Source organism: Thermosynechococcus sp. M3746_W2019_013, from assembly GCF_015296045.1.
In the GTDB taxonomy this organism is placed as follows: Bacteria; Cyanobacteriota; Cyanobacteriia; order Thermosynechococcales; family Thermosynechococcaceae; genus Thermosynechococcus.
Map to the genome: position 1 here is coordinate 1 of NZ_DVDW01000003.1, position 50383 is coordinate 50383.

At 54.1% G+C, this 50383-nt stretch carries 45 protein-coding genes, 3 tRNA genes and 1 riboswitch; of the genes, 21 read left to right on the top strand and 27 right to left on the bottom strand.

Going from position 1 to position 50383, the window contains the following annotated elements; genetic code table 11:
- Positions 1-91: 91 nt before the first annotated feature.
- The 5 genes from IGQ16_RS00225 to IGQ16_RS00245 all read left to right on the top strand — a co-directional run bounded on the left by IGQ16_RS00225 (position 92) and on the right by IGQ16_RS00245 (position 4014).
- The gene (locus IGQ16_RS00225) at positions 92-376 is read left to right on the top strand and encodes a helix-turn-helix domain-containing protein (protein ID WP_297059799.1); all 285 of its coding nucleotides are present in this window, start codon (positions 92-94) and stop codon (positions 374-376) included.
- A gap of 146 nt (positions 377-522) precedes the next feature.
- A complete protein-coding gene (locus tag IGQ16_RS00230) occupies positions 523-1563 on the top strand; it encodes a GGDEF domain-containing protein (protein ID WP_297039698.1) in 1041 nt (346 codons plus the stop codon).
- Positions 1564-1594: 31 nt separating this feature from the next.
- Positions 1595-1792, top strand: a complete 198-nt coding sequence (locus IGQ16_RS00235) for a hypothetical protein (protein ID WP_024123861.1) — start codon at positions 1595-1597, stop codon at positions 1790-1792.
- Positions 1793-1807: 15 nt separating this feature from the next.
- Positions 1808-3199 carry an argininosuccinate lyase gene (gene argH / locus IGQ16_RS00240; protein ID WP_024123862.1) on the top strand — a complete coding sequence of 464 codons (1392 nt, stop codon included), beginning with the start codon at positions 1808-1810 and terminating at the stop codon, positions 3197-3199.
- Between the two features lie 98 nt (positions 3200-3297).
- Positions 3298-4014, top strand: a complete 717-nt coding sequence (locus IGQ16_RS00245) for a heme oxygenase (biliverdin-producing) (RefSeq protein ID WP_024123863.1) — start codon at positions 3298-3300, stop codon at positions 4012-4014.
- Between the two features lie 12 nt (positions 4015-4026).
- On the opposite strand, the gene IGQ16_RS00250 is transcribed toward IGQ16_RS00245, so the two are convergent.
- Complete coding sequence (locus IGQ16_RS00250; protein ID WP_297059801.1) at positions 4027-5349, bottom strand: TldD/PmbA family protein; 1323 nt, start codon at positions 5347-5349, stop codon at positions 4027-4029.
- A 515-nt stretch (positions 5350-5864) separates the two neighbouring features.
- On the opposite strand from IGQ16_RS00250, the gene IGQ16_RS00255 reads away from it, so the two are divergent.
- Entirely contained in the window at positions 5865-6737 is an 873-nt protein-coding gene (locus IGQ16_RS00255; RefSeq protein WP_024123865.1) for an SDR family oxidoreductase, read from the top strand.
- Here the strand turns inward: IGQ16_RS00255 and IGQ16_RS00260 are convergent.
- A complete protein-coding gene (locus IGQ16_RS00260; RefSeq protein WP_024123866.1) occupies positions 6734-7606 on the bottom strand; it encodes a peptidoglycan recognition family protein in 873 nt (290 codons plus the stop codon). The genes IGQ16_RS00255 and IGQ16_RS00260 overlap by 4 nt on opposite strands.
- A 69-nt stretch (positions 7607-7675) precedes the next feature.
- On the opposite strand from IGQ16_RS00260, the gene aroF reads away from it, so the two are divergent.
- Both aroF and IGQ16_RS00270 read left to right on the top strand, forming a co-directional pair.
- Positions 7676-8707, top strand: coding sequence for a 3-deoxy-7-phosphoheptulonate synthase (aroF, locus tag IGQ16_RS00265; protein WP_024123867.1), 1032 nt, complete (start codon positions 7676-7678; stop codon positions 8705-8707).
- 19 nt (positions 8708-8726) lie between these two features.
- Positions 8727-9215, top strand: coding sequence for a GNAT family N-acetyltransferase (locus tag IGQ16_RS00270; RefSeq protein ID WP_297059803.1), 489 nt, complete (start codon positions 8727-8729; stop codon positions 9213-9215).
- Here the strand turns inward: IGQ16_RS00270 and IGQ16_RS00275 are convergent.
- Complete coding sequence (locus tag IGQ16_RS00275) at positions 9196-9522, bottom strand: hypothetical protein (protein ID WP_024123869.1); 327 nt, start codon at positions 9520-9522, stop codon at positions 9196-9198. The genes IGQ16_RS00270 and IGQ16_RS00275 overlap by 20 nt on opposite strands.
- Before the next feature lie 3 nt (positions 9523-9525).
- On the bottom strand, positions 9526-10074 hold the full coding sequence (locus IGQ16_RS00280; RefSeq protein WP_024123870.1) for a thioredoxin family protein: 549 nt from the start codon (positions 10072-10074) through the stop codon (positions 9526-9528).
- Between the two features lie 198 nt (positions 10075-10272).
- Between IGQ16_RS00280 and IGQ16_RS00285 the strand changes: the two genes are divergently transcribed.
- Positions 10273-10345 (top strand) — tRNA-Val (locus tag IGQ16_RS00285).
- A 147-nt stretch (positions 10346-10492) separates the two neighbouring features.
- On the opposite strand, the gene IGQ16_RS00290 is transcribed toward IGQ16_RS00285, so the two are convergent.
- From IGQ16_RS00290 to IGQ16_RS00300, 3 genes are all read right to left on the bottom strand, one after another.
- Positions 10493-11236, bottom strand: coding sequence for a TIGR03943 family protein (locus IGQ16_RS00290; protein WP_297059806.1), 744 nt, complete (start codon positions 11234-11236; stop codon positions 10493-10495).
- 78 nt (positions 11237-11314) lie between these two features.
- Positions 11315-11767 carry a diheme cytochrome c gene (locus IGQ16_RS00295; RefSeq protein WP_225871763.1) on the bottom strand — a complete coding sequence of 151 codons (453 nt, stop codon included), beginning with the start codon at positions 11765-11767 and terminating at the stop codon, positions 11315-11317.
- A 49-nt stretch (positions 11768-11816) separates the two neighbouring features.
- A complete protein-coding gene (locus tag IGQ16_RS00300; protein WP_024123873.1) occupies positions 11817-12191 on the bottom strand; it encodes a DUF4346 domain-containing protein in 375 nt (124 codons plus the stop codon).
- A gap of 132 nt (positions 12192-12323) precedes the next feature.
- Here IGQ16_RS00300 and IGQ16_RS00305 point away from each other — a divergent pair.
- Positions 12324-12396 (top strand) — tRNA-Met (locus tag IGQ16_RS00305).
- A gap of 21 nt (positions 12397-12417) precedes the next feature.
- On the opposite strand, the gene IGQ16_RS00310 is transcribed toward IGQ16_RS00305, so the two are convergent.
- The 10 genes from IGQ16_RS00310 to IGQ16_RS00355 form a co-directional block, all read right to left on the bottom strand.
- Positions 12418-15087: a DEAD/DEAH box helicase gene (locus tag IGQ16_RS00310; protein WP_297059808.1), complete on the bottom strand. Its 2670-nt coding sequence runs from the start codon at positions 15085-15087 to the stop codon at positions 12418-12420.
- A complete protein-coding gene (locus IGQ16_RS00315) occupies positions 15084-19301 on the bottom strand; it encodes a response regulator (RefSeq protein WP_297059810.1) in 4218 nt (1405 codons plus the stop codon). The genes IGQ16_RS00310 and IGQ16_RS00315 overlap by 4 nt, the downstream gene beginning before the upstream one ends.
- Before the next feature lie 18 nt (positions 19302-19319).
- A complete protein-coding gene (locus IGQ16_RS00320; RefSeq protein ID WP_297059812.1) occupies positions 19320-22493 on the bottom strand; it encodes a methyl-accepting chemotaxis protein in 3174 nt (1057 codons plus the stop codon).
- Positions 22494-22705: 212 nt separating this feature from the next.
- Entirely contained in the window at positions 22706-23236 is a 531-nt protein-coding gene (locus IGQ16_RS00325) for a CheW domain-containing protein (RefSeq protein ID WP_297059814.1), read from the bottom strand.
- A gap of 5 nt (positions 23237-23241) precedes the next feature.
- Positions 23242-23607, bottom strand: coding sequence for a response regulator (locus tag IGQ16_RS00330; RefSeq protein ID WP_024123877.1), 366 nt, complete (start codon positions 23605-23607; stop codon positions 23242-23244).
- Between the two features lie 87 nt (positions 23608-23694).
- Positions 23695-24936 (bottom strand): response regulator, encoded by a 1242-nt coding sequence (locus IGQ16_RS00335; RefSeq protein ID WP_297059816.1) that lies wholly within the window; start codon positions 24934-24936, stop codon positions 23695-23697.
- Between the two features lie 19 nt (positions 24937-24955).
- Positions 24956-25591, bottom strand: coding sequence for a MerR family transcriptional regulator (locus IGQ16_RS00340; protein ID WP_297040999.1), 636 nt, complete (start codon positions 25589-25591; stop codon positions 24956-24958).
- A gap of 316 nt (positions 25592-25907) precedes the next feature.
- Positions 25908-27230, bottom strand: a complete 1323-nt coding sequence (gene aroA / locus IGQ16_RS00345) for a 3-phosphoshikimate 1-carboxyvinyltransferase (protein ID WP_024123880.1) — start codon at positions 27228-27230, stop codon at positions 25908-25910.
- A 48-nt stretch (positions 27231-27278) separates the two neighbouring features.
- A complete protein-coding gene (locus IGQ16_RS00350) occupies positions 27279-27815 on the bottom strand; it encodes a TIGR04376 family protein (protein WP_024123881.1) in 537 nt (178 codons plus the stop codon).
- 13 nt (positions 27816-27828) lie between these two features.
- Entirely contained in the window at positions 27829-28653 is an 825-nt protein-coding gene (locus IGQ16_RS00355) for a hypothetical protein (RefSeq protein ID WP_297039872.1), read from the bottom strand.
- A gap of 73 nt (positions 28654-28726) precedes the next feature.
- On the opposite strand from IGQ16_RS00355, the gene IGQ16_RS00360 reads away from it, so the two are divergent.
- Positions 28727-29743: an alpha/beta fold hydrolase gene (locus tag IGQ16_RS00360; RefSeq protein ID WP_024123883.1), complete on the top strand. Its 1017-nt coding sequence runs from the start codon at positions 28727-28729 to the stop codon at positions 29741-29743.
- Between the two features lie 15 nt (positions 29744-29758).
- On the opposite strand, the gene IGQ16_RS00365 is transcribed toward IGQ16_RS00360, so the two are convergent.
- From IGQ16_RS00365 to IGQ16_RS00375, 3 genes are all read right to left on the bottom strand, one after another.
- Positions 29759-29830 (bottom strand) — tRNA-Cys (locus tag IGQ16_RS00365).
- A 37-nt stretch (positions 29831-29867) separates the two neighbouring features.
- Complete coding sequence (gene sir, locus IGQ16_RS00370) at positions 29868-31784, bottom strand: sulfite reductase, ferredoxin dependent (RefSeq protein ID WP_024123884.1); 1917 nt, start codon at positions 31782-31784, stop codon at positions 29868-29870.
- Between the two features lie 109 nt (positions 31785-31893).
- Positions 31894-32064: a hypothetical protein gene (locus IGQ16_RS00375; RefSeq protein WP_024123885.1), complete on the bottom strand. Its 171-nt coding sequence runs from the start codon at positions 32062-32064 to the stop codon at positions 31894-31896.
- Between the two features lie 157 nt (positions 32065-32221).
- Here IGQ16_RS00375 and zds point away from each other — a divergent pair, with 157 nt between their 5' ends.
- Both zds and IGQ16_RS00385 read left to right on the top strand, forming a co-directional pair.
- Entirely contained in the window at positions 32222-33661 is a 1440-nt protein-coding gene (gene zds, locus IGQ16_RS00380; protein WP_024123886.1) for a 9,9'-di-cis-zeta-carotene desaturase, read from the top strand.
- Entirely contained in the window at positions 33658-34107 is a 450-nt protein-coding gene (locus tag IGQ16_RS00385) for an SRPBCC family protein (RefSeq protein WP_024123887.1), read from the top strand. Before zds ends, IGQ16_RS00385 begins: the two co-directional genes overlap by 4 nt.
- Before the next feature lie 7 nt (positions 34108-34114).
- Here IGQ16_RS00385 and IGQ16_RS00390 read toward each other — a convergent pair whose 3' ends face one another.
- The 3 genes from IGQ16_RS00390 to IGQ16_RS00400 all read right to left on the bottom strand — a co-directional run bounded on the left by IGQ16_RS00390 (position 34115) and on the right by IGQ16_RS00400 (position 37562).
- Entirely contained in the window at positions 34115-35104 is a 990-nt protein-coding gene (locus IGQ16_RS00390) for an inorganic phosphate transporter (RefSeq protein WP_024123888.1), read from the bottom strand.
- A 3-nt stretch (positions 35105-35107) separates the two neighbouring features.
- Positions 35108-36490: a phosphomethylpyrimidine synthase gene (gene thiC / locus IGQ16_RS00395; protein ID WP_041429347.1), complete on the bottom strand. Its 1383-nt coding sequence runs from the start codon at positions 36488-36490 to the stop codon at positions 35108-35110.
- A 10-nt stretch (positions 36491-36500) separates the two neighbouring features.
- Positions 36501-36599: riboswitch (TPP riboswitch) on the bottom strand.
- Between the two features lie 33 nt (positions 36600-36632).
- A complete protein-coding gene (locus IGQ16_RS00400) occupies positions 36633-37562 on the bottom strand; it encodes a septal ring lytic transglycosylase RlpA family protein (protein WP_024123890.1) in 930 nt (309 codons plus the stop codon).
- Between the two features lie 515 nt (positions 37563-38077).
- Between IGQ16_RS00400 and IGQ16_RS00405 the strand changes: the two genes are divergently transcribed.
- From IGQ16_RS00405 to IGQ16_RS00430, 6 genes are read left to right on the top strand one after another with little or no spacing between them, the layout of a single operon-like run.
- Positions 38078-39868, top strand: coding sequence for a DUF2339 domain-containing protein (locus IGQ16_RS00405; RefSeq protein ID WP_297059818.1), 1791 nt, complete (start codon positions 38078-38080; stop codon positions 39866-39868).
- Positions 39865-40500, top strand: coding sequence for a pyridoxamine 5'-phosphate oxidase (pdxH, locus tag IGQ16_RS00410; protein ID WP_024123892.1), 636 nt, complete (start codon positions 39865-39867; stop codon positions 40498-40500). The genes IGQ16_RS00405 and pdxH overlap by 4 nt, the downstream gene beginning before the upstream one ends.
- Before the next feature lie 35 nt (positions 40501-40535).
- The gene (locus tag IGQ16_RS00415) at positions 40536-40841 is read left to right on the top strand and encodes an urease subunit beta (RefSeq protein ID WP_024123893.1); all 306 of its coding nucleotides are present in this window, start codon (positions 40536-40538) and stop codon (positions 40839-40841) included.
- Positions 40842-40874: 33 nt separating this feature from the next.
- On the top strand, positions 40875-41630 hold the full coding sequence (locus IGQ16_RS00420) for a HEAT repeat domain-containing protein (RefSeq protein WP_024123894.1): 756 nt from the start codon (positions 40875-40877) through the stop codon (positions 41628-41630).
- Between the two features lie 12 nt (positions 41631-41642).
- On the top strand, positions 41643-42440 hold the full coding sequence (locus IGQ16_RS00425; RefSeq protein ID WP_024123895.1) for an ABC transporter ATP-binding protein: 798 nt from the start codon (positions 41643-41645) through the stop codon (positions 42438-42440).
- 41 nt (positions 42441-42481) lie between these two features.
- Complete coding sequence (locus tag IGQ16_RS00430) at positions 42482-43645, top strand: glycosyltransferase family 4 protein (protein ID WP_297041299.1); 1164 nt, start codon at positions 42482-42484, stop codon at positions 43643-43645.
- 6 nt (positions 43646-43651) lie between these two features.
- On the opposite strand, the gene prmA is transcribed toward IGQ16_RS00430, so the two are convergent.
- The 3 genes from prmA to IGQ16_RS00445 form a co-directional block, all read right to left on the bottom strand.
- On the bottom strand, positions 43652-44551 hold the full coding sequence (prmA, locus tag IGQ16_RS00435; RefSeq protein ID WP_024123897.1) for a 50S ribosomal protein L11 methyltransferase: 900 nt from the start codon (positions 44549-44551) through the stop codon (positions 43652-43654).
- 8 nt (positions 44552-44559) lie between these two features.
- Positions 44560-46143, bottom strand: a complete 1584-nt coding sequence (gene serA / locus IGQ16_RS00440; RefSeq protein ID WP_024123898.1) for a phosphoglycerate dehydrogenase — start codon at positions 46141-46143, stop codon at positions 44560-44562.
- A 683-nt stretch (positions 46144-46826) separates the two neighbouring features.
- Complete coding sequence (locus IGQ16_RS00445) at positions 46827-47264, bottom strand: hypothetical protein (RefSeq protein ID WP_024123899.1); 438 nt, start codon at positions 47262-47264, stop codon at positions 46827-46829.
- A 199-nt stretch (positions 47265-47463) separates the two neighbouring features.
- On the opposite strand from IGQ16_RS00445, the gene gshA reads away from it, so the two are divergent.
- Both gshA and lpxB read left to right on the top strand, forming a co-directional pair.
- Positions 47464-48603, top strand: a complete 1140-nt coding sequence (gene gshA, locus IGQ16_RS00450; RefSeq protein ID WP_024123900.1) for a glutamate--cysteine ligase — start codon at positions 47464-47466, stop codon at positions 48601-48603.
- A 2-nt stretch (positions 48604-48605) separates the two neighbouring features.
- Positions 48606-49769, top strand: a complete 1164-nt coding sequence (lpxB, locus tag IGQ16_RS00455; protein WP_297059822.1) for a lipid-A-disaccharide synthase — start codon at positions 48606-48608, stop codon at positions 49767-49769.
- 169 nt (positions 49770-49938) lie between these two features.
- Here lpxB and IGQ16_RS00460 read toward each other — a convergent pair.
- On the bottom strand, positions 49939-50383 hold a 445-nt coding region (locus tag IGQ16_RS00460; protein WP_297059823.1), incomplete at its 5' end, for a Spy/CpxP family protein refolding chaperone.

The window sequence follows — 50383 nt, forward strand, 5'->3', positions numbered from 1 at the left end:
TACATCCCTAGACAGGGCATTGTGTTTCTCAATAACTTTACATGTTAATCTCATCAACGCCCACTTTCGCTACACTGTCAAAAGTTGTCACTTGACAACCTTACTGCCTGCAATTAAACTACAGTTAAAACTTTGTCGGGCAGAAGTTTATAACAGCATTATGCATCCCGAGGACATCAAGGCAGAACTGCGGAAGCGGGGTTGGAATGGTGCCAAAATTGGCAAAAAGCTAGGGGTTTCGCGCCACTGTGTATCGGCAGTGATTCATGGCCGCTCGCGCTCGGCAATGGTTGAAAAGGAAATAGCAACGATTCTTAACAAGCCCCTTTACGTTGTTTTTCCCGATTACTACAGTTACCAACCGCCTTCGGATTAGATTTTTTCTGTCTAATCGCCTATCCTTAGGATAGCCGAACAATTAGAAAAACTGTAATCTAGCAAACAATCTGTAATACTTAGTGTGTTCCTGAAATATTTTTTATCATCACAAACCTTACTTTGATATGGGCTTAAACAAAACAAATGACGGACACACTTGCTGAGTATATTCGCCTTTTTCCGGAGCCGATCGCGATCGTCAACGGTAGCGGTGAAATTCTAGCGATCAACGATGGTGCTTCACTTTTTTGGCAGCGGCATACCCAAGAATTAATTGGTGAATCCCTCGCACTGCTGCTCCAGCAATCGCAGGAGCAGGTACAGGGATGGTTAAAGCTGTGCCAAGGGAATGCCCAGATGTTGGCTGCCCATTTTCCGGTTCCCCAGCCTGAAGGAAATCACTGGGTCCTTGAAGGTGTTGGTGTCAATCTGCATGATGAACCCGTTATTTTGACACGGATTGTGCCTAGCTTTTCCCACAATCAGCAGTTACTCGCTCGCCAGTTGCAGCAACTACAGAGGGAATTGGCTCGGCAAATCGCCCTTGTGAAGGAATTGCAGCAATGCCAACAAGCCCTAGAGCAGGAAAAACAGCACCTCCAGAGCCTTGCGGAACAGGATGCCTTGACAGGGTTAGGCAATCGTCGCTTTTTTGACGCGGCACTGAATCGTCTCTGGCAACAGACTCAAGCCGAAGGTCAGGCTTTGACGGTGGCACTGATTGATATTGATGACTTCAAAGCCTATAACGACTGCTGTGGTCATTTGGCGGGCGATCGCGTCCTACAACAGGTGGCTCAAACCCTTAAGGCCCATTTGCGCTCCAACGATGTCATTGCCCGTTATGGGGGTGAGGAGTTTGCCCTTGTACTCCCCTATGTTTCCGCTGGCGCGGCTCTACAAATCCTTGAACGGATGCTCCATCACGTGCGGGAACTGAAAATCCCCCAAGCAGACACGGCGCACCATCGCTACATAACAGTCAGTGCTGGGCTATGCTTTGTCCCTGCCGGGGAAAGTCAGAGCACCTTAACTGAGATGCTTGCCATTGCTGATACTGCGCTTTATCAGGCCAAAAAACAGGGGCGCGATCGCGCTATTCTTCTTGAATGGTCGCAAGAGGCTGTCCCTAGGCCTCAGTGTTGGGATACCAGTTGGCGATCGCCCCCACCTCCGCTAGGATAAACCTCAGTGAAGTTGTCGCTAGTGCTCAGCTATGAATCCTGCACCCAACTACTTTATTGCCAGCCAAATGCGGATCGAGCCACAAATTATCGTGGCACAAAAATTCAAAGACACGTTGGGGGAAGACTTTTCTAAGGCGTGGGCAAACTTTGTCGATTCGGGCCAACTGTGGGCACTGATTATTGGTCTGGCCATTGGTTGGATCTTTGGTAAGCTCCTAAACTTTTAGCTCTGCGAACTGCCTGTGACTGCCCAACCCCAGCCCTGGAGCCAACGCTTTGAACAAGCCCTCCATCCAGCGATCGCTCGCTTTAATGCCAGTATTGGTTTTGACATTCGCCTCATTGAATACGATCTGACCGGCTCCCAAGCCCATGCGCGCATGCTGGCAAAAACGGGGATTATTTCCCCTGAGGAAGCAGAAACGCTGCTCCAAGGCCTAGAGCAAATTCGCCAAGAATACCGAGCCGGCCAGTTTACCCCCGGCATTGAAGCCGAGGATGTTCACTTTGCCGTCGAACGCCGCCTCACAGAATTGGTTGGGGAGGTGGGTAAGAAACTGCACACGGCGCGCTCGCGCAACGATCAGGTGGGCACCGATATTCGCCTCTATTTGCGCTCAGAAATTGACCACATTCTTCAACAACTGCGGCAGTGGCAGCGCACCCTGCTAGATTTAGCAGAATCCCATGTGGAAACCCTCATCCCTGGTTACACCCACCTGCAACGGGCACAACCGCTGAGCTTGGCTCACCATCTGCTGGCCTATGTGGAAATGGCGCAGCGGGACATTGAGCGACTGCGGCAAATTCGGGAGCGGGTAAATGTCTCTCCCTTGGGGGCTGGGGCACTGGCGGGCACAACGTTCCCCATCGATCGCCACTACACAGCGGAATTATTGGGCTTTCGGGAACCCTATCGCAATAGCCTCGATGCCGTCAGCGATCGCGATTTTGCCATTGAATTTCTCTGTGCCGCTAGCCTGATCATGGTGCACCTATCGCGGCTCGCGGAGGAGATTATTCTCTGGGCCTCTGAGGAGTTTGCCTTTGTGCGGCTCACCGATAGCTGTGCCACCGGTTCTAGCATCATGCCCCAAAAGAAAAATCCCGATGTGCCAGAATTGGTGCGGGGGAAAAGCGGCCGCGTCTTTGGCCATTTGCAAGCCCTCTTGGTGATGATGAAGGGACTACCCTTGGCCTACAACAAGGATCTGCAAGAAGATAAAGAAGCCCTTTTCGATGCCGTTGATACGGTGCGTGCCTGCCTAGGGGCGATGACAATCCTGATGGCCGAGGGGCTGGTGTTCCAAACCCAACGCTTGGCGGCGGCGGTGGAGAGTGATTTTGCCAATGCCACGGATGTGGCCGACTACTTGGCCAGCAAAGGGGTGCCCTTCCGCGAGGCCTATAACTTGGTGGGGCAAGTGGTGAAAACCTGTGTTGCTCAGAAGAAGCTCCTCAAAGACCTCACCCTTGAGGAATGGCAAGCCCTGCACCCCGCCTTTGGGGCGGATATTTACCAACGGATCGCCCCCCGCCAAGTGGTGGCTGCCCGCAATAGCTATGGCGGGACGGGGTTTGATCAGGTGCGCCAAGCCCTCGCGGCGGCCCGCGATCGCCTTAATGATTTTTAATGAAAAAGGGTGTCATTTGCCCTTAGTCTGAAAAATAGACTGTGGTGACGGTCGTTTTTAGAAACAAAACATTGCAAATCTTTAAGAAGGATCTCGTGATGACGACGTCTCTAGCGACGAAATTGCGCGAAGGCACCAAAAAAGCCCATACCATGGCCGAGAACGTTGGCTTTGTGCGCTGCTTCCTCAAAGGCACCGTAGAAAAAAGCTCCTACCGCAAGCTCGTTGCCAGCCTCTATCACGTTTACAGCGCCATGGAACAGGAGATGGAGCGGCTCAAAGATCATCCCATTGTTGGCAAAATTTACTTTCCGGAGCTGAACCGCAAAAGTAGCCTTGAGCGAGATCTCACCTATTACTTTGGCTCCAATTGGCGCGAGGAAATTACCCCCTCGCCAGCCACGCAGGCCTATGTTGCCCGCATCCATGAAGTGGCCAATACTGCTCCGGAACTTTTGGTGGCCCACTCCTACACCCGCTACCTAGGGGATCTTTCGGGCGGCCAAATCCTCAAAGGGATTGCTGAGCGGGCGATGAATTTGCAAGATGGCGAAGGTACAGCGTTTTATCGGTTCGAGTCCATTAGTGACGAAAAGGCCTTTAAGCAACTCTATCGCCAACGCCTCGATGAACTGCCGGTGGATGAGGCCACTGCAGACCAGATTGTGGATGAGGCCAATGCCGCCTTTGGCATGAACATGAAGCTCTTCCAGGAACTGGAGGGCAACCTGATCAAGGCCATTGGGCAGTTGCTCTTTAATACGCTGACTCGTCGCAAACAGCGCGGCAGCACTGAACTGGCCACCGCCGAGTAACTTAGGAGTAACCTAGAGCGTAAACTGAAAGGCTTTGACGAGCATCCCCGGCACCGTAATGCCCCCAAGGGAGCGGCGTTCGTAGGTATCGGTGTTGGCGATCCAAAGGGGGGTGTCCGTCAAGGCTTCTAGGTTATTGCCCCAAAAGTCATACAGACTGTCATCAAACCGCAGATCGCTAATCGGGGCAACGATTTTGCCCTGCTCTACCCAAAAACAGGCGTAGCGGGTCATGCCCGTTATTCGTCCATTGGGGCGATCGCTCCAGTTCAGGTAGTGCAAATTGCCGACGTACAGCCCTGTATCGAGGGCAGCAAGCGCATCCACCGCTGGCAGGGTACCGGCCAGCACTAGGGGCGATCGCAGGCTTTCTTGGCGGTTGGCACCATTGGCCACCAGGTTGTATTCCTGAGCCGTGCGCCGACTAATAAGCAGCGTTTGCAATTGGCCGCGCTCAATTAAAGACAGGTAGGGCGGAGCGATATCGCCATCGCTATTGAAGCGGGGCACTGTGCCGCTGGTAAAGTCCTCCTGCAAATTGAAAAGGGGGGATAGAGTAACCCCTTCCCGTAACTTGGCGAGGGCACTGCCCCCTTGACGATAGGCGGCCTCACTGACGGCTCCCCAGGAGAGCATCCCCACGAGTTCAGCGACAGCAGCGGGGGCAAAGTAGGTGCGATAGCGTCCTGGCGGCAGCTGGCGCGGCGGCTGTGCCAACTGGGCTAACTGCTGGCGATCGCTGGCAATTTGGGCTTCGTAGGTGGCAGTGTCCCAATGGGTACTGGCATAGCTATTTTTGACTGCCTTGCCCGTGTCTGTAAAGAGGGAATAATCCAAGCAAAAGGTTTCCGTGGCAAACCAGTGCTCCTGGCCTGCGGAGTTAAAGCTACCGCGAGCGATGGTGCCGCCACTATAAATGCCGACAAAATCAAGGTCTTGCACGGGTTTGAGGAGGGTTTCTACAACCGAGTCAGGATCAGGCAAGCGGCCAAGGTAGGTGTCTTGAATAGAGCCCGTATCCGTTGGTGGCACTAGGTAGGGATCCACAGGGAGCTGAACCGTTTCTGAGCGCAATTGCGCCAAATACTCTAGGGCAGCCGCCAGATCTGCCGTCCCCGTATAGGGAAAGGAAGTGCTCGCCGTCCGTTGCTGGACTTGCAACCGCAGTGTCACCACCGTATCTTCTACGGTGCCAATTTGACGAACCCGCGCCCGATTGAAGCGAATAAACTGGCTGGATTCACTTGCAATTTCAACGAAAAGCACCTCTGTTGGTTTCAGGGCAGCAAACAACTGATGGCTAAGGTGCTGAGCAGCAGAAAAGTCAAGTGTCATGCGGCACAGAGTTCTGATGAAGATTCTCAAGGGTATTCCTTAAGTTAACCCATTCTCGACCTGTTCTCTATGGCCACTGATCAGATTTCCTCAAAAAATGTTATTTGGTATTATTTGGCGTATGTTTGGAGTACTGCTGCGGGGTAGTTGTACGACTGCCGGACAGAACCCCACTAAAAGTTAAGGTAGCGGTTTTGTGATTTTTAGGGGAGATTATCAAAAAGATTATCAAAACAGGCGTACTTTATCCCTATGTGGTAAAGGCTCTTACTATTTATTACTATTTAATTATTACTATTTAAGTGTGTATCAACATCGTGTTTGATCAGTACTTCGCCAACCGCAAAGTAACTAGCTGCCACTTTCATGCATATAAAAAGCAAGCAGTCGGCTCACAATAACTTAGCTACAAAAGATAATGACCATAAAATTTATTACTTCATAAATTCAAGAGTCTTGCATTGTGGCTCCCCCTAGGGCACGCTGAGACAAGAATCCTTTAATGGTTGCGCTTCATGTACTTGGTTACGGGTGCCACAGGACAACTAGGTTTGCGGGTGGTGCGCCGCTGTATCGCGTTGGGGCTACCTGTACGGGCGTTTGTGCGCCTAACGAGCCAATACGATCTTCTCAAGGAATGGGGTGCTGAGATTTTCATTGGTGATCTGCAACAGCCTCGCGATATTCAGGCTGCCATGGGGGGAGTGGAGGCGGTCATTTGCTGCCATGGTAGTCAGTTACTCAGCCGTGCCATTCAAGCGATTGATTACCGTGCCACCTTGGATGTGATTCAGGTGGCTCAGGAACAGGGGGTGCGCTATCTAGCGCTGATTTCTCCTCTGGCGGTGACGGGCGATCGCCAGCAGTCCCCCTTTCTCAAGGCCAAGTACGAAGTCGAGCAGGTGCTCATCAGCAGTGGTCTCAACTACGGCATTTTTCGCTGTCCCACCCTGATGTCGAGTTTGCTTCCCCTTGCGGCGCGCTTTCAGCAGACGGGGGTTTACATTGTCCTTGGGGAGCCGCAGCATCGGCTGCAACTGCTCAGTCCCGACGATTTAGCCCGCTGTATTCTCATTGCCAGCCAAGCCCGTCAGCCAGCGATTTTTAGCATGGCGCATCCAGAGGTTTTAACCCGCCAAGAGATTGCTGATCGCCTTGGTCGCTTTTTCAATAAACGCCCCTTTGTCATGACACTGCCCCTGAGTGTCATTGATGGTGCTCGCCAGTTGCTTGGCGTCATGAGTCGTGATTTGGAAGCCAGTCTTGGGACGCTGCGGACGCTGTTGGCCTATGAAAGTCTTTGCCCTGCCAGTGAAATTGAGCGTGCCCAAACCTATTTTCAACTCTCCTTTGAGTCCCTAGAGACATTCTTGGATCGCTACTTTTAGCGAGGGGGATCTCCACAGGGGCGATCGCGATAGAGCTGCCAATAGCGCTTAAATTTAACCCAATCAAAGCTACGCGGATCGATACGTTCCCCGGAGCGATCGACCGCCGCATGGGTTGTTACCCGTTGGCGATCAATTCCTGTTTGCGCCACTAGCCACGCCAAGGTGCGGTATTGGGCATCGGTGTAACCAGTATGGCTAGAGCCATTGTGGCGCCCCTGGGGCGGTGTTTCTAGGGAAAAGTGGAGGGCAAAATTATTCACCGAAGGGGCAAGGCGGGGGTTTGTCTGCGCCGCTTCCTTGCCAAAGGCGGAATTGCCGGCACCATAGGCTCGCTTCGACCAAGGCACTAAGTGCAGCAGCCAACCGTTGAGGGTAATCAATTCATGGTAGCTGGCCTGTTCTTCATCGCGGGGATGCGGTGTTTGGAAAAAGTTGAGGGCTGATCCGGCAGAGGCCACCGTTTCATGTAAAACAATCAGGGGTTGATGATCCAACACTTGAGGCCGAAAATCGGTACGGTAGCGATCGCCAAAATTAGTGGGGTCGGCGGGCACACTGTACCAAGGGGGGGCAGCTGCACACTGTTGATGAACTTGGCGCACTTGAGCAAAGAGGCGATCGTAGGCAGCGCCGTCACTGCGCTGGAGAGGCAGCAGCGGATTCTCAGGGGAGGACTCTGGCAAGGGGGGCAACGATTCCGCTGGCGTATCAAATTCTGGATCATTAATAGATACGGCTTGGCTGAGATCAAGGGGCAGATCCCCCTTGGGAATAGAGCCAATCATGGCGCTCCAAAGGGAGAGCACAACCACGGTGGCGATCGCTAGGGAAATCAGAAACCGCAGGCCTTGGGAACGACGCAACATAGGCAGAATCGAACCAATTTGGCAAAATACAATCAAACCCTAAGCCAAAAATTTAGGATCAGCAAGCTGATGATTATTGTTCTAAGAAGTGGCACCCCCAGTGAAGAAATTGAGCGGGTCAGCAGTGAAATGCAAAGTTGGGGATTGACCCCTGAAAAAATTGTTGGCAAGCATAAAGTGGTGATTGGCCTGGTCGGAGAAACGGCAGAACTCGATCCGCTGCGCATTCAAGAAATTAGCCCTTGGATTGAACACGTTTTGCGGGTCGAGCAACCCTTCAAGCGAGCCAGCCGCGAGTATCGCCACGGCGAACCCAGTGAAGTGGTGGTATCAACGCCCAATGGAGAGGTTATCTTCGGCGAAGGCCATGATGTGGTGGTTGTGGCGGGGCCTTGCTCGGTTGAGAATGAGGCCATGATCATTGAAACGGCGCAGCGGGTGAAAGCAGCGGGGGCCAAATTCCTGCGCGGCGGCGCCTACAAACCCCGTACCTCCCCCTATGCCTTCCAGGGGCATGGCGAAAGTGCCCTTGAGCTGCTGGCGGCAGCAAAAGCAGCAACCGGTTTGGGCATCATTACCGAAGTGATGGACGCAGCGGATTTAGACAAAATTGCCGAAGTGGCCGATGTGCTGCAAATTGGTGCCCGCAATATGCAAAATTTTTCTCTCTTGAAGCGGGTGGGTGCCCAACCTAAACCCATCCTCCTGAAACGGGGCATGTCCGCCACTATTGAGGAATGGTTAATGGCTGCGGAGTACATTCTGGCGGCAGGAAATCCCAATGTCATTCTCTGTGAACGGGGCATTCGTACCTTTGACCGCGAATATACCCGCAATACCTTGGATTTAGGGGCGATTCCCGTACTGCGCAAGCTTACCCATCTACCGATTATGATTGACCCCAGTCATGGCACTGGCTGGGCAGAATTTGTGCCCGCAATGGCCAAAGCCGCTGTGGCCGCAGGCGCTGATGCCCTGATGATTGAGGTACACCCAAATCCAGCCAAGGCGCTTTCCGATGGTGCCCAATCCCTTACTCCGGATCAGTTTGACGAGTTGATGCAGGCGCTCCAACGTCCCCTTGTCAGTTTGAGCCGCTAGAAAAGGCAGGAAACAGCCAATGACCGATATGCTGGTCAGGCTCTACGATCTGGTGGTGGATTGGCCCGCCGTGATGGCGCATCAACAGCAGGGGATTCACTATCGGCAGCCCTTGGGATCAGAAGTGGATTGGATTGTCCAGTGGGTGGGCGATCGCTTGAGTGCCGGTTGGCGGAGTGAAGTGGCGATCGCCTTCAGCCAACGCCCCCCACGGGGACTGATTGCTGTTCAAGAGGGTGAACTACTCGGCTTTGCCTGCTATGATGCTGCCGCCCTAGGACTGTTTGGCCCCATGGCGGTGGCAGAACCGCACCGAGGACGGGGAATTGGTCGCCTTCTCTTGCAGTTAACCTTGGCTCAAATGCGCAGTGCAGGCTATGGCTATGCCGTCATTGGTTGGGTCTCCGCAGAGGCGTTTTATGCAAAGACCGTTGGCGCAATGCCCATTCCCGATTCTCGCCCCGGGCTCTGGCAAACTGCCCTAAGGATCAGCCCATCAGGCTCTTAACAAGGAGGCCAAGAATAAACCCCAAACCGGCAAAGCGCACAAATTGCCAAAAGTTTTCTTGAGCCAGAATCTCTTGCCAACGTTCCTGGGCCGCCTCTCCTAGATGAAAAAGCAGGGTGAGGCCAAACTCCGCCTCTAGTTGCCGCAGTTCCTGTTGCAGGCGATCGCGCTGTTGATCTAAGGCCGCCTGGTTAGGTTCTTTCAAGCGGGCTTGGGTGGCTTTGATCTGCTCATACTCGCGGTAAAGCTGGTTGATCCGCGCCTGGGTCTCTTCATAGACTTGGCGCACCTCATCTTGGGGTTCCACCGTCTAGCCCCCATGACTACGGGGATCATCACTGCGTTGACGGGCGAGGGGACCTGGGAGTTGCGACATTTCACCCGTCAGTTGACCATAGGGCAAGGGGAGGTTATTGCTGAGGGCTTCAAGATTTTTGGCCATCACTTCCTTGGGTTGGAGGCCGATCGCCACCGCTTGGGGTTCCAGTTGCCGATTCAGAAAGACAAAGTGGGGAATCCCATCCACATTAAATTGCTCAATTTCCGGTAGCCACTTGGGGTTGTCCACATTCAGCATGACAAAGTTCACGCGATCGCGATATTGCCCCTTTAATTCCCCTAAATCCTTGGCCATCGAACGACAGGTGCTGCACCAGTTGGCATAAAACTCCAAAAGTGTGGGCTTGCCATTGACTTGAGCCTCCTCCCAAGGGGTAGCGTGTTTGGCTTGCTCGGCAAGGGTGAGGGGTTGATTGCTACTGCGTAAACCAGCCAATAGGGCAAAACTAATGAGAATGGCGACAACAGCAATCACAAAATTCCGTAGCCGTTGATCACTGGCTGCCGTTGCTGCTCCCATAGGGCATTCCTTGTATATCTCAACAGGTTGATCCTAGCGGATTTTCTTTACAGGAGATGACTCGTATTGACCTACAGTGCTTTTCCCGGAGATGGTCCAGGCTTGCTTCAAACTCCTGTAGAACAGGCTAGGCCCCCTTTGGGGACCGAGATTTTAGAAATGGGCTATACCTTTGCTATGATAAATACTCTGGAACTTGGGCGGTTAACTCAGTTGGTAGAGTATCTCGTTTACACCGAGGCTGTCGGGGGTTCGAGTCCCTCACCGCCCATGAAGGCTTCCCTAGGATTCTTCGCTCTCCTTGAGCTGAGTGATCTGAGAGTCATCGGAAATTGTCCTTGCTGGCGTAGCCATCTGGCTTTATCCAAGCTGTCTTTGGTTACAACAGGGAATGTGAATCAGGTGAAAAAGCATTGCCTCAGTACATAAAGGGATTTTCAGGTTCAGGAATCGGCGTGATCGTCTCAGCAACTAGTACCAATTGGCGGCGGTTGTTGAGGGTTTCTGTGGTCATCCGACCTTCAACCCGAAACCACTGATCTTGGGGATAGGCTTGGCGCGATCGCCCCAATTTCACTGGCAGGCCCACCGGATAAGCATCCGCTGCACAACAGGTAATCACAAAGCGGCTGAGGGTGAGATAGGTCTGTGGCAGTTGGGGACTATGGACAGCAAATCCCTCAATGCGAGCCGGTAGCCCGCTATAGGCGTCGGGTTCGGGATAGACGTCAAGGGTGCGAATCCAGTCAATGAGTGTGCGCTCCTGCGGCCGTTGATTCAGGCGAAAAGCCACTGGACGATTGCGTGTCACCGTCAAGCCATCCTCGAGACCGCGATGAATGGCCGTCGCACTATTGAAAGGACGGGGCGTAATCACCAAGCCCGCCACTGCCGCGAAAATGAGGATAGTGAGCGTCCAACGGGGCGGTAAGAGGGCAGCATGTTGCCCAGGTGTCACTCGCCCCCGCCACAACCGCCACCCTTGCCAACCACTCACAGCAACTAAAAGAAAACCACTGGCGATCGCCAGTCCAAAGTAGTTGGGGTGAATTAGTAACCCCAGTCGCTCCTGCAACCCATATTGGAGAAACAAAATTCCCCAGAGGAGGAGGGCCACAACCGTCCACCACTCCTGCTGTAGCCAGCGACTGCGCATCATCATCCGTTGAAGAGGCAAAGAAGAGTGATTGGAGGAGCTAGAACCCATGGGGCGCTGGAGAATTCGCCATCCCTAAACATTCTAGGGGGAATCCAGCCACTGCGGACTGAGCTCACGAAAGTTAAAGAGGGTGGCCTTGGGATGACACTGGGCACAACCATCGAGGGTGACTGGCTGCGGCACTGCAACACGGGGATGGAGGATGCGAAAGAAGGGCGATCGCCCAACGCGAAAGGGGATTTGGGCATCCTCAGGAAGCGGTCGAGAATAGGTGCGCAAATAGTTCCACAGCGGCACTAACTCTGGGCGAGGCATGGGTTCGAGGGTCGCGCCGTAGTGATTGGTATCTTGAATCAGCACCTGCCATGCCTGAGTGGGCAGTGTTTCAGGGGGCACCGCCAGATGGCAACTGCCACAGCGCTGCAGATAAATTTGCGCTCCCAACTGGGCATTCAAGGGCAAAACATCGACGGTGCCGCTCCCGTCTGGGGTGGCGATCGCTGATAGGGCAGTACCTACTAGGGCACAGAGCATCAAAAGGACTGCCCCTACCCTCCAGCGCCAGTGTTGTCTAATCTGTTGCCTAATCTTGGATATACTCAAGTCCTTCATCCAAACAAAACTGTGCCCGCATCAATTCACGACCGAGATAGGCCGCATGGTCAAACATCGTCACCAGTTGGCGATCTTTTTCAAAGAGTTCAATACATAACTCCTTAGCTGTGCGACCGCTCAGTACCAGATCGGGTTCCCGCGTGACTTTCCCTTTGGTGGGAATGGGTTTCCCGGTGTCGGGATCCACTGCTAAGCCTTTCTCATTGATGTCGTTGGGATAGTGTTTCATCCAGATCAGGTCTTGCTCAGGGTCAATGTAGATAATGAAATACCCTGCTGGATCGAGATGAATAAATCGCTGTGATAGCTTGTTGTCAAGAGCTGTGCGTTCTGCTTTGCTCAACGCCTATCCTTCCCCTAAATGGCTCTATTCTTTATCTATTCTTTATTGTAGAGTGAACTCCCCTGGAATTTGCTCGCCTGAGCCTTGAGTTTTGAGATATTCGCGTTATAATGAAAATTACGCAAAAATTTCGGCTCAGTAGCTCAGTGGTTAGAGCAGGGGACTCATAAGCCCAAGGTCGCAGGTTCGAATCCCGCCTGAGCCACTCCTTAAATAATGACTCAAACTATACGGTTGCCGCCTCTAGCTCCACCCCTTCTAGCAGGTCATTGACAGGGAAGCGATCGAGGAGATAGCGTGCCTGCTGGGCACTTTGGCGCAGTTGGGGACTGGTGTGAGGTGCATGGGGAATTTGGGAAAGAAAATCGAGGGTGCGCCGCAGCAATCGCACAATATCGCCGGCATCAAGATTCGTTTGAGCGCACAATTCATTCCACGGTGTACCCAAGGCCCACTGCTCCACCAAGCCAATGAGATCCCACTCGTACCAGAGGGGAAAAATAATGTGATAGCGGCGCTGCACCTGAAAGAGCCGCCGGCGAACCGGACTCAGGGCGGCCAGGCGTTCTTCCACTTCACTGGGAATGGGGTAGTTGCACCAACTGTCGGAGCGGGGTGTTTCAGTCACTAGAGCCGCGATCGCTGCCGCCAAGAGGTGGGGGGGCAAGTCATCCAGTTCGCCAGAGGCCAAGGCCAAGGCCAACCAAAGTTCGTTCTCTCCCCGCAGGGCAGCGGCCATTTCCCCAAGGGGAGTGGGGGTCAGATCATTGAGGCCACCAAAGTCTTGCAGTGCAGCAATGAGGGCAAGAAATTGCTCCCAGTGGCGTTGGGACTGTTGATGGAGCTTCTGCTGGCGATCGCGCAGCTCCGCTTGTAGCCGTTCTTCGCGACGAACTAAGCGCAGCAGCGAATGGACATTTTGCGGCAGACTTCCTTGCAGTTGGCTGAGTTTGGCCTCTAGGTCGGCAATTTGAGCAGCTTGGGCAGCCACCTCCGGCGCAGCTAAGACGGGTGGGAGATCAGGGAGGGAACCCAGGTAGTGATCTGCCCCATGGCAGGGATAACTTTCCCCTAGGCGCAGTTTCATCGCCTCTGGGAGGGGGGGGAGACGATCACAGGGGGGGCGATCGGGATAGACCCCCAAAATGTCATCAATGCCAACTACCCGCAAACGACCATCGGCAGCAAGGCACAACCAGTGGGGCAACTGGCCTGAACCGGCAACGGGTTGACAGAGGACGGCGGCTAAGGGGCGCTGCTCCCGTAGGGGGGATTTGATATGGAGCCACGTTCCCGGTGGCACTGCCATCATCAAAGGGAGAAGTGCTTGGGCGCGTTCCTGCTCCGCCTGCTGTTCGAGGATTTTCAGGAGGCGTTGATCCTGCCGTAGCCGTTCCCGCAGCTTTTGATACTGCGCTAGTTGCTGGCGATCAATGCCTGCAAGGCGTTGTTGCACGGTTTGCAGTTCCGTTTCCAGTTGGGCGATCGCCTGCCGCTGCGGTGTCAGTTGCAATGTGGCCAAATATTGCCCAAAACTGCGCTCCACCAGTTCCCGCGCTTCTTCAAGGGTGTGGCGTTGGAGCAGGTTCAAGACCATGCCATAGCTGGGGGTAAATTGGCTCATCAGGGGATCGGGAGCGGCGGTGGCCAAAAATGCTGCTTCATGGGCACCCTCAAAGGGGGTTTGCAAGGTAACCACATGACCCACCGTATCCATGCCCCGGCGGCCGGCTCGTCCTGCCATTTGGAGGAACTCCGAGGCTGTCAAGAGCCGATGACCACTGTCAGTGCGCTTTGAGAGGGTAGAAATAACAGTGGTGCGCGCCGGCATATTGATCCCTGCCGCCAGCGTTTCTGTGGCAAAGACGAGTTTGATCAAGCCTTCCTGAAAGAGTGTTTCCACAAGGGTTTTCACCACGGGGAGCACCCCGGCATGGTGAGCGGCAATCCCTTGGTAGAGGGGGACAATCATTTCCGGGGCAACAATGTCCTGATGCTGGACCCAAAAGGCCTCGACCCGTTCCGCCAGTGCCTGCTGTTCTGCCTTGGTGAGCAGATTCATGCCCAGGACCTCTTGAACCGCTTGGTCACAGCCACGGCGACTAAAGATAAAGTAAATCGCCGGTAGCATGTCCCGCTGCTGCAGTTGACTAACCACGTAGCGAATGCTCAAGAAGTCCCCCTTGCCGCCGCGGCGCCGCGGTTCGCTCTGGCCGTGGAGCTTCGGGTTGAGGCGTTTACGTTGTCCATCCAAAAGGGGAAAGAGTCCCTTGCCATTGCAAAAGTAAAAGTGCAGTGGAATTGGTCGCCAGTCGGAGTAGATGAGTTCGGCATCCCCATGGACAGATTGAATCCAGTCGGTGAGTTGTTCGCCGTTGGCAATCGTGGCGGAGAGAGCCACCAGTTGAATTTCTTTGGGACAGTAGATGATGGATTCTTCCCAGACGGTGCCCCGCTGGCGATCGTTCATGTAATGGCATTCATCCAGGACCACCACTTCGACGCCCGCAAGGGAGGTGCCCACTTCGCCAATGGGGGTGCCATAGAGCATATTGCGGAAAATTTCCGTCGTCATCACCAGAATCGGGGCATCACGGTTGATTGAGATATCCCCGGTTAAGAGGCCCACCTGCTCTGCCCCAAACTGCTGCTGAAAGTCACGCCACTTCTGGTTTGAGAGTGCCTTAAGGGGGGTGGTGTAAAACACCCGTTGCTGCCGCGTCAGGGCACGGTGAATCGCATACTCACCAATGAGGGTTTTGCCTGACCCAGTAGGGGCGCAAACCACCACAGAGCGACCTGCATCGAGGGCAGCGATTGCCGCCGCCTGAAAGGCATCCAGGTCAAAGGGGAGTTGGGCAAGGAAGTCTGCTAGGGTGGGCGATCGCTCACTCATGAGGTAGGTGTTGGCTCCTGCTGCACAAGAACTTCACCCCTGAGGAGCCGCGCCGCTGCATCCAGTAATTGCTCCTCCAGGTAGGGCTTCGTAAAGTAGCCCCGTGCCCCTAGTTGCGCGGCCATCTTGCGGTGGCGATCGGCACCCCGGGAGGTGAGCATGGCGATCGGCAGATGGTTGAGTTTAGGATCCTTTTGAATTCGGGAGAGCAACTCCAAACCATCCATGCGGGGCATCTCAATATCACAAAACACTAAGTCACAGGGTAAGCCAGAGCGCAGTTTTTCCCACGCATCTTGACCATCCCGTGCCTGCTCGACGCGGTAGCCTGCCCGCGTAAAGGTCATTGAGAGCAACTCCCGCACCGTAATTGAGTCGTCGATGATCAGCACTAGGGGCTCGGAGGCTTCCTCTGGCTCGGCGACCTCCATGGTGTGGCCAAACCCACGCCACTCGCGATCCATGCGTCCTAGGGACAGATCAATGATTTCCAGTACGTCAGCGATCGCCATCGCGCGGCCATCCCCTTGGACAGTGACCCCAGCAACCCCCACCGGCTTCGGCACCGGCCCCGACAACTGCTTGATCACGATTTCCTGTTCACCAATGACCTGATCCACCTCCATGGCCACGAGATCGTCGCCACTGCGCAGCACGACAATCGAGACCATGCCATCATCTTGGGCGCTACCGCCATAGACACTGCTACGGCTGATGGGGCGGCTGTACTTCAGCAAATCCCCGAGTTTACGCACCAGCAGCTGGCGATCGCGCCACGGGAGGACGCGCTGACCATCCTCTAGGGTTTGGATGCGCTCTTGGGGGATATCCAGCATATCTTCCACGCCGTCAATGGGGAAGGCAATGCGGCAGTGGTTATCAATGCAACAGAGGGCTTTGGTAATGCTCAGGGTCAGGGGTAGGCGGATGGTAAATGTAGTGCCTTTGCCTACCGTGGAGTCAATGTTAATCGTGCCGCGAATGTCCTCCAGATTTTTGCGCACCACATCCATGCCCACCCCCCGACCGGCAAGGGCATCCGCTTGATCTTTGGTGCTAAATCCCGATTGGAAGAGGAAGGCATAGACCTCTTGGCGGGAAAGGTTGGGGGCATCGGCCTCCTTCAGGAGACCCTTCTCGATCGCTTTGCGTTTTACCCGTTCTGGGTCAATCCCTGCCCCATCGTCACTGATGGAGATAATCGCTTGACTCCCTTGATAAAATGCCCGTACGCGAATTAGGCCTTTTTCGGGTTTGCCTAATCGTCGCCGCTCTTCGGGCATTTCAATACCATGATAGACAGCGTTATTGATCAGGTGGGTCATCGGGTCAAAGAGTTTTTCAAGGATGCCCTTGTCAATCAGGGTATCTTCTCCCTCAATCTTGAGTTCTACTTGTTTGCCGATGGTACTGGCAACGCGGCGCACCGCTCCCGGTAAGCGGGAAGACATTTCACGGAAGGGGACCATTCGGGAGCGGCTCAAGCCCTCTTGGACTTGGGTCGTGACTTGACGAAACTGCCGGGCCACCTGCTCCACTTCATCAATTACGTACTGGATGTCATCCGCTGCCTCCCGGACCCGCACAATCCGCTCAATCACCTCCTGCGAGAGGGTGTGGAAGCCGGTAAAGCGATCCATTTCCAAGGCATCAAACTCGACACCCGTGGCGTGGCTGCTCTGTTCTTCTTGGCCATTGGCTGCCCGTGCTGTTGTCACACCCAACAGTGAACTCTCTAGGAGCGATCGCTCGTAGAGGTCCTGCATTTGTTGGCTCACTTCCCCCAGTTGTTGCACCTGATAGAGCAGGTTATCGAGAAACTGCCGCAGGCGTTCTTGGGTGTCCTCGAGGCTATTGCGGTTGACCACCAACTCCCCAACGAGGTTACTCAGGGTATCGAGGTGGCGCACCGGCACCCGCATGGTTTGTTCCACCAAGGAGCCACCTTTTGCCCCTGCTGCGGTTCGCCGAGGGGTGGCCGCCTTTTCACTCCTCCCTGCGGGTTGGGGAATTAATTTCTCTAAATCGGCAAAACTATCATCAGCGGTGGGAGGTGCTGCTGTTGCCGGCGGTGGCGTGGGTGCTCCAGGGGTAGCTTGCCCCAAGAGCTGCTCTAGATCTTCAAAGGCGGATGTCGGTGGTGCTGCCGTCTCTAAAAGCTGATCCAGTTCGTGGAACGGGGCAGCCTCGGGTGGGGTTGTATGGGTTGTACTTTGCTCAATCAACCCCTCCAATTCCTCTAGGATGCTTTCGGGGGTGGCAGGTACGGTGGCGTCATTCACCACTGCTTCGGGCTCAGCAATGCTCGCAGCCTCAGCAGAGGGTACAGACTCCTGCAACAGGGATTCTAGCTCGGCGATGCCCTCAGTCTCGGCAGAGGGTACAACCTCCTCCACCAGTGCTGCGGGTTCAGTCATATTTGCCGCTGGGACGTCAGGCATCCTTGGCTCGGCGATCGCTGGCCCCTCCAAGGCGGAGGGCGTTTCCGCCCAAGGATCGTCAACGCTTGGCGGGGTAATCAATTCTGAAAGGGCTTCCTCCGCCCCATTATCCACGACCAAGTTTTCTAGGACATCATTGAGACCCGGTACCTCTTCGAGGAACTCAGCCACATCCTCAGCAACATCACTCAGGGCAGGGATTTCAGAATCCTCTTCTAGGGGAAGCAGATCGGGAACCTCGGGGGTTTCCACCTCACCCAAAAAATCTTCTAGGGAAGCAACTGCCTCATCAAAAGCTGCCATCCCTGAGGGGGCTTCCTCGGTAAATTCCGCAAGGAATGCACTCAGATCGAGTTCGGAGGGCTCTGCGGCTGCCCTCTCCTCAGCAGGACTCTCAAGTGTTAGGGACCCCTCAATACCTTCAGCTATGCTTTCGGCGATCGCCGGCGGCGTGAGATCATCAAGGGATGCCTCCACCACTTCTGCAGAGAGCCGCTCATCAGAAAGTTCCTGAATGTCATCGAGGATGGCCTCAAGGCTGGATTCTGCCTCAGGCAACTCCTCAGTCGTAGTCATGTTCAAAAAGTCGGAAATCTCCTCATCAAAGGCCGCTTCATCGCCCGGTCCTAAACTGGCCAAATTCTCCTCAAGGGTGTCCTCCAGCCAGTCCGTCGGCAGCGCTGTTGGATCACTAAAAATGTCACTCAATTCTTGGAAATCAGTGCTACTTTCCTCTCCAAAAACAGTGACACCATGGCCGCCACTCATTGGCTCGGAAATCTCAACTTCTTCAGGGGCAGCCACCTCTAGAGGAGCATCTAGAGGAGCAACCTCAGAGGCCATTTCAAGGGGTGCCGATGGTTCCTCAAGGGTCACAGGGGCTGATGCCAAGACCGCAGGCTCTGGCTCTTCAGGAACAACAGCCGAAGTCTCCTCAATCACAGGGGGTTGAAGCGCCACTAAACTGTCACTGGGACGAATCGCACTGCCTTGACCATTGAGCACCAAGTCGCGAGCTGCCATAATCTCTTTGATCACCACTGGCGCCAAAGCCGTGAGGGGCTGAGCCGTGTTACTTACCGCCTGTTGGGCGATCGCCAGCAATTCAACCCACTGGGGCAGGGCAAAGGTTTCCCCCAATTGACCCAAATTAGAACAGGCCGCCGCCAATTCTTGCCGCACTTGGGGCGAATCGGTCTGCTTAAAGAGTTGCAACATTGCCCGCAGGCGATCGGGTACCTCCGTTTGAAAGACTAAGCGGTAGCTGGAATCAGCAACGGGTTGTACCGCTGGCTGAATGGGTTCGGCCGCGGGGGCAGAAGAAGCAGTCACAGGCGGCGGCGCCTCTACTCCTTGGGTCAGGTGGCTCAAGTGAGCTTGCAGTTGATTAAAGACTGGCTCCACCCGGTTCAGGGTTGCCGTTGCTGTCTCCTCCGTCAAACCAAAGGGGCCTTGCAATTCATCGAGGAGTTCCCGCAGGGCATCAAAGGCTTGCAAAAACAGGTTCTCTAGGGTTTCATCCACGGTGACGGGATGCTCCCGCAGGATTTTGAAGTAGTCCTCCAACTTGTGGGCGGTGTGCTGAATACTGTGGAGTCCGAGCATGGCCGCTCCCCCTTTGACGGAGTGGGCCGCCCGAAACATTTCACTCATCGCCTCAGGGTCATTGACCACCTGCTGGAGATTCATCAAACTATCCTCAATGGTGGTCAGGTGTTCCTGCGCTTCCTCAATGAAGTAGCCAAGAATGCGCTTTTGTTGATCGCTTTGCATAGCCCCCTCCCGGATTGCTTAGGCTTGATCTTCAGTATTTTCAACGCGGAACCGTTCCACCGATGCCTGCAAGTTGCGTGCCACACTCACTAGACCTTGCAATGAGTCGGACACCCGCTGTGCCTCCTGAGAAGTGGCCTGCGCTGTCAGCTCAATGGATTGCATCACCTGAGCCATCGCTCGTGCCGATTCGGTTTGTTCCACCGTAGCGTTGGTAATCGAGCGCACTAGGGTATCAATTTGCGACGAAACTTGGATGATGTCCTCAAGGGCGTGCTTGGCTTGCTCTGCCCGCTTCGTCCCCTCAATCACCTGCTGCGTCCCTTCTTCCATAGCGGTCATCACCGCACCAGTTTCGCTTTGAATTTGCAAGACAATCTGCTCAATTTCCTTCGAAGCTTTGGCTGCTCGGTCGGCCAGTTGCCGCACCTCATCGGCCACCACCGCAAACCCCCGACCTGCTTCCCCGGCCCGTGCGGCCTCAATACTGGCGTTTAGGGCCAACAGGTTTGTGCGGTTGGCGATCGAGGAGATCACACCCACAATCTTGGCGATCTCTTGGGAAGATTCCGCTAGGCGCTTCACCTTGCGGGTGGTCTCCGCTACCGTTTCCCGAATCTGCAAAATACCCGCCACCGTGCGTTCCACCGCCTCACCACCACGAAGGGCTGTTTCTGAGGCATTGCGGGCCACCTCATTGGCTTCTTGGGCACTTTCGGCCACCCGCTGAATCGCATTGGTCATCATCTGTACCGAGTTTAGGGTGACGGCTAGCTCCTCCGCTTGCCGCAGGGCATCTGCTGAGAGACTACGGGCAAAGGTTTCGTTTTCTGCGGCACCACGACTCACCTGCTGGGCAGCAATTTTGACCTGTTGCACAATCGTCCGCAGGTTGTGAATTGTCAGGTTAAAGGAGTCGGCCACTGCTCCGAGTACGTCCGCCGTCACTTCCGCTTGTACGGTCAGGTCCCCGCGGGCAGCACCCTCCACATCATCGAGGAGTCGGATCACTTGGCGCTGCAAATCATCCCGCTGCCGCTCGATTTCCTCAGCTTTTCTCTGAGCATCAGCGGTAATTTGCTGGATTGTGTCGGTCATCTGGTTAAAGCTTTGGGCGAGAAGTCCTAGCTCGTCATCACTGCCCACTGGCATTCGGGCTGTCATGTCACCGGCAATCACGGCGTTACACTGAGCCTGCAAATCTGTACAGAAGTGTTTGATGCGACTGACACTGCGCCGTCCTAAGCCATAGGCTGCTCCACCGGCAATCAGACCGGTAGCAGCAGTACTGATCAAAGGAACAGGCAGCGGTGTGCGAAAACCCACACTGACAGCCCCAGCGGCTAAGCCCGAAAGAACACCGGTTAACAGCGCTGAGGTAATGGTTTGTTGCTCTAAGGAGCCTGTGGGTGCGGCCGGGGTGGACGTTGCTGGGCTCTCAACCGCAGGTGAAGCCGTAGGCGGTGAAGCAGCGACACTGGCAACCGACGCTTGCTCAGTAAAGGCTGAGGGATGTTGTTTTTCTTTGGCGGCAGGCGCTTCCGTACGGCTGGCTGTGCTTTGGCTGAGATCGAGGCTAAAATCAGCCAACTCCTCAAGACTTTGCTGGCTGAGATCAAATTCATCCGGTAGAACCGCAAAGGTCTCCGTACCAGCATCGGTCATCACTGTGGCCTCTGAGCCAACGGCACCCATGCCATGGACTTGGGGATTGGCAATGGTCATTTCATCATCAAAACTGCCAAAGGAAAGATCTTCTAGATCAAAGTTGGCAATGGATTCAACGGGTTCAGCACCACCAGAGCTAACTTCCCCTTCAGCGATCGCCGGTGCCGCCGACCCCCTCCTGTCTTCGGCAATGGCTTCACGTGCCGGAAACTCAGAGATGGCGATCGTCTGTGCATCCTCAAAGGTGGCGGGGTCAAGGGCCTCAGGAGACAGGGGTTCTGCCACGCTATCTGGAGCTTCAAAAGCTTCAAGGGAAGCTGGGAAGTCACTAAAGAGATCGTCTTCTTCCTCGGCAGCCTCAGAAGAACTTAATTCCGGCTGCGGCAACAACTCAATGGCCTCTGCTTTTTCATCTTTTTCATTAGTTAACAAATCACTGATACCAGCAGCAGAGGTAGAGACCTCAGGAACATTCGTCTGAATAGATTCCGTCAGATTTGGCAAGAGGTTCTCTTCAGAAATGCTGGCTGCTGGGGCTTCCTCAATATCACCAAAGAGACTTTCTGTCGAGATATTTACTACCGGAGATTCCTCCACATCCGGAAAAAGGTTCTCTTGAGAAACATTGGCTGCTCCCGATTCTGTCAGCCCCCTAAAGAGGCCCTCGTCAGATGCGGCCACTTCAGCGGCAAAGGGATTATCAAATGTTTCTGGGGAGGGCGGGGTCATTTCTTGAAAAGGATCCGCAGTACTTGCTGCCGCCTCACTATCAAAAATAGGACTAGGGCTGGGCGGTTCAGAGGGGGTCAAGGGAGAACTTCCCATGAGCATCGTGATATCATCATCCCCAATGGCTTCAACGCCTAGAGGTGGCATGGATTCACCAATGGGAATTTCTGGAATGTCTGCGACTTGCTCTTCTAAAGGATGAGCGGAAAAGCTAAAGGGATTCTGAACCGCTGCATCTTCGTCGAAGGGATTAAAGGTACCCTGTTCTAAATGGGCGCCAAACTCTTCCTCAATGCCAGCAATCTCTAGATCGTCAAAGGGGTTGCTCGTCCCTAAATCGCTGCCAAAGTCATCAAAGTGTTCAAGACTCAATTCTTCTGCTGGGGGGTTCGCGGCTTGGGGTTCCCCAATGGCTGGGGTAGTTTGCAAAATGGTATTCTCCCCCTGAAGTTGGGTATAATCTCCTTGCGCAGTGGTGTGGTATTCTTCGCCCCTGTTCTTGGCAGATTCAGCAGCAGGAACGAGATCCTTAATCTTGGCGAGGCTCTCGTTGGCCAGATTGATTAATTCTGGATCAGTTGTGGTATTGAGAACCACCTGGTAATGCTCTTGAGCCTCCCTGTAGCGTTGTTGGCAGCAGTAAATGTGCCCCCGCAGCAGCCGTAGGTTTGGATCGCCCGGTCGGTTGCCCACCAATTGGTCAGTGATTTTGGCTGCTTCTTCGTAGTTGCCTTGCACATAAGCGGCAACCGCTTTTTGATATTCTTGGGTGTGTTGGGTGCTGCTGGATGCCATGGGCTTACTCCCAGAATGGACGATCAGAAGAGGACGATCAAAAGAGGTAGATAATTCTCAGAACGAAATCAAGGAAGCTTTAATTACAAAGTATGCGCCAATCCCTGGGAAAGATATCATGGGTGTGTTAATTTTCCTAAAGTGACTGGTCTCGATGAGTTCCATGGTGATGCTTGAGCGCGAGTCTCCATTGAGATTCTACTTTTTCTAGTTTAGAGTCCCCAGCGAGCACTGCGTAAAATGGCAAGGGGATCTAAAAGCTTCACAATGTCCTGTTGCTCCGCATCAAAGACCCACTCGCCCCGTACAAAGGGAGCCATCTGATCGCTGACATGGGTAGCGGGCCTGATGGTGTCATTGTTGAGCCACTCCATACCCCGCACCTGATGAACTGCTAGCCCCACCATTAACTCATCATCCTCAATGGCAATAATCGATAGCTCAGAGCGATCGGTATTCAAGGGGGTGTCGTTCCCCAGAAACTTACCCGTATCCGCTACCCAAATCACCTGGCCCCGCAAGTTCAAAATCCCCAGTAGGAGATTGGAGGTATTGGGCACTGGGGTAATGCGATCGGGGCTCACGGCTACGACTTCGCGCACCCCAATAGCCGGTAGCGCCAAGGTATCACCGCTAGGGATCGTAAAGAGAATATGTAAATCTCCCTCGGGGGTTCTGAGGTCATCGATACGGTCACTTTCGATGGGGGCATTGGTGGCGAGTAGATCTGAGCTGCTAAACATCTTTTCTAGCCTCGCAAGAGTTGCTTGATGGTGCCAACGAGTTCTTTGGGATCAAAGGGCTTCGTAATGTACGCATCTGCCCCCTGTTTCATGCCCCAATAGCGATCGAACTCCTCACCTTTGGAGCTACACATAACCACGGGAATCGATTGGGTGCGGGGGTCGGACTTAATTTGGCGGCAGACTTCATACCCATTCATACGGGGCATGACAATATCGAGGACAACCACATCTGGGGTGCTCTGCTGCAATTGCTCCATTGCCTCCACCCCATCGCTGGCAACCGTTACGTCAAAGCCTGTTTTTGCCAGCAATTCGCTAATCATTTCCCGCTGGGGTGGACTATCTTCGACAACTAAGACTTTGGTCATAGGGGGTTACACGTAAGAATTAAGGTTTTGCTTTATATTCTAAAAGCCCAAGAGTATGACAGCTTCATCACAGTCAACCTGGGGAGGTTAATGGGACGTCTCGAGACCTGACTTTGGTTCTAGCACGTCGCTAAAAAACTCGTCTGTTAAGGAGGTTACAGGCGGGGCTGCGCCAATGTAATGATGTGTAATTGTTAATAATTCTTGGGTTGAAAAGGGCTTACTGAGGTAATCAGTGGCACCAGCCACCTTGGCTCGCAGGCGATCGCTCCAACCAACGAGGCTAGTCAGCATAATAATCGGCGTATAGCGGAAGCGAGGCGTGTGCCGCAGGAGGGTGCAAAATTCGTAGCCATCCAATTCGGGCATGGCAATATCCAGGAAAATCAGATCGGGGTTGAGTTGGAAAATGAGACTCAAGGCGGTCAGTGGGTGGGCGATCGCTGTGGCTTCATAACCTGCGGCCTGCAGAGTGGACTCAACCACTTGACGCACAGTGGCGGCATCGTCCACACACACGACCCGGGGCGATCGCCGCCAAGAAAGGGGTGGAAATGTACGGGTGTGGCCATTGGTTCCCCAAGAACTGACTTGTAAGTACCCTTTATGAAGATAGGGCAGCAGGAGTTTGCCCACAGTCACGCCATCTCGTCCCAGTTGTCGACTCAGGCGGCGCAAGGTGATGGGCGCGCGCACAAAGGGCTCCAGTTGACGAAACCACTGATCTGCTGGATCGTTGCCCGTGGGTTTAATATCCGTCAGTTCAAGGGATTGATCCAAGGAACGCAATTCTGGATGCAGTTTTTTCCATTCCTGCAGATGACTCAGGCTGTCATTGAGTAGCGCCCTTAGGGAGAGATGGTGCCATTGGGGAGTGAGGGGACTCGCACTATAAAACTTAAACCAAGCGCGATTGAGGCTAACAACGTCAAAGAGACTCTCCCGCAGCAGCGCCCGCCACACGCTATGGATTTGATTGAGCTTGCAATAATCAAGGAGCCACCACAGGCATTCGTATTCCACCCAACTGGCACCGGCTTTGCTTTCGATGAAGCTATCGGGAGTTGGCCAAGGAATGTCCTGTCCATAGAGCAGATCCTGCAACCGCTCTAAACTGTGGCTGTGGCGATCAGCAATGTAAACCAAATAACCATGATTCAAAAACAGAAGCCACGTACGACCGGCATCATCTTCGATGTACAGTTCCCCAGTGCGCTGGCCAATGGCAAGGGTTTGGCACAGCGTGTAGATATCCGTATCGTTGAGGCATCCTTCCATGGCGTTATTATAGCGATCGCCGGTGGGCTGACCGCGACACAGGATATTCAATCTCGGTTGGCGCTCTCCATTAGCGTTGGGTATAGCTAGAGAGCAATTGCACCAGTTGTTTTACCAGGGCTTCCTGATCGCGATTGATTTGGGGAAAGTTAAAGTCATCGCGAATATGAACTTCAAAGCCGGGCGCCACCTCAATGCGCTTCCAAGACTCCGGTTGCGGCGAATGGCTTGGGGGCGGCACCTCGCGACGGCTGATAGTGGGACTGACGCGCATGGGCTCCCCATAGCGATGCTCGGAGCGCTCCTGTACCTGCTGCAAAAAGGCCAAAGCTGGGTTGATTGGGGGTGGATTCAATTGAAGATGCACTCCCTGCTCAAGGAGGGCCCGCAGTTCTGGGGTGCTCATGCGATACACCAGTTTGTAAATGGCACCTGCGGTATAGCCCTCCATCAACAGCCGCCGCACCACCAGTAACTGCACAAGGTGGCGATAGCCGTAGCGACCTTCGCGGCCAATGCGAGCGGGGCGGTCAATCAATTTACAGGAGGTGTAATGGCGCACCAGCCGCGGGTTGACCTCTTCCAAAACACGGTTTTTGGAGTCCTCCTGGGGGAGGTGCTGGGGCAAAAGTTCGTTGGCGATTTCCACCAACTCATCTAATGACCATTGGTCCTGAACATGAACGAAGTCTTGAATTGTTGCCATGATGAAAAAGCTCAACTTTTTTTGAACAAAAACAGAAGGTCAGGGGGGCCCAAAGCCTGAGTTAAAGGGAGCAACGTTCCTAGGATAGAAGTGAAACTATGATACCGTATTTTATTGATTGTGTATCATTTTGGCGCTCAATTTACAATTTAGTCGAGCGATCCCCGGGAACACCAACACTCCATCACCTAGGGGTACGCAGAATTCAACATCGGGCAAGCCCCGATTGTGATGCCAAAACAATTTATTTGATGCTAGCATACAGCGTTTAGTGTTGAGTGAAGTTCTCCCAAGAATTACTGGGATTTTTGTGCTATCAAGCAATTTGTTGCAGAGTTGTTACAAATTCTGGATAGGAGACCGCTGCTGCACTGGCGTTGTGAATTTCACTGGTTCCCTTGGCATTGAGGGCAGCGATCGCCAGACTCATGGCCATCCGATGATCGCCGTAGGTTTCCAGATGGCTGCCCTGCAAGGGCACGCCCCCTTGAATATCGAGGCCATCCCTGAGTTCAGTGACCTTAGCGCCCATTTTTTGCAATTCTGTGGCCACGGCCTTGAGGCGATCGCTCTCCTTCACCCGCAGTTCTGCCGCATCGCGAATTTCAGTGACCCCCTCTGCAAAAGCAGCAGCCACAGCCACAATGGGAATCTCATCAATCACGCGGGGAATCAATTCACCGCCAATATGGGTGCCCTTCAGCCTCGCCGATCGCACCCGCAGATCTGCCACCGGTTCTCCCGTAACCAGCCGCTCATTTTCAAGGGTAATCTCTGCCCCCATTGCCCAAAGAACATCGAGAATGCCGGTGCGGGTGGGGTTGACCCCCACATTGGTCAGCAGCAATTCTGAATCAGGAATAATAGAGGCTGCCACCAACCAAAAGGCAGCTGAACTGATGTCCCCGGGGACAATGACCTTCTGACCCTTTAGGACCGCCGGCCCTGCCAAACTGACTGTACAGGTGGCCTCATCCACGCTCAAACGGGCACCAAAGGCCTGAAGCATCCGTTCACTGTGATCTCGGGAGCGGTGGGGTTCGCGAATAATGGTGGTGCCTTCGGTGTGGAGGGCGGCCAGCAATAGCGCTGATTTTACCTGAGCGGAGGCAATGGGACTGTAGTAGGTGATGGGCTCTAGGGGCTGTCCCAAAACGGCCAAGGGGGCACGACTGTGGTGTTGACGGCCCCAAATCTGGGCACCCATCTGTAGGAGGGGTGTGACGACCCGGGCCATAGGGCGCGATCGCAGGGAAGCATCCCCAGTCATCGTAAAAAAGCGACCCGTTTGCGCTGCCAATACCCCCAACAATAGCCGCATCGTTGTACCGGAGTTGCCGGCATTCATCACATCCACCGGCTCCTGAAGGCGGCCAATGCCCAAGCCTTGCACCGTTACTGCTGTGGCATTGAGATCCGAAATCTCCACACCAAGGGCACGGAAACAGGAGGCAGTACTACAGATATCCTCACCCACGAGCAATCCTTCGATATGGGTGGTGCCCTCTGCTATGGCCCCCAACATCAGGGCCCGGTGGGAAATGGACTTATCCCCCGGTACTTGGAGGGTACCCCGCAGGGGATGGCCATCGGCCTGAATCTGCCAAGTGTCGTCGGATGCAATCTGAATAACCGCCATGGGACATTTGGATAAAACCGCGTTCTCGATTGTCCCACGTCTGTTGCCCTATAACCCCATGGAGCGTTTCAGTTCCTCAAGGGCAGTTTGCAATTCCAGACGGCGAAACTCAGCTTCAATTGGATCATTGAGGTCACTGCTGATGCGCGGCGGGGGTGGGGGCGGGGGCGCACTGGCGGCAGGAACGCGGTGCATCACTTCCTGACGGCGATCGCGAATCTTGTGCAAAAGCTGCTGGGTAACGGAAATTTGATTGAGGGCATCGAGACGCTGGGTCCACAATTGCTCTCCGCGGCGGCGTAATTCAGCCTCCCGCTGCTGTGCCAATGCCACAAGGTCGGGGCGCTGAGCGGCCATCGCCGTTTGGATGCGATCGCGCCAGCGGCGAATTTCGGAAACAAGGCCTAAAATCTGCTGTTCACAGGTATTGACTTCCTGTTGCAACCGTAACAGGCGCTCTTGGGTTTGCCGTTCTTGATCTTCTAGCTCAAGGAGCAGCAGATTAAGTTCAAGCTCAGGGTTGGCACGGATAAAGTCCTCGAGTTTTTGCTCTAGGAATGCATTTAGGTCCCGAAAAAAGCTCATGGGTGCCCCTTCCCTAAAAACTTTGGCCAACAGTGAGGGAGCGCACTTCCCCTTGACGTCGTAGCACCGCCCGCTGATTTTGAATCTGCACCAGTTGCCAGCCGTCGTTGCCAATGGTGTCGCCCACACTCAAGCGCAGCGTTTGGCCATTGCTTTGAAAAAGCGCCACCGAGCGATCGCCCAGTTCGAGGATGCCCACTAGGGTATGTTGGGGGGGAGCAGGCGGCGGGGGGGACGGCGCCGGTGCTGGCGCTGTTACCGTGGGTAAATTGGGCAGTGGGACCGCCGGCGGGCTGGGGGCTTGGTAAACGGGAACGTAGATGCGCTCAACGGTTGGGGCAGAGGCTGTGGGGCTGGGCATGGAATTGCTGGCGATCGCGGGGGGTGAAGGGGTTGGGGTGGCGACCTGTTGGCTAAGGAGTTGCAGGGAGGTTTGCAGATACTCAGCAAAGGCCATGTCGGCGGGGCTAGTGCTTGTGGTCACCGCAGCGTCAGGGGCAACTGCAACCGGCTGGCGATTCAGGCTGATCCAGAGGCCAACCCCCAGTACAAAGGAGGCAATGCCTACCCCCATCAAAAAGCGATCGCCCCAAGAAAATGTTGGCTGCGGCTCTGGACAGTGCAGCCAGCGAGAAGGTTCCGAAGGAGGAGTGGTGGGTTCAAAAGGGACGGGGAGGGAAGGCTTAGGCTCTAAAACCGCTGCTAGGGATTCTGGCTCATTGGGGTTGGCCTCCACAGTGGCAAAGACTTCATCTAGCAAGCGATTGGCTTGGACATCTGTCAGACAGGTTTCTCTGATGTAGGGCTCTGTCCGCTTCGGATGATTGCTCTGTGTCATCGCCCATGCCTCACAATGATCACCAAAAACGCCCAACCTTGCCCATTTTGCCTACGATGGATGACTAAATTCTATGCAATCCCTATCCTATTGGCCACCCCTGCCGCTGCACTCTGGCGTGATCCACACCGTTTTTACCGCCTATGTTCAACGCTGGGGATGCCTCTACCCTTGGCAACCACAAACTAGTCATGTTTTCCATGGAGCTGAGGGCGTGCCCCTGTACGGTGAGGGGTATCGGGTTGGCCAAGCCCGCGGCACCATCATTGCCACCTACGGCATTACGGGTGATCTCAAGAATCAATGGTACTTGCATACCCTTGCCCATTGGGCGATTGCCCGCGGCTTTGATGTCCTCCTTTTCGATTGGCGTGCCCATGGGCGCAGCGCAGAACTGTCCCCCGTGTTAACCAGTGATGGTCTCTATGAAGGACAAGACTTTGTGGCGATCGCCCAGCAGTGTCAAGCCCTCGGCTATACCCCTCCCTATTGGTTGGTTGGCTATTCCTTGGGGGGGCAGTTAGCCCTTTGGGGTGCCTGGTATGCCCAACAGCAAGGGAAAACAGAGATTGGGGGGGCTGCGGTCATCTGCCCCAACCTTGACTCCAATCGTTCCCTTGCCTACCTAGGCCAGACTTTTTGGGGACGGCAATTTGAAGGCGCCATCAGTCGTCAACTCCAACACTTGGCTCGCCACCTTCATCGCCTTTATCCTCAGATCTTTGATCTCAACACTGTTGCCAAGATTGACACTATTGCCGGTTTTGACGCCGCCCTCGTCATTGACCGCCTTGGCTTTAGCAGTGTGGCCGAGTATTACGCTGCCAGCAGTCCCTTGCCGCTGCTGCCCCAATTGACAATACCCCTATGGATTCTCTATGCCGCCGATGATCCCCTATTTGATCCCTGTCTTGTGCCCGAACTGCTCACTATTGCCGAGGGGAATCCTGCCCTTACCCTGCTGCTGACCGAACAGGGGGGTCACGTGGGTTTTACCAGCGATCGCAAGTGCCAACGCCTTTGGGGTGATCCAGACTACTGCTGGGGTATCCATCGACTCTTAGATTGGCTTGAGCAGCGAGCTGGATAAGCGATGGAATGGCGAAGGCGGCACCCGGATTCGAACCGGGGGATAAAGGTTTTGCAGACCTCTGCCTTACCACTTGGCTATGCCGCCCTATTTGGCAACTTCTCATTATAGCCGATAGGCAATCCTATCCTTGCTTGTTTTGCCGCGATTGCTCAAGGTAATGCTGAATGGCTTCACGGGTCACCGCCGCTAGGGACCTGCCCTGTGCTGCTGCCAATTCCTTGAGTTGTTGGTATTGATCAGCCCGCACATCCACGCGATAGCGCTTCGTTGTGGCAGTGGGCACGTAATTTGCTGCAAACTGTCGCAAGGCTGCAAAACCAACCCGATGGCAAAAATCACCAAAGGATTCTCCCCGCTGCCGGCGATCGCGATAAAAGACCAGCAATGGCTCTAGGGCCGTTTCCAGTTCGGCAATAGGCAACCGCTCAATGTAGACCGCTGCCAAGCGGGTTTGATCGGGACTTCCCCCCAACCAAGTTTGATAGGCGCCGGGCACAATGCCGACAAAGCCCAATTCCGCCAAGTAGGGACGGGCACAGCCATTGGGACACCCTGTCATCCGAATCACAAAATGTTCGTCCTTCAGTCCCAGCCGATCCATGAGGCGACGAATCCGCTCCAGTACCCCCGGAATTGCCCGCTCCGACTCGGTAATGGCCAAGCCACAGGTGGGCAATGCTGGACAGGCCATGCTATAGCGTTGGAGGGGATCAATGGCCCTGACATCCTGAACGCCGTGCTCCTCAAGGAGGTGCTGAATCGCAGCCTGCTGATCGGGAGAGACATCGCACAGGAGCAGATTTTGGTGGGGCGTCACCCGCAGGGGGAGATGAAAGTCCTCAACGATTTTCTTGAGGGCCGACTTGAGTCTGAAGTTGCCCTGATCTAGGATGCGGCCATTGGCAATGGACAAGCCATAGAAGAATTTGCCATCCCCTTGGGGGTGCCAGCCCAAAAAGTCCTGATAGCGCCACGGCGGCAGCGGGCGAAAGGGTTCGAGGGGTTTGCCAAAGTATTCCTCCACTTTGGCCTTGAATTTTTCGACCCCCCAGTCGTGGATCAGATATTTCAAACGGGCGTGGCGCCGATTATAGCGATCGCCATAGTCCCGCTGGGTCGCCACGATCGCCTTCACAGCCTCATAGACATCTGCTGCTGGCACAAAGCCAATTTCATCGGCCATGCGGGCAAAGGTTTCTTCCTTGTTGTGGGTGCGGCCCAAGCCACCACCGGCATAGATATTGAACCCCTCAAGATGGCCTTGGGAATCTGTAATCACCACCAGGGTCAAATCTTGGGAGAAAAGATCCACAGAATTATCCCCCGGCACCGTGACGCAGCACTTAAACTTGCGGGGCATATAGTGATCGCCGTAGATTGGCTCTTCGTTATTCGGGAAAATGGTGCCATGGCCATTGCGCTGCCGTGCTGCCTTGACATCGGGGTGCTCTTCGGCGGAGATTACCTTTTCGCCATCGAGCCAAATCTCGTAGTAGGCACCCGTTTGGGGTGTTAGGAGATCGGCAATGCGGTGGGCATACTCATAGGCAAGGATATATTCTGGGCGATCGCGAAAGGGGGCGGGGGGCGCCATGACATTGCGGTTCACATCACCGCAGGCTCCCAAGGTCGATCCCATGCTGCGGACAATGGCAGCGATCGCTGCTTTTAAATTCTTCTTGAGAATGCCATGCAGCTGAAATCCCTGCCGTGTTGTGGCTCGCAGCGTGCGGTTGCCATACTCATCTGCCAAGCGATCCAAGGTTAAATAGAGCTGCGGCGGAATATAGCCCGCTGGACTGCGGGTGCGCAGCATGAACTGGTAGTCTTTTTCCTGCCCTTTGACGCGGTTATCGCGATTGTCCTGCTGATAGGAGCCATGGAACTTGAGGATCTGCACACCCTCTTCACTAAAACGATTCGTTGGTTCTAGTAATTCTGTGGCAACAGGTTCTCGCAGATGTTGGCTCTGTTCCTTGAGAGTCTCAATTTTTGAGCGTTTCAGTGTGGCATTGGCAGAGGGGGGCGAAGCAACCATAGTATTTTTGTCTTCCAACAGGCGAAGGTAACCAAAATGACGACAGCTAAAAGTCCCTAATCTTGATCGGGAAAGTGAGCTATCTCATTTTAGCGAACCTGTGGAATGATTAACAGGAGGGTTCTTCCTTGGAGGCACAGTCCTTTTGCCAGCAGCGTTCGAGGTAAGCATTGTAATACTGCCGCCAGAACCGCTTGGGATTCAGGGTAAAGCCCGGACTAAATAGCCGTTGGTTCAAATACTGCCAGAGGGGAAAGGCAAGGACACAACGCGTAGCCATAAGCACACCGTGAGCGTGAGCGATTCAAAAACTTCAACTTACCTCGATCATAGACGAGGGTTCTGGGGGGCAAGGGTCTCTGCCAAGTTTCTTAACGCGCGGGAAAGCGCTCGAGAGCGAAAAATGTTAAAATCTGTAAAGTTTTCTGGGATCGCCGATGCGGGTTGTCATTGTTGGTGCAGGGTTGGCCGGCTTAGCCGCCGCAGTGGATTTGGTGGATGCCGGTCACAGTGTTGAAATCTATGAATCCCGTCCCTTTGTGGGGGGCAAAGTCAGCAGTTGGCAAGATGCCGATGGCAACCACATTGAGATGGGGCTGCATGTTTTCTTTTACAACTACGCTAATCTCTTTGAACTGATGACCAAGGTGGGGGCGATCGCCAACCTACTGCCCAAGGAACATACCCACACATTTATTAATTGTGGGGGTCAGGTGGGGGAACTGGATTTTCGCTTTCCCTTGGGCGCCCCCTTCAACGGTCTCAAGGCCTTCTTCACCACCCGTCAACTCTCTGCTGCCGATAAATTTTTTAATGCTATTGCCCTTGGCACCAGTCCTGTGGTGCGGGGTCTGGTGGACTATGAGGGGGCGATGCGCCAAATTCGCGCCTTAGATTGCATGAGTTTTGCGGAGTGGTTTCGGCGGCATGGTGGTTCAGAAAATAGCCTCAAACGCCTCTGGAATCCTATTTCCTACGCCTTGGGTTTTATTGATACTGAGCACATGTCTGCGCGCTGTATGCTCACGATCTTTATGATGTTTGCCGCCAAAACAACCGCCTCACGGCTGAGTATGCTCAAAGGATCACCAGCGGAATACCTGCTCAAGCCCTTGGTGAACTATATTGAAGCGCGGGGGGCTAAAATTCATCTGCGGCGACGCGTCAAGGAAATTCTGTTTCGCGGCGAGGATACCAGCACTTGGCAGGTGGAAGGCTTGCTGATTCCCCGTGGGGAAGCGCTGGAAACAGTGACGGCGGATGCCTATCTGTGTGCCTGTGATGTGCCGGGGATTCAACGCCTGATTCCAGAGGCCTGGCGATCGCACCCAACCTTCGACAACATCTTTAAGCTCGCGGCTGTGCCTGTGGCCACGGTCCAACTGCGATTTGATGGCTGGGTTACGGAACTGCAAGACCCCAGTAAACAAAAACAGGTGGCGGCAACGGGTATTGATAACCTGCTGTACACCGCCGATGCCGATTTTTCCTGCTTTGCCGATTTGGCCCTCACTAGCCCAGCGGACTACTATCGCGAAGGCCAAGGCTCTCTGCTCCAAGTGGTGCTCACCCCCGGCGATCCCTTCATTAAGGCCAGCAATGAAGAGATTGCCCAACACGTGTTGCGCCAAGTCCATGAACTTTTCCCCTCGTCGCGCCATCTCAACATGACATGGTACAGTGTCGTCAAATTGGCGCAGTCCCTCTATCGCGAAGCCCCCGGCATGGATCCCTATCGTCCACCCCAAAAGACGCCGGTTCCTAACTTTTACTTGGCGGGCAGCTACACGCAGCAGGACTACATTGACAGTATGGAGGGCGCGACGATGTCCGGACGACAAGCCGCCCAGGCGATTTTGGCAGGAGGTCACCCATGAGTTGGTTAGAGCATACGGTGCAGACTGAAGTGGCCGCTGATGTTGATCGCGTCTGGGCACTGTGGTCCGACCTAGAGAAAATGCCCCTGTGGATGAAGTGGATTGAATCGGTGGTCATCACCGCAGAGGACCCCACGCTATCCCGCTGGACATTGGCCACGGGAAACTGGCACTTTAGCTGGCGATCGCGCATTTGCCGCCAAGTAAAGCACCAAATTATTCAATGGGAGTCCGTGGATGGCCTACCCAATCGGGGGGCAATTCGCTTTTACGATCGCCAGGGCAGCACCATTGTCAAGCTCTCGGTCTCCTATGCAATTCCCGGAGTCTTAGGACAAATTATGGATCGCCTGTTCTTGGGTCGGGTAGTTGAAAGTACACTGCAAGCGGATCTCGAACGCTTTCGGGAGTATGCCCAACGGATGCAACCCACACAGGTTTCCTGAGTTTGGCTTACAGTTGCGCTAGACAAAAAGAGATTGCCATCGCCAGCAGGGCTGCACCGGGAAACGTCAGCACCCATGCCATGAAAATTTGGCCCCACACGTGCCAGTTCACTTCCCCTTGATGGCGATACCCGGCACCCGTAATTGCCCCCACCACGACTTGGGTGGTACTGACGGGAAAGCCCACTAGACTAGCGGCTCCGACTGTTAAGGCGGCACTCAGGTTAGCTAAGCAGCCACTCACAGGGTCAAGGGATGTAATTTTCTCCCCTGTGGTGTGGATAATGCGCTCGCCGCCGCCATAGGTCCCGAGCGCGATCGCTAAGGCACAGGCAGCAATCACCCAGACGGGGACACCGGCATCCGGAGACAGTTCTCCCCAACTCACCAGGGCAAGGGTCATGACCCCCATTGTTTTCTGGGCATCATTGGCACCGTGGGCCACTGCCATCAACATTCCAGAGAGAATCTGTAACCGTTGCCAGTGTTCTGGGGGAATGTCTTGCCATTGCAGCCATTTCTCGACAAGCGCCATGAAACTCAGGCCGACCGCGATCGCCACCAAGGGAGACACGACCATGGGAATGACTACCGACCCAATAATTCCCTGCCAATAGATGATCTGGGGTGACACTTGAAAGAGGGCTGCCCCCACCAAGCCACCAATAAGGGCGTGGGAAGAACTACTGGGCAAGCCCCAATACCAAGTGAGCAAATTCCAGGCCATCGCACCAAGGAGTGCAGCACTAATCACGCCAAACCAATGGCTACCCAAGGCAGTGCTGTTGAGAATACCTGCTTCAATGGTTAGCGCCACCCGCGTACTCAAGAAAGCACCACCAAAATTAGCCACAGCAGCAAGGAGGAGCGCCGAGCGCAGGGAAAGGGCACGGGTGGCCACCACCGTTGCAATGGCATTGGCGGCATCATGGAAACCATTGGTGACATCAAAAAGGAGGGCGATCGCCATCAGCCCCCCCTTGAAATCAATGGCCATGCCCTAGGCAGAGGCACTCACTTGATCTTTGTCCTTGGCGAGGAATTGCTCCAGCTCAGCAAGGGCCTCGGCATCTACCTTCGTTTGCATGGGGCAAAACTTGGGCCCGCACATGGAGCAGAACTCAGCCGTTTTATAGATATCTGCCGGTAGGGTTTCGTCGTGGTATTCCCGGGCTCGCTCCGGATCAAGGGCCAGTTCAAACTGGCGGTTCCAGTCAAAGTTGTACCGTGCCCGCGACAGTTCATCATCGCGATCGCGCGCCCCCGGACGGTGACGGGCAATATCCGCCGCGTGAGCCGCAATCTTGTAGGCAATCAAGCCATTGCGCACATCTTCAGCATTGGGTAAGCCAAGGTGCTCTTTAGGAGTCACATAACACAGCATGGCCGTGCCGTACCAACCCGCCAAGGCAGCGCCAATGGCACTAGTAATGTGATCATAGCCGGGGGCAATATCCGTGACCAACGGCCCAAGGACATAGAAGGGAGCTTCAGCGCATTCCTCCATCTGCTTGCGCACATTAAATTCAATTTGATCCATAGGCACATGGCCAGGGCCTTCCACCATCACCTGGACATCGTGTTCCCAAGCCTTGCGGGTGAGTTGACCGAGGGTTTTCAATTCCGCCAGTTGGGCTTCATCGGAGGCATCATGCAAACACCCCGGCCGCAGCGAGTCCCCCAAGGAGAAGGAGACATCATATTTTTTGAAGATCTCAATAATGTCGCGGAAGTGGGTATAGAGGGGATTTTGTTTGTGGTGATATAGCATCCACTTGGCAAGAATGCCGCCGCCACGAGACACAATCCCTGTGATGCGGTTTTTCACCAAGGGCAGGTATTCAATGAGAAGCCCCGCATGGATGGTCATGTAGTCCACCCCCTGCTGAGCGTGCTTTTCAATCACATGGAGAAAATCCTCAGGGGTGAGCCGCTCAACGCTGCCGTGGACACTTTCAAGGGCTTGATAGACGGGCACTGTGCCGATGGGCACCGGTGAGGCATTAATAATGGCGGTGCGAATGGCGTCAAGGTCACCTCCCCCTGTGGAGAGATCCATCACCGTATCGGCACCATACTTCACTGCTAGACGCAGCTTCGCCAATTCTTCCTCCAGGTTCGAGGAGTTGGGAGAGGCACCAATGTTGGCATTGACTTTACACTTGGCGGCAATCCCGATCGCCATGGGTTCGAGGTTGGGGTGATTGATATTGGCGGGAATAATCATCCGCCCGCGGGCAACTTCATCGCGAATCAATTCAGGGGGCAAGTTTTCCCGCCGCGCCACATAGTGCATTTCTTCGGTGATCATTCCTTGGCGGGCATAATGCATTTGGGTGACATTGTCGTGCCCTTTGCGGGCAGCAATCCATTGGCTACGCACCATTGATAGAATCCTCTCTAGACAGCTTCCCTGCGCCAGCATGATCCGGTTCAGGTTCTAAGGGTTTGCTCTCAGCCTGCGGTGACCGCAGACACCCCTAGCATGTCGTTCATTCTATCACTTTGCCCTTGGGGGGTGGGGGTTAGTCCAAAACGTCAATGCGTACATATCCGACACCGGCACCAATGAGGCCAATGGCAGCAGCAGCCCCCCGCGAGAGGTCAATTTCCCGCCCTCCCGTAAAGGGCCCGCGATCGTTAATCCGCACCACCACTGAGCGGCCATTTTGGAGATTGGTCACCCGCACCCGTTTCCCAAAGGGCAGTGTGCGATGGGCAGCCGTCAGGGCATTTTGATCAAATCGCTCACCATTGGCGGTGCGGGCACCATGGAAGCCGGGGCCATACCACGAGGCAATGCCCGTAAACTGCATCCGAATTGGCCCCATGGCCACAACTGTATTTGGGCTGCCCTCTACGCTGGTTAAAGCAGGAGCATTGCCCAACTGGCGTCGGATCAGGTTGGTAATTCGCAGGGCGTTTTCAGCGCTGCGTTGTGAACTATTCGGGAGTATTACCTGATTGTTTAGGGTCAGGAGAGGTTCTTTATCGGCGTAGATGCGATAGTTCTGTTGTTGGGCATCCCAACGCACACGCACAAGATTGGCGTCAAAGCCCTGTTCGTGGAGCTGATTGAGGCGAGCGGTGAGAAGGGTTGCCTGTTGGGCTGCCTCTGAGAGGGTGGTTTGCTCTGGCATGCCAGCGCTATTAGCGGCAGCGACTTTGACCCTCTCCGTGGCTGCTAGCCGCTGCCCCAAGAAGGTGAGTACCGGAATCCCCCGCAAGTAGACGGTTACGGCTTCGCGGCCTTGCTGTTGGTGACGATGGAGACTGGCGATCGCTGGCGTTGTCGCTGGAGCAGTGGCTTGGCGTTCCCCAACTTTGGTGGCAACGGCGGCGGGGGCTGAAACAGATTCTGGGGCTGGCGTGCTTGTAGTTGCACGGCTACTGGAAAGCATTCCCAACACAGCCAACGTGGTTGTTGTCAGACCCACATAAAGCGTTTTTTTCATAGGCGTCCGTTAAAAAGGGCATCCATACGGCTGGACAGTAGGGCACCAACATCACACAGGGGTAACCCCTACTGGTGCCGTGTTCGCTCTCATCGCGGAACTGTTTCAACCTACCACGAAGGCCTAGAATCAAGCATCAGGAGCATTTTGTTCGTGACAAACATTTTGAAAGAGAATAAAAAACCGCTGAAGTCGGTAAAACCTACGCAGACTGGCACATTGACGGAATTTACAGTTGGCAAAAGAAAATAAGAAAATTTTATAAACCTTTAATAAATTGTTTTTAATTTCCGAATGTCTTTGTGACTCAGATCACTAAAAATAAAAATTTTTCTGAAATAGAAAATTTGCTTTTTGTAACCTTTTCTGTGTGTTACAGGACGATTTCTGACCCAATTTTGTTGCCCTTTTACTCCTGTTGGGGTGCTCGTCCAGCCACTTCATAAAGTGCATTGCCCAAGGAATTGCCCTCCCTTGTAGCACATAAAACGGGGATATCGTCCGTAGGGAGCCAGATGATGGAAGACAGGGATGACTTGCGGCGTCGTCTGGAGAACTTAGAAGCCGCTGTGGCTGCTCTCCAGCGATCGCTCGAGATTTTGCAAACCGCTATTTTCCGTGAAGACCTCTCCTCTTCTGGAGTCCCAGAACTTGCAACCCAATCAACGCCACCGGAGGAACCGGCTGCGATCAAAGCGCAACCCCCAGCTCCTGAATTCCCATCGGTGGCACCCCTACGTCCAGTGACGCCTTCCCAACCTGACTGGCTACAAAATTGGGAACTGTGGCTCAACCGTCTTGGCATTGGCCTGCTGCTGTTGGGGATTGGTTTTCTCTTTCGGTATGCCGTTGAATTGGGCTGGATTACCGATGCGGTTCTGGTTGCCATGGGTTTGGTGATCGGCACTGCCTTGATGGGGTTGGGCTGGCGGTTGCAGCGGCGAGCTATCTTTAGCCAGTTTTTGCAGGGGGGTGGCCTCGCAACCTATTACCTGACGATCTTTGCTGCCTATCAGTTTTTGAGCGTCATGCCTTGGGGGGTGGCTTTCCCATTGATGGTGTTGGTGACCCTCGGGGCGTTTTTCATGTCCTTGCGCCAAAATCGAGCCATTTTTGCAGTGATTGGTGGGGTTGGTGGCCTAGGGACCCCCTTGCTGCTCTACAACCCAGAGATGAGTCGTCCTTTGGCCTTGGCCAGTTACACCTTTTTAATCCTCTTAGGCAGTTGGGCAATTTATGCAGTGAAGGGCTGGCGATCGCTCCTGCTGTCAGCCTTTTGGCTGGGATGGGTGATGTTAAGGGTGTCTATGACCACTCAGCACCTTGATCAGATGGTGGCGTTACAGGGAATTCTGGCGTTGACTTGGTTGGGCTTTACGGTATTGCCCCCTTGGTATCAGTGGCGCGATCGCAACAGGGCAGTGGAGCTATATCGTTCCCAAAAGACTTCCCCACAACCCTACGGTCAAACGATCGCCCCTTTTAACCCAGTGATTGCCCTCAGCTTAAGTGCTTCCCTCTGGGAGTGGTCAGCAACGATAACGGGGCGGGTGTTTATCCTTTTTGGGGTACTCTACCTCGGAACCAGTCTGCTCTGGCGACGCCTACCGCACCCTTGGCGCTGGGTCTATAGCTTGACGGGACTTGTGCTGATTGCCTTTGGCATTGTTGTTCGTTACTACAGCAATCGCTTTATCCTCGCACCCCTGGCGATCGAAGGGCTGATTTTGCATTATCTAAGCCAACACTATTGCTCGCGCCCCCTGCGGGTTATTGCCCATCTTTGGTGGGGACTACTCAGCCTTGGCTTTGTTGGTCAACTGCTTTTTACCGCTGCCGATCGCCCCCCGCTGTGGAATCTGGCTTTTGCCACCCATTTGGTGGTGCTTGGCGCCGCAGCAGTCAGTATTCGTTTTTTGCCCCCACCCACCCGCCCCCTGTACTGGACCTTAGGCTACGGGGTGACGATGATCTGGATTCAGCACGAACTAGCACCCTTGGGCACGGGGGCAGCCACCCTTGTGTGGGGACTCTTTGGCGTGGGACTGCTCATCACTGGGTTGCAACGGGACAGCTCCGCCGTGCGCACTGTGGCTTTAATCACCCTCATCACTACTTTAGGGCGGCTTTTCTTTGTTGATCTCCTCAATCTTGCGCCGGTGGGGCGAGTACTCCTATTCATGGGGTTTGGTGTGACTTTTTTACTGCTGAGCTATTTTTTCCGCGCCCTCTGGCGGCGATCGCCCGTGGAATCCTCTAGGATGAGTGAAGAATCCCCAAGCAAGAAGTCCAAAGAAAACCCATGACCCGCATTGCTGATCTGCGCCGTGATTACCGTCGTCAGCGTCTCCTCGAAAGCGAGGCTGCCGAGGATCCCATCGAACAGTTTCGCCTCTGGTTTACGGATGCTGTCAACGCCGAGTTACCAGAACCCAATGCGATGACACTGGCCACAGTTGGCCTTGATGGGATGCCCACTGCCCGACTAGTGTTGCTCAAAGAAGTGGACGATCGCGGGTTTGTCTTTTTCACGAACTATCGCAGTCGCAAAGGTCGGGAATTGGCCGCCCATCCCAAGGCCGCCCTTGTGTTTTGGTGGGCAGAGCTAGAGCGGCAGGTGCGCATTGAGGGCAATGTTGAGCAAATTAGTGCAGCGGAGTCTGATGCCTACTTTCAAAGTCGTCCCCTGGGTAGCCGTTGGGGGGCATGGGCATCCGAGCAGAGTGAGGTTTTAGAGTCCTACGCCGAGCTGGAAGCCCGCCTTGCGGCAGTGGAAGCCCGCTACGGCGAAAATGTCCCTCGGCCACCGCATTGGGGAGGCTATCGTGTCCTCCCAACTCTGATTGAATTTTGGCAAGGGCGACCCAATCGCCTCCACGATCGCCTGTGCTATCGTCGCCAAGGAGACCACTGGCAGCGGGTGCGCCTCTACCCCTAGGATAGGGATACCTTGAGAGATGGGCTGAGACCCCCATGATTCCCGGTGAACTGATCCCCGCAGAGGGAACCATTGAACTTAATGCTGGCCGGCCAACGGTGACTTTAACGGTCGCCAATAGGGGCGATCGCCCGATTCAAGTGGGATCTCACTACCACTTTTACGAAGTCAATCCGGCCCTCCAGTTTGATCGTGAACAAGCGCGAGGAATGCGCTTAGATATTCCCGCTGGCACAGCCATTCGCTTTGAGCCGGGGGATGAGCGGGTGGTGCAACTAGTGGCCTTTGGTGGCACTCGTCAAATCTATGGCTTTCGGGGGGAAGTCAACGGTGCGCTCTAGTCGGGATTCCAAGCATCCTGTAGATTAAACAGTATGGATGACAATGATTTCCCCCTTCTGGACAGTTCCGAGGATGCACTAGCGGCGCTACCGAATGAGGAAAGCGATCGCCCCGATCCTGAAGCCATGCTGCCCCTGCTGACCTCTGCCGACGTGACAGAGCGGATGTTGGCAGCTCGCGCCTTTTGCGAATTGCAGGATGAACGCGCCACACCCTATCTCATCCATCTCCTGCAAGAACCCTGTCCCCTTGTTCGCGTCAGTGCGGCCTATGCCCTTGGCCGTAACCCCAGTTTGGCAGCGGTGGATGCCCTCATTCAGCAATTGGAGCGAGACTGGAATGGCTATGTCCGCAAAGGCATTGTTTGGGCCTTGGGCAACTGTGGTGTCCGCTTTCCCTTGCCAGAAATTTATCGCCGAACCCTTGACCCCTTGATTCATGCCCTGCAAACGGATATTTCTGCCGTGCGCCTGTGGGCAGCTAGTTCCTTGGGTCAGGTGGCAGAAGCAAGTGAAGAGGCGGCCACGGTTGCCATTCCTGCCCTTGCCCTCGCCTTGGCTCAGGACGAGATCGCTGCTGTGCGTAGTAACTGTGCTTGGGCCTTAGGTCATGCCTGTCGCAAAATTCCCCTTGGGCCCCTTTACACACAAGCCATTGATCAACTGATTGCTGCCCTACAAGACAGTGATATGGGCGTCCAAGAAGATGCCAAAGCAGCGCTGTTTAAGCTGGGGGATGCACGGGGACTACAAGCGATCGAAGATCTACAACTAGAAGCCTTTGGCTAAAGGATAGATCACATGGCCGAACCATTGGTAGAGCTGCGCGGTGTCTGCAAAACCTTTGGCAATAAGCATGTCCTCAATGATGTGGATTTAGTGATTTATCCCCAGGATGCCCTTGTGATTCTGGGACCTTCTGGGACTGGCAAGTCAACGATTCTGCGGATTATTGCTGGGTTGCTCGCTCCTGATCGGGGCGAAGTTTATGTGGCCGGTAAACGCCGCCAAGGCTTGCGCCAGGATGGTCTGTGCCGGTTGCGCATGAGCATGGTCTTTCAGCAATCTGCCCTCTTTGACTCTCTCACGGTTGCTGAGAATGTTGGCTTTTATTTATACCAGCACACCCGTTTGCCCGAAGCCCGCATTCGTGAAATTGTCAGTGAAAAACTGGCGATGGTCGGTCTCTCTGGCATGGAAGACCTCTACCCAGCGCAGTTGTCTGGGGGAATGCGCAAGCGAGTCAGCTTTGCCCGTGCCATTGTCGATAATCCGGAAGACCCCGATGATGATCCCTATCTCCTGCTTTACGATGAGCCAACGGCAGGGTTAGATCCCATTGCCTCGACAGTGATTGAGGATCTGATTCGTGAATTACAGCAGAAGACGGGGCATGCCTACGTTGTCGTGACCCACCAAAACAGTACGATTAAACGCACGGGCGATCGCTTGATTTTGCTCTATCAAGGGCGCATTTATTGGGAGGGAACCCAAAGGGAAGCTCAGACAACAGATAATCCCTATTTACGGCAGTTTCTCAGCGGCGATGTCAATGGTCCCATTCGCATCATTGATCAAGTGGGTACCACTGCTCTATAAATAGGCTCCATGGACAACGCATAAATAAGGAATCAATAATTGTGGCTTTACATATCGCGTGGCTTGGCAAAAAATCTCCCCCCTGTGGCAATGTCACCTATAGTCGTGAAATTACCAATGGCCTATTGGATCGCGGTTATCAGGTGAGCTTTCTGCATTTTGCCCAAGAGGATGAGCAGGAAGCCGAGCGCGAAGGTGAGATGCCAGATGTAACGCTCCCTTGCCTCTATAAATCGCAAGTCTATACCCTGCCCTCCCTGCGAGCCAACAAAGTTCTGGTTGAATCCCTCAAGAAACTTAAACCCGATATTGTCCACGCCTCATTGACCCTGTCCCCCCTCGATTTCTTTCTTCCCGACATCTGCGAAGAGTTAAAGATTCCCCTAGTTGCCACATTTCATCCTGCCTATAGCGAAAAGTATCGTACCCTAACGGCGGGCACCGCCTTGATGACTTACCAGCTCTATGCCCCCTTTTTAGCTCGCTATGACCGCGTGATTGTCTTTTCTCAATCGCAAAAGGAACTGCTAATTCGTCTTGGGGTCGGTGCTGAGACCCTGCGAGTGATTCCCAATGGGGTGGATACGCGCAAATATACCCCAGGACCTTCTACGGCCAAAGAGGACTTTAAAGCGCGCTACCTCTATGTCTACCAAGGGCGGATGGCCATTGAGAAAAATGTTGAAGCGCTCCTGCGCGCTTGGTGCGCAGCAGAAATGCCCTCGGATTGTAAGTTGCTGATGGTAGGGGGTGGTGCGCTGATGACCTCACTGATGGCGAATTATGGCCCGGAGCAAAATATTCTCTGGCTTGGCTCGATTATCAATGATCAAGAGCGGCTGCAAATTTTACGTGGCTGTGATGTCTTCATCCTGCCCTCACAAATTGAGGGGTTATCCCTTTCGCTCCTAGAGGCAATGGCCTGTGGCTTGGCCTGCTTGGCCACTGATGTCGGTGCTGATGGTGAAGTGTTAACCGGTGCCGGCATTGTCTTGAATCCCCAGTATGTGAAAACGCAGTTGCAAGCGCTGCTGCCCATTTTTTATCAACATCCGGAAATGATTCGCCTCCTGGGGGACAAAGCCCGTCAACGCGTGCTGCAGCGCTATAGCCTTAGTCACAACTTGGATCGCCTAGAGGCCTGTTATCAGGAAGTGATGACCTCCTATTCTTTGGTGCGACCGGCGACCAAGGTGAAAAGCTAGCTCCCTTTAGTCGGGCAAATGCTCAAAGCGCGCATTGAGACAACACCACTCGTTCCGTCGCCAGACACTGCCCAAGCTCCAGCCCTGCTGTTTCAGTTGTTCTGCAACACGATCTGCTTGATCCAAGAGAATGCCACTAAAGATACCCCAGCCCTTGGGTTTCACAATTGCGGGCAAGTGGGGCAGAATCTCAATAATCACGGGTGCCAAAATGTTACAGACGACCCCATCAACGAGTTCGAGAACTTGCTCCCAACTGCCTTGGCGGACAATCAACTGGTCGGCTCCAATGCCATTCAGTTCTGCATTCCGTTGAGTGGCGGTGACAGCAAGATCTGAGGTATCCACGGCATAGGCTTTTTGTGCCCCCAGCGAGAGGCTGGCGATCGCCAGAATACCGCTACCACAGCCAATATCAGCAATCACCGTAGGCGGCAGCGGCTCAAAGGTCTGATCCAACTGCATCTCTAGGGCTTCAAGGCAAAGCTGGGTGGTTTCGTGGGTGCCTGTGCCAAAGGCCATGCCGGGATCCAGTTTGATCACCAAGCGCGTGTTATCGCGGGGCGGCATTTCCCAAGCGGGACAAATCAGGAGGCGATCGCCCACGGCTATCGGATGCCAATAGGCTTGCCAGCTATGGGCCCAATCCTGCTCGTTCACCAATTGCCAGTGGAGTTTTGGCGAGAGATAGCCCTGCGCCACCACATCCTGCTCAATCCAAACCCCTAGGGCAGCAATGTCCAGTAAGGTCACCTGCTGCTGCGGCACATAGCCTTGGATCAACACCCGTCCCTGCTGTAGTTGAGTTGCCGTTCCTTGACAGCCAAAGGATTGAAGGCGCCAATAGACCAGCTCTTCCGCCTCAGCTTGGCAAGTGACGGTAATTTCCCACCAACGCTGCACCACAACCGTGCCTACAAATTCACGATATAGGCATCACGAATACCGGGGACCTTGAGGATTTCCTCCAAGAGTCCTTCGGGTAGGGGATCGTCCAAGCTAATCACCATCACCGCATTGCCGCGCACCATCTTGCGTCCCACCTGCATACTGGCAATGTTGACATTGAAACTCCCCAACTGGGTGCCAATCTTGCCAATAATGCCGGGCATATCGCGGTGCAGTGTCAGCAGCATATAACGGGTTGGCGCCACACTAATGGGAAAGTCATCAATACTGGTGATGCGCAATTCATTGTGGGAGAGCAAAGCTCCAGACACCGAGCGCGTCACCGATGGGCTTTTGGCAATCAACGTCAGGGAGCCAGCATAGTCGCGCTGCGATTCATCGCGAGTCTCAACTACGCGAATTCCCCGCTCCTTGGCTTCTAACCCAGCATTGACATAGTTGACCCGCTCCCGCAAGGCTGGGGAGAGCAACCCCTTCAGCGCAGCAATCACAATGGGTTGACTGTCATTAGTGGCCAGTTCTCCTTGCAAACGGACTTCCAGAGACTCGACCCGGCCACCAGCCAACTGCCCCACCAAGTTACCAAGGGTTTCTGCCAACTGCATATAGGGGGCTAGTTTTTCTAGGACATCTGGGCGCAGGCCGGGAATATTCACCGCCGATCGCGCCGGCAATCCCAGGAGGACATCGCGAATTTGCTCAGCAACATCAATAGCCACATTCACCTGTGCTTCTTCAGTGGAAGCCCCCAAGTGGGGAGTCAAGATAGCTTCCATTCCCAGACTCCGCAGGGGAGAATCGGCCTCAAGGGGTTCATTTTCAAAGACATCGAGGGCAGCCCCCGCCAGCCTACCACTCTTGAGCGCTTCCACAAGGGCTGCCTCATCAATGATGCCGCCCCGCGCACAGTTAATAATGCGAGCCGTCGGCTTCATCTTGGCAATGGTTTTGGCGTTAATTAAATGCTGCGTTTCGGGAGTTTTCGGCAAGTGCAGTGTAATAAAGTCTGACTCCGCAAAGAGAACGTCCAACTCCACAAGGCGGCAGCCCAGTTGTTCAGCTCGCTCCGTTGAAAGATAGGGGTCATAGGCAAGGAGTTTCATCCCCATGGCCCGGGCAACCGTGGCTACATGGGAGCCAATTTTACCCAAGCCAATAATGCCAAGGGTTTTCTTGTAAATTTCGACCCCTGTGAAGCGTTTGCGATCCCACTGACCCGCTTTAACTGCAGCATTCGCATCGGGAATATGACGGGCAAGGGAGAGCATCATCGCTAAGGTGTGCTCCGCAGCAGCAATGGTGTTGCCCTCCGGAGAGTTGACCACCATGATCCCTTTGCGAGTGGCGGCAGGCACATCGACGTTATCTACACCTACCCCAGCACGGCCAATAATTTTCAGTTGGTTGGCAGCCTCAATCACATCTTTCGTGACCTTGGTTCCCGATCGAATCATGAGGGCATCGTATTCGGGAATAATTTTGATCAATTCTTCCTCTGAGAGGCCGATTTTGACATCTACTTGTGCCACTTGGGCAAGCAAATCAAGCCCCACCTGTTCAATGGGATCGGAAACCAGAACTTTGGGCATAGCTAAACACTATCTATAATGCCAGAGCAGATATGCTACCACATTTTATTTCGCCCAAGGTAGGGGTAGGATGCGTTTTAGGGAGAGTCTCCCCCTAAAAGGGTGGTACATGCTTTTTCTTCCGGATGGCGCTTCACCATTCAAATTAAGATGGATTACCCAAAAAGAGCTGAGATAGCAGTAGGATGACCCCCGCTGCCGCAGCAATTCCGAGACCGGTCCCAACGAGATGCCCCCACTGCTTATCCTTTTCTTTTTGTTTTATGGCCAAGAGTAGTGAGATTTTGAACAAAGGATTCTGAAAGCATCTCTAAGGGTAGATTTCTGAAGTGCTCAATACGGCGATGAATATATGCTGATGGCTAGTGTAATCGTGTGCTTCCTTCTGAAGAGCATCGGTTTTGGCTGCTTCAGTTTTCCTTTTAATTTGGCACATAATATCACATAGTATTGAGTCCACTCCAACCCGCTAGGGTGCGCTTCTGGCGATCGCAGCTAATGTGTTAGCCAGCGCAGTGAGTCGGAATATGCAGCAGGGACACCCCAAAAAATCTTTTTCTATTTTTGAAATGATTTACCCCCGTTGAGTTGTGGCGGCAGCGGGCTTGAATCAGCCAGCAGCTCGCATCTGGAGTCACCCTAGGCGGTAACCATTCCTGAGGATGGGTTAGAACAGCTAAAAACTAGAGGCGATCGCCCGCCTCAAGAATTTTTTCTAATTCGTCAGCCACCTGTAAAACGATACGGATACTCATATTGAGGGCTTCTGCATCACAATCAGCGGCGACCTTGTTACAGAACACAGCAATGTATTTATTATTAGCAAGGGGGCGCAATTCCCAAGCGCCAATTTTCTTAGTGCTATTTTCGATTAAGAGATAGTTAGCTATCTCCTGGTCAAGATAGCCGTCGGAGATGTAGCCAATTGACCAGACATCGCGAATCTCGTAGCTGCCCAGTTGCTGGGTCTGCGAGTCAATAAAGGCTTGTTGCGATCGCCCGTTACCTAGGTCAAAAATAACACGATAATCGCCATCCTCATCCACTTGGTAACGGATCCCCAATTGATCTAAGAGACGCCCGACACGCACATCTGCTTGGACTCGCCGCTGACCAAACATGCAAAAACTCCTACTGGCCAGTGTAGTTTGCACTACAGGCTATCCTATCAGATTGTTATGCTTACAGTGGCAGTTTCACGAATGTTCATATATTGTTCATATATGCGGCAAGGGCGAGAGCGTGGTATTGTGACTAAGTATCTAAAAACTCCCCATTTACGCGGGGTTGCCCATTCACCCAACTCAGTAAGGGGCTACCATGCTGTCAAAGGGCTTTGAGGTTGAACTCTATACGGGTAAACCCACAGGCGAGATTGTGGGATTGTCGGATCGCATTGTGAGGGACTTGCCGGGGTTTGTGCGTGAACCGGATAGCCGCAATGTGGAATTTACGACACCCCCTGTGTATCTCTATGACCAAGCCCTCTGTGACTTGCTGCGCCCCCGCTTTCGGCTGCGGGCCTATCTGCAATCCTTGGGGGATTTCACGCTGGTTCCGGGCAGTACCCTGAGTCTTGGTGATACTCAACGCTTTTATCGTTCTGACCCGCAGAATCCTTATCACACCTACATTGAGCAAACCTACGGCACGCGGGTGGTGACGGCCAGTGTCCACATCAATATTGGTTTGCGGGATCCAGAGGAGTTGATGCGTGCCTGTCGGCTTGTGCGGCTGGAGGCACCCCTGTTTCTAGCGCTCAGTGCTGCTTCACCGTTTCTCGATGGCCAGGTTACGGGCTATCACTCCACCCGGTGGGCCATCTTTCCCAAAACTCCACCCCAAGTGCCCCTATTTACTAGCCATGCCCACTTTATTGAGTGGACGGAGGCACAACTTCAACAGGGCACGATGCAAAATGTGCGGCACCTCTGGAGTGCCGTGCGTCCTAATGGCGATCGCCGGCCCTACGATCTGAATCGTCTGGAACTGCGCATTTGTGATTTGGTGACGGATCCCATTGCCCTACTGGCCATTACGGCTCTCCTAGAGGCGCGGCTGCTGCAATTGCTCGACACCCCTGAGCTGGATCCTTTGCGCTGGGGCGATCGCGAGACCTTGGCACAACTGGCGGATGAGAATGAGCAGCTTGCTGCAAAACGTAGCCTTGAGGCGGTGTTGACCCACTGGCGCGATCGCCGGCAACTAACGGCAGCTGCCTGGATAGCAGAACTCTATGAGGAGGTCTGGCCAATCGCCAAAGCACAGGGCTTTAGCTGCTTTCTGGCACCGATCAAGAAAATCCTGCGACAGGGAAATACCGCTCAGCAATGGTTGGCTCAATATGCAGCAGGACAATCCCTCCCTGAGATTATGGCCACAGCCGTACAAGAAATGGCCGCCAGTGAACAGGAATTTGCGGATCAACTCTGTCAACCAGTGGCGGCAGTGCGGGGCTAGGGATGGCACATTTGTTCATTAGTACGGGGGAAGTTTCCGGGGATTTGCAGGGTGCGCTACTGGTGAAGGCACTCTATCGCCTGGCTGCAGAGCGGGGAATTCCTTTGGAAATTTCTGCCCTTGGGGGCGATCGCATGGCAGCAGCAGGGGCAAAGGTCCTCTTTAATACGGGGAGTATTGGCTCGGTAGGACTGCTAGAAGCCCTGCCTCTCATCAAACCCACGATCGCCCTCCAACTAAAGGCACGCCGCTACCTACAGCAGCATCCGCCGGACTTGGTGGTTTTGATTGATTACATTGGTGGCAATGTGGCCATGGGGCAGTTTATTCGGCGGCACTTTGCCATTCCAATTGTCTATTATATTGCCCCCCAAGAGTGGGTCTGGTCCCATAGCCTCAAGACGACCCAGCAGATTGTTGCCCTCAGCGATCGCCTGCTGGCCGTTTTTCCGGAGGAGGCCAGCTATTATCGCCGTCACGGGGCCAATGTGGTGTGGGTAGGGCATCCGCTGTTGGATCGTATTGCCGCCGCCCCAAGTCGTGAGGTGGCGCGCCAAAGTCTGGGCATTGCTGCCGATGAGCTGGCGATCGCCCTATTGCCCCTTTCGCGCAAACAGGAAATTCAATCCCTCTTGCCACTGATTTTAGGGGCTGCCACGAATATCGCTAAAGCCTATCCCAAAGCCCGCTTTTGGTTACCATTGTCTCTACAGCAGTATCGTCCAGCCATTGAAGCAGTTCTCAAGCAATATCCCATTTCCGTCACCCTTGCGGAAGACTCACTGCAAGTTCTGGCGGCAGCGGATCTGGCGATCGCCAAATCGGGCACAGTGAATTTAGAAACGGCGCTTTTGAATGTGCCCCAAGTGGTCATCTACCGTGTGCATCCCCTGAGTTTGTGGCTTTATCAGCGCTTCCTCAAATTCGATCTCCAGTTTGTATCGCCTCCAAATTTACTGGTTGGCAGAGAAATTGTCCCTGAGCTCCTACAGGGTCGCGCCACCATTGACAACATCACCGCGGCAGCTTTTGCCCTATTGGATCACCCGGAAAAACGATTGGCCATGCAGGCAGGCTACGCGGAAATGCGAGCGGCCATGGGCACTCCTGGCGTCGTCGATCGCGCCGCTACAGAGATTCTGAACTTCATCGCTCAAAATTGCTGATCTTAAGTTGCTGAGTGGCTCTCCTGCCTTAAAGCCCAGTGCGGGACTTCCCATGCCCTTCAGGGAATATGGGAGTAAGGATGCCATAGACTTTTGCCAATTGCAAGAAAACGGCCAGAGCCTGATGCCCTGACCGCCAACAGAGCTCAAAGCCCTATAAAACAGTTGCCTAGCGCTCTAGTCGCCGCTGACCCTGACGGTTTTGCAGGCGTTCTGCCAGGGCTTGGCGCTGCTCAGGGGTCAAAATTTTCCGTGTGGCCAGCATGCTTTCAAACCGTAATGTTGCCAGTTTCTGATGAAGCTGTTGCACTTGGGCATGTTTGGCCCGGATTTCCTCATCGCTAGCATTGCTGGCCATGAGCCGCCGCAGTTCATCTTGGGTAGTGCGCAGTTGGGCACGGGTTTCCTCTATTTGGCTTTGATATCGCTGCCGCACCGCCTGTAAGTTTTGGCGTTGTTCAGGGGTGAGATTGAGATTCTCCACTTTGGCACCCCAATCAATGCCACGGTTAGCCGGACCTGCAAAGGTGGGCAACACAACTGCCAAGGAACTGAGGGTGCTACAGAGCAAAAGGGTAGTCAGGGATTTTTTCAACATTGCTGTGGTCTCCTGT

Excerpts from the sequence above, each read along its gene's own strand:
- IGQ16_RS00230 (WP_297039698.1), top strand. The coding sequence starts at position 523 with ATGACGGACACACTTGCTGAGTATATTCGCCTTTTTCCGGAGCCGATC.
- IGQ16_RS00235 (WP_024123861.1), top strand. The coding sequence starts at position 1,595 with ATGAATCCTGCACCCAACTACTTTATTGCCAGCCAAATGCGGATCGAG.
- IGQ16_RS00245 (WP_024123863.1), top strand. The coding sequence starts at position 3,298 with ATGACGACGTCTCTAGCGACGAAATTGCGCGAAGGCACCAAAAAAGCC.
- IGQ16_RS00250 (WP_297059801.1), bottom strand. The coding sequence starts at position 5,349 with ATGACACTTGACTTTTCTGCTGCTCAGCACCTTAGCCATCAGTTGTTT.
- IGQ16_RS00255 (WP_024123865.1), top strand. The coding sequence starts at position 5,865 with ATGTACTTGGTTACGGGTGCCACAGGACAACTAGGTTTGCGGGTGGTG.
- IGQ16_RS00260 (WP_024123866.1), bottom strand. The coding sequence starts at position 7,606 with ATGTTGCGTCGTTCCCAAGGCCTGCGGTTTCTGATTTCCCTAGCGATC.
- aroF (WP_024123867.1), top strand. The coding sequence starts at position 7,676 with ATGATTATTGTTCTAAGAAGTGGCACCCCCAGTGAAGAAATTGAGCGG.
- IGQ16_RS00270 (WP_297059803.1), top strand. The coding sequence starts at position 8,727 with ATGACCGATATGCTGGTCAGGCTCTACGATCTGGTGGTGGATTGGCCC.
- IGQ16_RS00280 (WP_024123870.1), bottom strand. The coding sequence starts at position 10,074 with ATGGGAGCAGCAACGGCAGCCAGTGATCAACGGCTACGGAATTTTGTG.
- IGQ16_RS00290 (WP_297059806.1), bottom strand. The coding sequence starts at position 11,236 with ATGATGATGCGCAGTCGCTGGCTACAGCAGGAGTGGTGGACGGTTGTG.
- IGQ16_RS00295 (WP_225871763.1), bottom strand. The coding sequence starts at position 11,767 with ATGCTCTGTGCCCTAGTAGGTACTGCCCTATCAGCGATCGCCACCCCA.
- IGQ16_RS00310 (WP_297059808.1), bottom strand. The coding sequence starts at position 15,087 with ATGAGTGAGCGATCGCCCACCCTAGCAGACTTCCTTGCCCAACTCCCC.
- IGQ16_RS00315 (WP_297059810.1), bottom strand. The coding sequence starts at position 19,301 with ATGCAAAGCGATCAACAAAAGCGCATTCTTGGCTACTTCATTGAGGAA.
- IGQ16_RS00320 (WP_297059812.1), bottom strand. The coding sequence starts at position 22,493 with ATGGCATCCAGCAGCACCCAACACACCCAAGAATATCAAAAAGCGGTT.
- IGQ16_RS00325 (WP_297059814.1), bottom strand. The coding sequence starts at position 23,236 with ATGTTTAGCAGCTCAGATCTACTCGCCACCAATGCCCCCATCGAAAGT.
- IGQ16_RS00330 (WP_024123877.1), bottom strand. The coding sequence starts at position 23,607 with ATGACCAAAGTCTTAGTTGTCGAAGATAGTCCACCCCAGCGGGAAATG.
- IGQ16_RS00340 (WP_297040999.1), bottom strand. The coding sequence starts at position 25,591 with ATGGCAACAATTCAAGACTTCGTTCATGTTCAGGACCAATGGTCATTA.
- aroA (WP_024123880.1), bottom strand. The coding sequence starts at position 27,230 with ATGGCGGTTATTCAGATTGCATCCGACGACACTTGGCAGATTCAGGCC.
- IGQ16_RS00350 (WP_024123881.1), bottom strand. The coding sequence starts at position 27,815 with ATGAGCTTTTTTCGGGACCTAAATGCATTCCTAGAGCAAAAACTCGAG.
- IGQ16_RS00355 (WP_297039872.1), bottom strand. The coding sequence starts at position 28,653 with ATGACACAGAGCAATCATCCGAAGCGGACAGAGCCCTACATCAGAGAA.
- IGQ16_RS00360 (WP_024123883.1), top strand. The coding sequence starts at position 28,727 with ATGCAATCCCTATCCTATTGGCCACCCCTGCCGCTGCACTCTGGCGTG.
- sir (WP_024123884.1), bottom strand. The coding sequence starts at position 31,784 with ATGGTTGCTTCGCCCCCCTCTGCCAATGCCACACTGAAACGCTCAAAA.
- IGQ16_RS00375 (WP_024123885.1), bottom strand. The coding sequence starts at position 32,064 with ATGGCTACGCGTTGTGTCCTTGCCTTTCCCCTCTGGCAGTATTTGAAC.
- zds (WP_024123886.1), top strand. The coding sequence starts at position 32,222 with ATGCGGGTTGTCATTGTTGGTGCAGGGTTGGCCGGCTTAGCCGCCGCA.
- IGQ16_RS00385 (WP_024123887.1), top strand. The coding sequence starts at position 33,658 with ATGAGTTGGTTAGAGCATACGGTGCAGACTGAAGTGGCCGCTGATGTT.
- IGQ16_RS00390 (WP_024123888.1), bottom strand. The coding sequence starts at position 35,104 with ATGGCCATTGATTTCAAGGGGGGGCTGATGGCGATCGCCCTCCTTTTT.
- IGQ16_RS00400 (WP_024123890.1), bottom strand. The coding sequence starts at position 37,562 with ATGAAAAAAACGCTTTATGTGGGTCTGACAACAACCACGTTGGCTGTG.
- IGQ16_RS00405 (WP_297059818.1), top strand. The coding sequence starts at position 38,078 with ATGATGGAAGACAGGGATGACTTGCGGCGTCGTCTGGAGAACTTAGAA.
- pdxH (WP_024123892.1), top strand. The coding sequence starts at position 39,865 with ATGACCCGCATTGCTGATCTGCGCCGTGATTACCGTCGTCAGCGTCTC.
- IGQ16_RS00415 (WP_024123893.1), top strand. The coding sequence starts at position 40,536 with ATGATTCCCGGTGAACTGATCCCCGCAGAGGGAACCATTGAACTTAAT.
- IGQ16_RS00420 (WP_024123894.1), top strand. The coding sequence starts at position 40,875 with ATGGATGACAATGATTTCCCCCTTCTGGACAGTTCCGAGGATGCACTA.
- IGQ16_RS00425 (WP_024123895.1), top strand. The coding sequence starts at position 41,643 with ATGGCCGAACCATTGGTAGAGCTGCGCGGTGTCTGCAAAACCTTTGGC.
- serA (WP_024123898.1), bottom strand. The coding sequence starts at position 46,143 with ATGCCCAAAGTTCTGGTTTCCGATCCCATTGAACAGGTGGGGCTTGAT.
- IGQ16_RS00445 (WP_024123899.1), bottom strand. The coding sequence starts at position 47,264 with ATGTTTGGTCAGCGGCGAGTCCAAGCAGATGTGCGTGTCGGGCGTCTC.
- gshA (WP_024123900.1), top strand. The coding sequence starts at position 47,464 with ATGCTGTCAAAGGGCTTTGAGGTTGAACTCTATACGGGTAAACCCACA.
- lpxB (WP_297059822.1), top strand. The coding sequence starts at position 48,606 with ATGGCACATTTGTTCATTAGTACGGGGGAAGTTTCCGGGGATTTGCAG.